At 68.3% G+C, this 55,896-nt stretch carries 52 protein-coding genes and 1 pseudogene (1 of these 53 only partly in view); 20 read left to right on the top strand and 33 right to left on the bottom strand.

Going from position 1 to position 55,896, the window contains the following annotated elements; translation table 11 throughout:
• The 3 genes and pseudogenes from AB4Z48_RS35610 to AB4Z48_RS35620 all read right to left on the bottom strand — a co-directional run.
• Positions 1-145 (bottom strand): annotated as a pseudogene (locus AB4Z48_RS35610) (fumarylacetoacetate hydrolase family protein); the annotation flags it as partial.
• A gap of 70 nt (positions 146-215) precedes the next feature.
• Positions 216-1,415 carry a 3-hydroxybenzoate 6-monooxygenase gene (locus tag AB4Z48_RS35615; protein ID WP_441622796.1) on the bottom strand — a complete coding sequence of 400 codons (1,200 nt, stop codon included), beginning with the start codon at positions 1,413-1,415 and terminating at the stop codon, positions 216-218.
• Positions 1,416-1,500: 85 nt separating this feature from the next.
• On the bottom strand, positions 1,501-2,862 hold the full coding sequence (locus tag AB4Z48_RS35620) for an MFS transporter (protein WP_441622798.1): 1,362 nt from the start codon (positions 2,860-2,862) through the stop codon (positions 1,501-1,503).
• A 137-nt stretch (positions 2,863-2,999) separates the two neighbouring features.
• Here AB4Z48_RS35620 and AB4Z48_RS35625 point away from each other — a divergent pair, with 137 nt between their 5' ends.
• Positions 3,000-3,920 carry a LysR family transcriptional regulator gene (locus AB4Z48_RS35625; RefSeq protein WP_441622800.1) on the top strand — a complete coding sequence of 307 codons (921 nt, stop codon included), beginning with the start codon at positions 3,000-3,002 and terminating at the stop codon, positions 3,918-3,920.
• A 689-nt stretch (positions 3,921-4,609) separates the two neighbouring features.
• Here the strand turns inward: AB4Z48_RS35625 and AB4Z48_RS35630 are convergent.
• Both AB4Z48_RS35630 and AB4Z48_RS35635 read right to left on the bottom strand, forming a co-directional pair.
• Positions 4,610-5,857, bottom strand: coding sequence for an HD-GYP domain-containing protein (locus AB4Z48_RS35630; protein WP_441622802.1), 1,248 nt, complete (start codon positions 5,855-5,857; stop codon positions 4,610-4,612).
• A gap of 194 nt (positions 5,858-6,051) precedes the next feature.
• Positions 6,052-9,330 (bottom strand): response regulator, encoded by a 3,279-nt coding sequence (locus AB4Z48_RS35635; protein ID WP_441622804.1) that lies wholly within the window; start codon positions 9,328-9,330, stop codon positions 6,052-6,054.
• Positions 9,331-9,812: 482 nt separating this feature from the next.
• On the opposite strand from AB4Z48_RS35635, the gene AB4Z48_RS35640 reads away from it, so the two are divergent.
• Positions 9,813-10,250 (top strand): hypothetical protein, encoded by a 438-nt coding sequence (locus tag AB4Z48_RS35640; protein ID WP_441622806.1) that lies wholly within the window; start codon positions 9,813-9,815, stop codon positions 10,248-10,250.
• A 109-nt stretch (positions 10,251-10,359) separates the two neighbouring features.
• Here the strand turns inward: AB4Z48_RS35640 and AB4Z48_RS35645 are convergent, their stop codons facing one another.
• Complete coding sequence (locus tag AB4Z48_RS35645; RefSeq protein ID WP_441622808.1) at positions 10,360-10,968, bottom strand: response regulator transcription factor; 609 nt, start codon at positions 10,966-10,968, stop codon at positions 10,360-10,362.
• A gap of 305 nt (positions 10,969-11,273) precedes the next feature.
• Between AB4Z48_RS35645 and AB4Z48_RS35650 the strand changes: the two genes are divergently transcribed.
• Positions 11,274-11,558: a hypothetical protein gene (locus tag AB4Z48_RS35650; RefSeq protein ID WP_441622810.1), complete on the top strand. Its 285-nt coding sequence runs from the start codon at positions 11,274-11,276 to the stop codon at positions 11,556-11,558.
• 194 nt (positions 11,559-11,752) lie between these two features.
• Here the strand turns inward: AB4Z48_RS35650 and AB4Z48_RS35655 are convergent, their stop codons facing one another.
• The 11 genes from AB4Z48_RS35655 to cyoA all read right to left on the bottom strand — a co-directional run bounded on the left by AB4Z48_RS35655 (position 11,753) and on the right by cyoA (position 25,492).
• Entirely contained in the window at positions 11,753-12,145 is a 393-nt protein-coding gene (locus AB4Z48_RS35655; protein WP_441622812.1) for a RidA family protein, read from the bottom strand.
• Between the two features lie 67 nt (positions 12,146-12,212).
• Positions 12,213-13,826, bottom strand: coding sequence for an AMP-binding protein (locus AB4Z48_RS35660; RefSeq protein WP_441622814.1), 1,614 nt, complete (start codon positions 13,824-13,826; stop codon positions 12,213-12,215).
• 51 nt (positions 13,827-13,877) lie between these two features.
• Complete coding sequence (locus AB4Z48_RS35665; protein WP_441622816.1) at positions 13,878-16,202, bottom strand: bifunctional salicylyl-CoA 5-hydroxylase/oxidoreductase; 2,325 nt, start codon at positions 16,200-16,202, stop codon at positions 13,878-13,880.
• A 248-nt stretch (positions 16,203-16,450) separates the two neighbouring features.
• Entirely contained in the window at positions 16,451-17,272 is an 822-nt protein-coding gene (locus AB4Z48_RS35670) for an IclR family transcriptional regulator (RefSeq protein WP_441622818.1), read from the bottom strand.
• A 49-nt stretch (positions 17,273-17,321) separates the two neighbouring features.
• Entirely contained in the window at positions 17,322-19,466 is a 2,145-nt protein-coding gene (locus tag AB4Z48_RS35675) for an acetate--CoA ligase family protein (protein WP_441622820.1), read from the bottom strand.
• A 4-nt stretch (positions 19,467-19,470) separates the two neighbouring features.
• Complete coding sequence (locus tag AB4Z48_RS35680; RefSeq protein ID WP_441622822.1) at positions 19,471-20,265, bottom strand: enoyl-CoA hydratase/isomerase family protein; 795 nt, start codon at positions 20,263-20,265, stop codon at positions 19,471-19,473.
• 87 nt (positions 20,266-20,352) lie between these two features.
• Positions 20,353-21,354: a tripartite tricarboxylate transporter substrate binding protein gene (locus AB4Z48_RS35685; protein ID WP_441622824.1), complete on the bottom strand. Its 1,002-nt coding sequence runs from the start codon at positions 21,352-21,354 to the stop codon at positions 20,353-20,355.
• 158 nt (positions 21,355-21,512) lie between these two features.
• Positions 21,513-21,887: a cytochrome o ubiquinol oxidase subunit IV gene (gene cyoD / locus AB4Z48_RS35690; RefSeq protein WP_441622826.1), complete on the bottom strand. Its 375-nt coding sequence runs from the start codon at positions 21,885-21,887 to the stop codon at positions 21,513-21,515.
• The gene (gene cyoC, locus AB4Z48_RS35695) at positions 21,884-22,525 is read right to left on the bottom strand and encodes a cytochrome o ubiquinol oxidase subunit III (RefSeq protein WP_441622828.1); all 642 of its coding nucleotides are present in this window, start codon (positions 22,523-22,525) and stop codon (positions 21,884-21,886) included. The genes cyoD and cyoC overlap by 4 nt, the downstream gene beginning before the upstream one ends.
• 3 nt (positions 22,526-22,528) lie before the next feature.
• A complete protein-coding gene (cyoB, locus tag AB4Z48_RS35700) occupies positions 22,529-24,505 on the bottom strand; it encodes a cytochrome o ubiquinol oxidase subunit I (protein ID WP_441622830.1) in 1,977 nt (658 codons plus the stop codon).
• Between the two features lie 3 nt (positions 24,506-24,508).
• Complete coding sequence (gene cyoA / locus AB4Z48_RS35705) at positions 24,509-25,492, bottom strand: ubiquinol oxidase subunit II (protein ID WP_441622900.1); 984 nt, start codon at positions 25,490-25,492, stop codon at positions 24,509-24,511.
• Positions 25,493-25,776: 284 nt separating this feature from the next.
• Between cyoA and AB4Z48_RS35710 the strand changes: the two genes are divergently transcribed.
• A complete protein-coding gene (locus AB4Z48_RS35710) occupies positions 25,777-27,180 on the top strand; it encodes an aminotransferase-like domain-containing protein (RefSeq protein WP_441622832.1) in 1,404 nt (467 codons plus the stop codon).
• A 191-nt stretch (positions 27,181-27,371) separates the two neighbouring features.
• Positions 27,372-27,995 (top strand): hypothetical protein, encoded by a 624-nt coding sequence (locus AB4Z48_RS35715; RefSeq protein ID WP_441622834.1) that lies wholly within the window; start codon positions 27,372-27,374, stop codon positions 27,993-27,995.
• A 35-nt stretch (positions 27,996-28,030) separates the two neighbouring features.
• Here AB4Z48_RS35715 and AB4Z48_RS35720 read toward each other — a convergent pair whose 3' ends face one another.
• The 3 genes from AB4Z48_RS35720 to AB4Z48_RS35730 all read right to left on the bottom strand — a co-directional run bounded on the left by AB4Z48_RS35720 (position 28,031) and on the right by AB4Z48_RS35730 (position 30,446).
• The gene (locus AB4Z48_RS35720) at positions 28,031-28,648 is read right to left on the bottom strand and encodes a DsbC family protein (protein ID WP_441622836.1); all 618 of its coding nucleotides are present in this window, start codon (positions 28,646-28,648) and stop codon (positions 28,031-28,033) included.
• Between the two features lie 419 nt (positions 28,649-29,067).
• Positions 29,068-29,472, bottom strand: a complete 405-nt coding sequence (locus AB4Z48_RS35725; protein WP_441622838.1) for a RidA family protein — start codon at positions 29,470-29,472, stop codon at positions 29,068-29,070.
• Complete coding sequence (locus AB4Z48_RS35730; protein ID WP_441622840.1) at positions 29,469-30,446, bottom strand: threo-3-hydroxy-L-aspartate ammonia-lyase; 978 nt, start codon at positions 30,444-30,446, stop codon at positions 29,469-29,471. The genes AB4Z48_RS35725 and AB4Z48_RS35730 overlap by 4 nt, the downstream gene beginning before the upstream one ends.
• Before the next feature lie 293 nt (positions 30,447-30,739).
• On the opposite strand from AB4Z48_RS35730, the gene AB4Z48_RS35735 reads away from it, so the two are divergent.
• Positions 30,740-31,384 carry a helix-turn-helix transcriptional regulator gene (locus tag AB4Z48_RS35735; protein ID WP_441622842.1) on the top strand — a complete coding sequence of 215 codons (645 nt, stop codon included), beginning with the start codon at positions 30,740-30,742 and terminating at the stop codon, positions 31,382-31,384.
• Between the two features lie 108 nt (positions 31,385-31,492).
• Here the strand turns inward: AB4Z48_RS35735 and AB4Z48_RS35740 are convergent, their stop codons facing one another.
• The 6 genes from AB4Z48_RS35740 to AB4Z48_RS35765 all read right to left on the bottom strand — a co-directional run bounded on the left by AB4Z48_RS35740 (position 31,493) and on the right by AB4Z48_RS35765 (position 37,663).
• Positions 31,493-32,344, bottom strand: coding sequence for a MetQ/NlpA family ABC transporter substrate-binding protein (locus tag AB4Z48_RS35740; protein WP_441622844.1), 852 nt, complete (start codon positions 32,342-32,344; stop codon positions 31,493-31,495).
• A gap of 92 nt (positions 32,345-32,436) precedes the next feature.
• Positions 32,437-33,891 (bottom strand): efflux transporter outer membrane subunit, encoded by a 1,455-nt coding sequence (locus tag AB4Z48_RS35745; RefSeq protein WP_441622846.1) that lies wholly within the window; start codon positions 33,889-33,891, stop codon positions 32,437-32,439.
• Positions 33,888-34,829: an efflux RND transporter periplasmic adaptor subunit gene (locus tag AB4Z48_RS35750; RefSeq protein ID WP_441622848.1), complete on the bottom strand. Its 942-nt coding sequence runs from the start codon at positions 34,827-34,829 to the stop codon at positions 33,888-33,890. Before AB4Z48_RS35750 ends, AB4Z48_RS35745 begins: the two co-directional genes overlap by 4 nt.
• The gene (locus tag AB4Z48_RS35755; RefSeq protein ID WP_441622850.1) at positions 34,826-35,035 is read right to left on the bottom strand and encodes a DUF1656 domain-containing protein; all 210 of its coding nucleotides are present in this window, start codon (positions 35,033-35,035) and stop codon (positions 34,826-34,828) included. The genes AB4Z48_RS35750 and AB4Z48_RS35755 overlap by 4 nt, the downstream gene beginning before the upstream one ends.
• A gap of 43 nt (positions 35,036-35,078) precedes the next feature.
• Complete coding sequence (locus tag AB4Z48_RS35760; protein ID WP_441622852.1) at positions 35,079-37,160, bottom strand: FUSC family protein; 2,082 nt, start codon at positions 37,158-37,160, stop codon at positions 35,079-35,081.
• 5 nt (positions 37,161-37,165) lie between these two features.
• Entirely contained in the window at positions 37,166-37,663 is a 498-nt protein-coding gene (locus tag AB4Z48_RS35765) for a MarR family winged helix-turn-helix transcriptional regulator (RefSeq protein WP_441622854.1), read from the bottom strand.
• Positions 37,664-37,933: 270 nt separating this feature from the next.
• Here AB4Z48_RS35765 and AB4Z48_RS35770 point away from each other — a divergent pair, with 270 nt between their 5' ends.
• The 3 genes from AB4Z48_RS35770 to AB4Z48_RS35780 all read left to right on the top strand — a co-directional run bounded on the left by AB4Z48_RS35770 (position 37,934) and on the right by AB4Z48_RS35780 (position 40,663).
• On the top strand, positions 37,934-38,731 hold the full coding sequence (locus tag AB4Z48_RS35770) for a crotonase/enoyl-CoA hydratase family protein (RefSeq protein WP_441622856.1): 798 nt from the start codon (positions 37,934-37,936) through the stop codon (positions 38,729-38,731).
• Between the two features lie 321 nt (positions 38,732-39,052).
• Positions 39,053-39,967, top strand: coding sequence for a LysR family transcriptional regulator (locus AB4Z48_RS35775; protein WP_441622858.1), 915 nt, complete (start codon positions 39,053-39,055; stop codon positions 39,965-39,967).
• 219 nt (positions 39,968-40,186) lie between these two features.
• The gene (locus AB4Z48_RS35780) at positions 40,187-40,663 is read left to right on the top strand and encodes a DUF302 domain-containing protein (RefSeq protein ID WP_441622860.1); all 477 of its coding nucleotides are present in this window, start codon (positions 40,187-40,189) and stop codon (positions 40,661-40,663) included.
• A gap of 114 nt (positions 40,664-40,777) precedes the next feature.
• On the opposite strand, the gene madM is transcribed toward AB4Z48_RS35780, so the two are convergent.
• The gene (gene madM / locus AB4Z48_RS35785; protein WP_441622862.1) at positions 40,778-41,554 is read right to left on the bottom strand and encodes a malonate transporter subunit MadM; all 777 of its coding nucleotides are present in this window, start codon (positions 41,552-41,554) and stop codon (positions 40,778-40,780) included.
• Positions 41,555-41,567: 13 nt separating this feature from the next.
• The gene (gene madL / locus AB4Z48_RS35790; RefSeq protein ID WP_441622864.1) at positions 41,568-41,978 is read right to left on the bottom strand and encodes a malonate transporter subunit MadL; all 411 of its coding nucleotides are present in this window, start codon (positions 41,976-41,978) and stop codon (positions 41,568-41,570) included.
• 475 nt (positions 41,979-42,453) lie between these two features.
• On the opposite strand from madL, the gene mdcA reads away from it, so the two are divergent.
• From mdcA to mdcH, 7 genes are read left to right on the top strand one after another with little or no spacing between them, the layout of a single operon-like run.
• Positions 42,454-44,112: a malonate decarboxylase subunit alpha gene (gene mdcA / locus AB4Z48_RS35795; protein WP_441622866.1), complete on the top strand. Its 1,659-nt coding sequence runs from the start codon at positions 42,454-42,456 to the stop codon at positions 44,110-44,112.
• Positions 44,112-45,035, top strand: coding sequence for a triphosphoribosyl-dephospho-CoA synthase (locus AB4Z48_RS35800; RefSeq protein ID WP_441622868.1), 924 nt, complete (start codon positions 44,112-44,114; stop codon positions 45,033-45,035). The genes mdcA and AB4Z48_RS35800 overlap by 1 nt, the downstream gene beginning before the upstream one ends.
• Positions 45,035-45,361, top strand: coding sequence for a malonate decarboxylase subunit delta (locus AB4Z48_RS35805; protein ID WP_441622870.1), 327 nt, complete (start codon positions 45,035-45,037; stop codon positions 45,359-45,361). The genes AB4Z48_RS35800 and AB4Z48_RS35805 overlap by 1 nt, the downstream gene beginning before the upstream one ends.
• The gene (locus tag AB4Z48_RS35810; RefSeq protein WP_441622872.1) at positions 45,358-46,209 is read left to right on the top strand and encodes a biotin-independent malonate decarboxylase subunit beta; all 852 of its coding nucleotides are present in this window, start codon (positions 45,358-45,360) and stop codon (positions 46,207-46,209) included. The genes AB4Z48_RS35805 and AB4Z48_RS35810 overlap by 4 nt, the downstream gene beginning before the upstream one ends.
• The gene (gene mdcE / locus AB4Z48_RS35815) at positions 46,206-47,036 is read left to right on the top strand and encodes a biotin-independent malonate decarboxylase subunit gamma (protein WP_441622874.1); all 831 of its coding nucleotides are present in this window, start codon (positions 46,206-46,208) and stop codon (positions 47,034-47,036) included. Before AB4Z48_RS35810 ends, mdcE begins: the two co-directional genes overlap by 4 nt.
• 34 nt (positions 47,037-47,070) lie before the next feature.
• Complete coding sequence (locus tag AB4Z48_RS35820; protein ID WP_441622876.1) at positions 47,071-47,715, top strand: malonate decarboxylase holo-ACP synthase; 645 nt, start codon at positions 47,071-47,073, stop codon at positions 47,713-47,715.
• The gene (mdcH, locus tag AB4Z48_RS35825; protein ID WP_441622878.1) at positions 47,712-48,653 is read left to right on the top strand and encodes a malonate decarboxylase subunit epsilon; all 942 of its coding nucleotides are present in this window, start codon (positions 47,712-47,714) and stop codon (positions 48,651-48,653) included. Before AB4Z48_RS35820 ends, mdcH begins: the two co-directional genes overlap by 4 nt.
• Positions 48,654-48,671: 18 nt before the next feature.
• On the opposite strand, the gene AB4Z48_RS35830 is transcribed toward mdcH, so the two are convergent.
• Positions 48,672-49,142 (bottom strand): Lrp/AsnC family transcriptional regulator, encoded by a 471-nt coding sequence (locus AB4Z48_RS35830; protein ID WP_441622902.1) that lies wholly within the window; start codon positions 49,140-49,142, stop codon positions 48,672-48,674.
• Between the two features lie 198 nt (positions 49,143-49,340).
• On the opposite strand from AB4Z48_RS35830, the gene AB4Z48_RS35835 reads away from it, so the two are divergent.
• Both AB4Z48_RS35835 and AB4Z48_RS35840 read left to right on the top strand, forming a co-directional pair.
• On the top strand, positions 49,341-50,252 hold the full coding sequence (locus AB4Z48_RS35835) for a DMT family transporter (protein WP_441622880.1): 912 nt from the start codon (positions 49,341-49,343) through the stop codon (positions 50,250-50,252).
• Positions 50,253-50,398: 146 nt separating this feature from the next.
• A complete protein-coding gene (locus tag AB4Z48_RS35840; protein WP_441622882.1) occupies positions 50,399-50,764 on the top strand; it encodes a hypothetical protein in 366 nt (121 codons plus the stop codon).
• 33 nt (positions 50,765-50,797) lie between these two features.
• Here AB4Z48_RS35840 and AB4Z48_RS35845 read toward each other — a convergent pair whose 3' ends face one another.
• Together AB4Z48_RS35845 and AB4Z48_RS35850 are read right to left on the bottom strand one after the other, a co-directional pair.
• Positions 50,798-52,039, bottom strand: a complete 1,242-nt coding sequence (locus AB4Z48_RS35845) for an aminotransferase-like domain-containing protein (RefSeq protein ID WP_441622884.1) — start codon at positions 52,037-52,039, stop codon at positions 50,798-50,800.
• Positions 52,040-52,058: 19 nt separating this feature from the next.
• Complete coding sequence (locus AB4Z48_RS35850) at positions 52,059-53,051, bottom strand: Bug family tripartite tricarboxylate transporter substrate binding protein (RefSeq protein ID WP_441622886.1); 993 nt, start codon at positions 53,049-53,051, stop codon at positions 52,059-52,061.
• Positions 53,052-53,268: 217 nt separating this feature from the next.
• On the opposite strand from AB4Z48_RS35850, the gene AB4Z48_RS35855 reads away from it, so the two are divergent.
• A complete protein-coding gene (locus tag AB4Z48_RS35855; RefSeq protein WP_441622888.1) occupies positions 53,269-54,219 on the top strand; it encodes a LysR substrate-binding domain-containing protein in 951 nt (316 codons plus the stop codon).
• A 122-nt stretch (positions 54,220-54,341) separates the two neighbouring features.
• Entirely contained in the window at positions 54,342-54,572 is a 231-nt protein-coding gene (locus tag AB4Z48_RS35860; protein WP_441622890.1) for a hypothetical protein, read from the top strand.
• Between the two features lie 180 nt (positions 54,573-54,752).
• Here AB4Z48_RS35860 and AB4Z48_RS35865 read toward each other — a convergent pair whose 3' ends face one another.
• The gene (locus tag AB4Z48_RS35865) at positions 54,753-55,172 is read right to left on the bottom strand and encodes a carboxymuconolactone decarboxylase family protein (RefSeq protein WP_441622892.1); all 420 of its coding nucleotides are present in this window, start codon (positions 55,170-55,172) and stop codon (positions 54,753-54,755) included.
• Between the two features lie 66 nt (positions 55,173-55,238).
• Positions 55,239-55,896 carry the 3' end of a M20/M25/M40 family metallo-hydrolase gene (locus AB4Z48_RS35870; protein ID WP_441622904.1) on the bottom strand. Its footprint extends 854 nt past the window's final position, so only the last 658 of its 1,512 coding nucleotides appear in the window; its start codon lies off the right edge, out of view; it ends in the stop codon at positions 55,239-55,241.

A 55,896-nucleotide genomic window follows, 5' to 3' on the forward strand; every position in this document is an offset into this window, starting at 1 on the left:
GCTCCCGGCTCGGGTCCATGCCCATCTCGCGCACGTGCGCGGCGTAGTTGCGGCCAACACAGTAGATGCGGCGAACGGGAAACTGGTCGTTGCCGCCAACCACGGGAATCGTAACGGCAGGAATGGGCGGAATTACAAAGGTCATGTGGGACTCCAGGATTGGGACCTGCAAGGTCAGGTTTCGGGGGCGATACGGGGGATGCGCAAGGCCCCCGTCATACGGACAGGCACGTCTCGGCCTTCCAGCCGTAGAGCCACTCCAGCGCGTCGTAGAAGCGCTCCGGCGAGCGGCTTTTCCACAGGGAATTGCGCACCAGGCGCTCCACGCCGGATGCGTGGCACAGGCGGCCGAACTCGCGGGTGGACAGCACGACGCGAGCGGTGCGGGTGATGCGGGCGTCCTGATACAGCGCAAAGGCGCGCACCAGATCGCCGTCGCACGCGCGTACGGCGGCACCGAGTGTGACGGCGTCTTCCACAGCCATGCATGCACCCTGCGCGAGGTACTGCAGCAGCGGATGCGCGGCATCGCCGAGCAGCGTGATGCGGCCGTGCGTCCATTGGCCGATAGGCTCGCGGTCTGCCGTGGCCCAGCGCCGCCAGGTCGGCGGCAGGCAGAGCAGGCTGTGCGGACGGGCATCGATGCCCTGGAAGTACGAAAGCACCTCCTCCCTGCTGCCATCGCTGACGCCCCAGGTTTCCTGCTGGCGGCTGTGGAACGTCACCACGAGGTTGTACTGCTCGCCGGCGCGGACCGGGTAATGCACGACGTGGCAGTTCGGCCCAACCCAGAGCACCGGTGCATTCCATTGCATGTCACGCGGAAAATGCTCGGCATCGATAACCGCGCGGTACACCACGTGCCCCGATACGCGCGGTGGATCGCCGACCAGTTGTTCGCGGATGGCGGACTTCACGCCGTCGGCGCCAATCAGGGCGCATCCCTGGTAGCTGTTGCCCTGTTCGTCGAATGCGGTAACGCCGTCCCCTGACTGCCTGACCTCGACGATGCGCGTGGCGGTGACAAACTCAATCCGGTCTGTCTCGCGCACACCCTCGAGCAGCGAATTGTGGACGTCGGCACGGTGCGTGACTGCATACGGATTGCCGAAGCGCTTGCGAAAGGCTTCGCCAACGGGGATATCGGCAACGGCTTTGCCGTCGATCGCATCGATCATCATCATGTGATCGGTGTAGACGGCGTGGCTGCGCGTGCGCTCGCCTACGCCAAGCGCGTCAAAGGCGGCGAAGGCATTGGGGCCGAACTGCACGCCAGCGCCGATTTCGCCGATGGCGCTGGCCTGCTCCAGCACCTTGACATGACAGCCCTCGCGCGAGAGCGCGAGCGCCGCCGCAAGGCCTCCGATGCCGCCACCGACTACGAGCACCGGGGCTGACTGAGTGGTATTACGCATGACACTCCTAGTTTCTCCGGGCGACACTTGCCACGATGATTCGTGACCGATGTCGCCTACAACGACTGCGATGAATGAAAGGGGGCTATTGAACGTCCAGCGCCGCAGGCAACGCGGCGCCCTCCTCCGGCGCGGCGCACACTACTCGCAGCACGACGATCGCGGCGGCGGCGATGGCGGCCGGCACGGCGCTGCACAGGAAGATGGCCTTGATGCTGAAGCCGCTCGCGAGCAAAGCGCCGACGATGAGCGGTCCGCTAACCTGGCCCATGCGGCCAAGCGCCATGGCCCAGCCCACGCCGGTGGCGCGCATCCCGCTCGGGTAGCTCAGCACGGCCAGGCTCAGCAGCCCGGAACTGCCGGCGCCCATGAAGATGCCGCACAGGGTGGCGGCGATCGCAAGCGAAGTCAGCGATTGCGTGGCATAGCCGAGCGACGACACGCTGAGCGCACCGAGCATGAACAGCAGCGGCAGCGTCAGGTATGGACCGAAGCGGTCCACGAGGCGGCCGCCAGCGGCGGTGCCCGCTACGCTGCCGAGATTGATCAAGGCGACCACGAGCGCGGCATCGTGTTCACCGATGCCCTCGCCGCGCAGCAGCGCAGGCGTCCACAGTACGAGCACGATCAACAGCACGAAGCACATGAAGAAGCTGGCCCAGAGCAGCAGCGTGGGAACGAGCCGCCCCCCCGAAAGCAGCCGCCGGAATGGCAAGCCACGCACGCGTTCCTCGGCATCGACATAGGTGACATGGCGATCGGACGCCGACGGGCGGCCAGCCATGCGCGCGACGATGGCGCGCACTGCATCCTGGCCGTCCTTGCGCCGGAGCAGGAACGGCAGCGATTCGGGCAGGCTCGCGATGACCAGCAGCGCAAGGCCCAGCGGCAGCACGCCACCGAGATAGAACAGTGGCGGCCAGCCGTAGTGCGGCACGATGTGCGAACTGACGAGCGCGCCCACGGCACCACCCAGCGGAAAGCCGGCATAGAGCACGCCGGTCATCATGCCGCGCATCGGCCGCGGGGTGTATTCGGCAGACAGCGCGAGCAGGTTCGGAATCGCGCCGCCAAGGCCCAGGCCAGCGAGAAACCGGACCAGTAGCAGCCCCGGCAGCGAGGGCGCGTGCGGCGTGAGCAAGGAGAATGCCGAGAAGATCAGGATTGCCGCCGCCAGCAGCCAGCGGCGGCCAAAACGGTCAGCCAGCGGGCCGAGCAGGAAGGCGCCAACCATGGCGCCCAGCAGGCCCGCGGAAAAGACCTGCCCGAATACCGCAATGGGAATGTCGAGCGAGGAAGACATGGCCTTGGCCGCAAAGCCGATCGCCTGGGTATCGAAGCCATCCATCAGCACGATGAGGAAGCAGACGATAAAGATGCGAAGCCGGTAGGCGCCAAGGGGCCGTGCGTCGATGATCGACGCAATGCTGATAGGGGGCGGGTACATGTGTCTCCTTGGATGCGCGATTTGTTCTGTGGTTGAGTCCTGCTCCGGCCGGCCTTGCCGCGCTGCGGGCCAATCCGGATGACGGAAGTCTCGTTCCTTGCCTATCATTCGGCAATCCAATGATGGGAATGACGGTCATGAACGAGGCGAATGATTTCGATATGAACCTGCTGCGCGTGTTTGATGCGCTGTGGCGGCACGGGCACCTGGGCAGGGCGGCCGAGGAGATTGGCGTGAGCCAGCCGGCCATGTCGCACGCGTTGCAGCGGATGCGCGACCAGCTCGGGGATCCCCTGTTCCTGAAGGTCCGTACGGGCATGCAGCCGTCGCCGCGCGCCGTGGCGCTGGCGCCTGTCGTGCAGGGCGTGTTATCGCAGGTGCGGGAGCACCTGTTGACGGCGCCGCACTTCGAGCCGGCGCAGGCGCGCAGGACCTTTACGCTGGCCCTGTCGGACGTGGGCGAAGCGGCTTTCTTGCCGCGACTGCTAGCGCGGCTTACGAAAGAGGCGCCGCATGTGGACGTGCATACGGTATCGGCACGGCACACGGACATCATGGATCAGCTCGAACGCGGCAGGATCGATTTGGCCATCGGCTACTATCCGGACCTCGGCGGTTCGGACGTGTTCCAACAGCGCCTGTTCCGGCACGGGTTCGTGTGCCTGGCGCGCATGGACCACCCGATTACACAGGGGCGCATAACGGCAGGACAGTTCCGGACGCTGTCTCATGCGGTGATTCAGAGCGAAAGCCGGAGTCAGGAGATCGTCGAGGCATATCTGCGCCAGCACGGCATCGTGCGGCGCGAGCTACTGCGTTCCCCGCACTTCCTCAGCATTCCGCTCGTGATCGCGTCGACCGATCTCGTCGTCACGGTACCGCTGCCGGTAGGCGAGTTGTTCGCGCGCATCGCGGATGTACAGGTCCTGGAGCCGCCGTTTCCGATTCCCGCTTTCGATCTCAAGCAGCACTGGCACCGCTGTCAGCATGACGACCCCGGCAATCGCTGGCTGCGGTCGGTCACGCAGGAACTCTTCGGCGAATCTGCTGGCGCATAGACGCGCAGGACGATCGCTCAGTTCGGTCCACAGCCGACGCCCAGGCGACACATCAGCGACACGTAGCCCGAGAGCTGACGCGCCGCGAGAGAGGCCTGACGCGAATTTGAAGGGATGCATGCAGCGACCTTCTTGGTAGTCATCCCCGACTCGCCACCGCAGCGCGCAAGAGTAGGAATACGCAGGCGCGCCTGATGGCTTTCCCTAGCTGCCGCCGCGGCATGCCGCCGATACACTCAGTCTGCTCATTCGACACGAGCACTTGACTGCAGGGAGGAGGAGGAGAAGCCCGGTAAGAGGATGACGGGGAGGAAGAGGATTGAGTCCGCCGCGCGGACTCGTTTTTTTCTGCGGCACGTGCCTGCCCTGCCTCACCGCGCCGCTGCGCGAAAAAAAGAGGCCCACACGCGTGGGCCTCCCTCGAACCTGCGGACATCGATCGCATCGCATGGAAGCTGACACCCCCCGCTTTCATTTCCATGCTCGCCGTTTGCGCCTGGCCAGGCGTCGTCCACTCTTGCTTTCGCGGTCAATGCGAAGCCGCCGGATCCGGATTCGGGAGAATCTGTGCAGGCATCTGGGCCCGTCGGCCACCGAACCGGATTCGCGGTGCAATTCTCGCGGCGATGCGCGTTCGGTGGAAGAGTAAGTCTACTCAATCGCGCGCCCGCGGGACGAAGGCGGATGCGTCAGGAAAAGCCTGGCGCCAATGTGCCTGCGCCGTGCGCGGCTTCCGCATCCACATCCACATCGGCATCGGCATCGGCATAGCGCAACGCAATCGCGCGGATCTCCTGCTCGGCCCGGACAAATGCATCGACGATGCGCGGATCGAAATGCTGCCCGCGTTGCTCCGTAACCATCTGCATTGCCACATCGTGCGACAGCGCCTTCTTGTAGACGCGTTCGCTGATCAGCGCGTCATAGACATCGGCGATCGCCATGATGCGCGCCGAGAGCGGTATGTCGTCGCCGGACAGGCCATCCGGATAGCCCTTGCCGTTCCATCTCTCATGATGCGACCGGGCTATCTCGCGGGCGATGCGCAGGAAGGAGTCGTCTGCGCCGAAATGCTTCTCGGCCTCGACGATGGCGGCGCAGCCGATGGTGGTGTGCTGCTTCATGATGTCGAACTCTTCCGGTGTCAATCGTCCCGGCTTGCGCAGGATGCGGTCGTCTATGCCGATCTTCCCCACATCATGCAAGGGCGCCGATTTGAAGAGGAGGTCGATGATCTCTGGCGTCAGGCGATCCCGGAATTCCGCCGTGCCTTGCAAGGTCCTGGCGATCGTCTTGACGTAGTGCTGCGTGCGATGGATATGCCCGCCGGTCTCGTTGTCGCGCGCCTCGACCAGCGAGGAGAGCGCGAAGATGGTCGCGTCCTGCGCCAGCGTCAGCGCCTGCGCGCGCCGGTACAGTTCGGCTTGCAGGCTGGAGGCGTGCTCGCGCAGCCGGCGGTTGGCAAGGCGCAGCGAAAGATGGGTCGCCACCCTCGCCCTGAGCACGCGCGGGTTCACCGGCTTGACGATGTAGTCGACGGCACCGGCTTCGAAGCCTCTGGATTCGCCTTCGCTCTCGGGCGATGCGGTCAGCAGGATGACCGGCACGTCCGCGGTCGCCGGGTCCGAGGCGAGGTGGCTGCAAGCCTGGTAGCCGTTCATGCCTGGCATGACCACGTCCAGCAGGACGATGTCGGGCGTGCCGGCGCGGGCGGCCTCCAGCGCGGCCTCGCCGCTGGCGACCGCGCGTATCTCGTACAGGTCCTCCAGCAACGAGGAAATGATGAGGATGTTCTCCGGCGTGTCGTCGACCAGCAGCACGCTCGGCAGGGCGGACTGGGCGGCGGGCGCCGGAAAGCGCTGTGACGTGGCCGATGTGGCCGATGTGGCGGGCAACGAAACGGGCAATGAAGCGGCGTTCATAGGGTCGTCGGTCAACTGCGCTGGTCCGTGGTGGCCACTCTGCGCCAGGCCGCTTCCATCGGCACCGGCGCGAGAGCGAGTTCGAGACATCCGGGGGAAAGGAGGCAAGCACCTCCTGCCGGTCCGGGACATCGGGCCGGCGTTGCCGCGTCCCAATTGTCCGAATCCGCCCCATGTGCGCAAAGAGTAGTTCTACTCAGGCCGCGGCTTCAGGATACCGCCGGCAAGCACCCGCGGATCGAAGCCATCAGCGCGCCATAGTCAGAATCGAACGAGGCAAGCTGCGCGGCGTCGATGCAGTTGCCCTGGATGCCCTTCTCGATTGCTGCGCAACGGCTTGCGAGCCCGCCTGCGCCGATGGTCGCCAGGACGGATTTCAGGCTATGGGCCAGCAGGATGGCTTCCTCGGCCTGGCCCTGGATGGCGCAGGCCTTCAGGCGCCATGCGGCGTCATGGCGTGCGGCGAGCGTGCGCTCCAGCAGGCGCAGGTAAAGCTGCCGCCTGCCCATCACATGGCGCAAACCCGTCTCGACCGAAAGGCCGTCGATCCCGCGCAGCGACTGGATGACGTCTTCGTCCGTCCGGCTGTGACCCGCCCTGACTGCATCTCCCAAGGCCGGCGGCGCGCCCGGGCCGGCGGATAGCCAGCGCCCCAGCATCGTGTCCAGCAGCCTGGGATCCACCGGCTTGGCGATATGGTCGTTCATGCCGCTGCGCAGGCAACGCTCGCGGTCTTCCTGTGTTGCGTTCGCGGTGAATGCCAGGATCGGAATGGCGGCGTACCTGGCATCCGCGCGCAGCAGCCTGGTCACCTCGAAGCCGTCCAGCTTGGGCAGGTGGATGTCCATCAGCACGAGGTCGAACTGCGCCGCGGCCACGGCGGACAATCCGGCCTCGCCGTCCCTGGCCACCACCACGGCGATGCCGGCCGCCTCGAGCAATTCCTTGACGACCTCCTGGTTGATTTCGTTGTCCTCCACCACCAGGACCCGCTTGCCCTGCCATCGCGGGGAAGCTGCCAGCTCGCCGTCCTGCGCGCGGCCGGGGCCATCGGCCTGCCCTGCCGGCATCTCGGCCACGTGCCGGGCGGCACCGCCCTGGCTGCGCGCGGGCTCCGGCGGCTGGGCGCGCGCGTGGCTGCCATGAAGCCTGCTCCATCCCCTGGCGAACGCGGCGGCGCAATTGTCGGCCCCGGCGCCGCGATCCTGGCGCGCGACCAGCATGTCGAGCGAGAACGTACTGCCCATGCCCGGCTCGCTCTCCACGAAGACGGTGCCACCCATCATGGTGGCCAGGCTCTTCGAGATCGCCAGGCCCAGCCCGGCGCCGTCGAAGCGCCGCGCGGTCGTCCCGTCCAGCTGGTGGAAGGGCGTGAAGAGCGACGCAAGCGCGTGCGGCTCGATGCCGAGGCCGGAGTCCTGGACTTCGAACAACAGCCGCACCTCGGCACGGCTAAGGTACCTGGCGCGGACCCTGATGGTCACCCGCCCGTGATCGGTGAACTTGACCGCATTGCCGACAAAGTTGATCAGTATCTGGCCGATGCGCAGCGCGTCGCCCGTCAGATACTCCGGCACGGTGTCCTGTATGTCCACCGTGATCACGATGTTCTTCGACGTCGCCCGCTCCAGGAACAGGCCGGCGACATGCTCGATCGTCTGCGACAGCTCGAACGCGCACGACTGCGGCGTGAGCTTGCCGGCCTCGATCTTGGAGAAATCCAGCACGTCGTTCACCACGCCGAGCAGATGCCTGCCGGAGGTTGCGATCCTGCCGAGATAGTGCTCCAGCCGCCGGCTGTCCCGGGCCCGCTGGGCAAGGTGGGTCATGCCAATGATGCCGTTGAGCGGGGTGCGGATTTCATGGCTCATATTGGCCAGGAACTGCGCCTTCGCCCGCGCGGCGCCTTCGGCCACTTCCCTGGCCGTGTCGAGCTCCTGCGTGCGCTCCCTGATCTTCTGCTCGAGGTTGATCGTCAGCGCCTCCAGCGCGCGCCGGTTCCCCTCCGATTCCGTGATGTCGGTCACCACCGCCCCAATGCCCGCGACCCGGCTGTTGTCCCCCGCCAGCACGGGAAACTTGACCAGGTGATAGATCCGTTCCTCGCCGCGCGCGCGCTTCAGGACATGCACCTGATCCTGTGCCTGCCCGGACGCCAGTACGAGATGATGCGTCGAGCGGATGATTTCCGCGGAGACGGGGTTCGCCACGGCCTCCCAGGCATTCTTGCCGACCAGCGCTTCCGCGTCCGCGCCAATGGCATCGCCATAGGCGCGGTTTGCCATGATGACGGTCCCGTCGGTCGTGGCGCAGGAAAAGCCGACCGGCACATGCTTGCGGAATGCCAGCCATCGCTCGTCGTTTTCGGCGGCGCTGCGCCGGCTGCGCCAGTGCACCGCGGTCAGGGCGACGATCAGGCCGACCGAGATGGTCGTCAGGCCAATGATCGCGCGCCTCGCCAGATCATAGAACTGATAGGCCTCCGCGGCATCCTGCTCGACGATGATGCCCATGTCCAAGCCCGGCAGCCAATGGCCCATGCCGACCACGCTGCGCCCGCGCATGTCGGTGTAGTGGTCAAGCACCGGCGTCGTGGCCCGCCTGTTCTCGAGCAGGTGCGATGCCACGCTCGTCAGCCCGGTGGTGCCATCGCTGCCTAGCGGCCGCTGCTTCGGCTGCACGCGCTGCGGCACGCGCGCCCACAGCCCATAGGGCGCACCCCGCCCGGCTGCCTCGGGGATCCGCACTTCGCCGGCAAGGCGGCTCGGGGACAGCAGGCGGCCCTCGGCATCGATCACGTAGGCGTTACCGGTCTTGCCCCCCCACCCCGAACGCAGGATCTCGAACAGCCTCAGACCCGGGTTCATGCGAAGGCACAGGACGGCAATCAGTTCGCCTTCATCGCGTACCGCGGAGCAGACCAGCTGGAACAGGGTTCCCCGAGGGCGCTCGGTGCCGTTGACATCGATCGGCAAGGGCGCCGGGATCGGCGCCGTGACGCCGAAGCCCGAGGCCATTGCGCGTTCGACCGCAATGCGCGCGGCGGAGGTGGCGACAGGCTCCGATATGTACGAAGTGCTGCTCGCCGCGACAATGATCCGGTCGGGCGAGATCAGGCTATATCCCTCGAAACCGCGGCTTCGGTAGATGGCGGTGATCCAGGCGTCGAACTCGGCTCGCGTGGAGATGTCGCCACGTGCCCGCATGACGTGCTTCGCCAGGTGGATGAGGTACTGCGCCTCGACGATGGTCCGGACCCGGTCCGCGCTGTCTTCCAGCAGGGAATCCGTCATCCTGACAACGGCCTCCATCGAGGAGCGCCGGTACATCGAAGCCTGCTCCCTGACCTCGTCCTGCAGCAGGCCGAGCACGTGGATGCAGAGCAGGATCAGCAGGCCGATGGCAATCGCGGTCGTCACCACGATGGAGCTGGCTTGCCTGCTGAAGACTCTCCGGACCGACTGCAGCGCGCGCGCAAGAACCATCATGGCTTTCTGTGAGGCAAGTGGGCAACTGCGTGGCGGGAACATGGCGCAGCCGGGATGGCGGGCACCGCAGGCGGATCGCGCTGCGGGCAGGCGGCGCAACGGGTTGCGAAGCGCCAGGAAGACGGCGGGCGGATACAAGGTCACCTCGGGCCGTTGCATCGCAATTTGCCGCCGGGCGGCATTTTCGGGGAGATGGACCCCTGTCACAAGAGTAAAAGTACCTAGGCCGCCGAAGCCCCTGCGCGAGGTGGCCTCCGGATCGCCAAAGCGACCTGCAGTGCGCCCGGGCACCGGGCCGGCCGTGCGCGGTGAGTACTAATACTCTTTTCCACCGGCCCCGCAACCGCCATATTTGCCCCCGCACGAGAGCAAGAGGGTGCGCCTCGGCGCAGCCATGCGCGCCGAGGCCGAATGCGAAGCCGGGATAACCGGACGCACGTATGCAGGGATGCAGGGATGCAGAAAACGGGATGCGGAAAACAGTGAGTCAGGGTATCGGCACGGCCAACAACAGGTATTCAGATTGCGGAGCCGACGAGGGAAACCGCGATCGCCACCGCAGGCGTATCGACGAGTGGCTCCTCGCCGTCGCCAAGGGAAACACCTCGTGCGGCTATGACGACTGGCTTCAGCGCACCATCGACGACCAGCACAGAGCCAAGCACCCCCACGGCGACCAGCGGGCAATGTCGCCCATGTCGAAGCTGCTGCGCCAGGGCGACATCGTCTTCCAGCTTGAGCACGGCGCCCGCTATGAGGTCCGGCACGACAAGGAAGGCACCCGGGTATTCGTCTGCATGTTCGATGACGAAACGCCGTATATCGCCTTCGAGGATACGCGCAGTGGCATACGTTTCCCGTGGATCACGGTGCAGGGCGTGTTTCGCCAGAGCGAGCTCAGGACCATCAGGAAGCTCTGACGGCCGTTGCCCCGCGGGGCAACGGCGATGAAGAGCCGCGACGCCACAGGCCCGCGCGGCATACGCCGGCCACCTCGGGCACTGCGTCCGGCGCGCCAGGGGACGCGCCCTAGGCCGCGGCGTGCAGCAGCCTGACCAGTTCGGCAACCGAGCCGATCTCGAGCTTCTCCGTCAGGCGCGCCCTGTGGTTCTCCACGGTGCGCACGCTCAGGCCCATGTCCTCGGATATGGTCCGGCTCGATTTGCCTGCCGCCACCAGTTCGGCTACCTCGCGCTCGCGCCGCGACAGCAGTGCAAGCCTGGCGTGCCGCCTGGCCATCGCGATGCGCGAAGCATGCAGGGATTTGCTGTGTTTCAGCGCTTCCGAGACCACCGCCACCAGGCGTTCGCCGTCGACGGGCTTCTCCAGGAAATCGAAGGCCCCGACCTTCATGGCCTGCACCACCGACGGGATCTCGGCGTGGCCCGAGACAAAAATGATCGGCAAGCTGATGCCGGTCTCCGACAGCCGTCTTTGCACATCGAGGCCACCGATCTCCGGCATGCGCAGATCGCAGATAAGACACTCGCTTGGCCCGGGCCTGTAAGCACCCAGAAAGTCCTGCGCCGACGCAAAGGTGCGAATGCTGAGACCCGGCTTGCGCAGCAACTCCCGGTATAGCCACAGCATCGTCTCGTCGTCGTCCAGGACAAATACCACCTGCTCCTCCCAAACCATCGACGTACTCCGAATCACACAAGAAGACCCATCCTAAGGGGGGAACGATTGGCGGGTAATCCGGGGCGACACGGATTTAGAGGCTATCCTCTAAAAAGCGCCGGGCCTTCGAAGTGACTCGGCCGCACCCCGGACAAGTGCAGCCCGATGCACGACAGCGCCGGCGGTGTCGGTGTCGAAGCAAATCCGCCGCCCCCGGCCGCGCACGCCCGACCTGCCAGGCATTGAGTATTTCCACTCTTGCGCCACGCGCGTGGCTTTCCGATGATCGCAGACGTCCCTTGCCGCCCCAGAGGAGCGCTTGCATGAAAGGCATCGTCAGCGCGCACTATATCCGCCGCCAGCTCGAGCGGCTGGGCATTCCGTGCCTGTCGGACACCGACGAGCCGGGCATGCCGGGCGTGGTTGTCGTCAGCGACCGCCTCCATATCGCCGTCTTCGGCGCGGCCGCGTCCTTCCGCCTTGTCTCGCGCCTGCCTGACGGCGCCTTCCTCTTCCACGCCGAAACCGACTCGCTCGATATCCTGCACCAGCAAGTGCTGCACGAACTTTCGTCCGCGAGCCCGCCTTACGGCCCCGCCCGGCATTGAGTGTCCCGGCGCCGGCCACGGCAAGACAGGCCCGCTCGCGTCGGGCATGGCGCCAGGCCTCAACCATCAGCTTGCGCCTGAGCCGGGCCTCGCCACCCGCCATCAGCCGCGTGACGCGGCTTCCCTGCGCCTCGAGCGCCACCCTGATCAGGTGAACCGCACGCACACGGCAGCCAGGCGATACCAGGGCCGCCTCAGTCCGGCACCACCGCGGTGACCTCGATCTCCACCTTGGCGCGGTCCTCGATCAGCGCCGAGACTTCCACCGCGGTCATGGCGGCGTTGAAGCTGCCGATGATCTCGCGGAAAGCCTTGCCGATCTCCGCATAGGCCGCGATGTATGCGCGCTTGTCGGTCACGTACCAGGTCATGCGCACGATGTGCTCGGGCCTGGCGTCGCCGGCCTCCAGCACCTCGACGATGTTCTGCAGCGCCTGGCGTACCTGGCCGGCGAGGTCGTCGGTATGGAAGACGCCATCGGCGTCCCAGCCGATCATGCCGGCCACGAATACCGAACGCCCGCGGGCGGACACGCCGTTGGCATAGCCGCGCGGGCGCGGCCAGCCGGGAGGAAGAAGGACTTGCATATCAATGGCTCCGTTCGTTTGATCATTGCATCCGCCCCGCCGGCCATTGCCGGCAGCGCGGACGGGTTCACCGTGGCTCGTGCAGCTTGAAGCGCTGCAGCTTGCCGGTCTGGGTGCGCGGCAGCCTGTCGGTGAATTCGACGGCGCGCGGGTACTTGTATGGCGCGACGGTCTGCTTGACGAAGTCCTGCAGCGTCCTGACCATCGCCTCGTCGCCGTCCTGCCCGGGGCGCAGCACGACGAAGGCCTTGACGATCTGGCCGCGTTCGTCGTCGGGCACCCCGATCACCGCGCACTCGGCCACCGACGGATGCAGGATCAGCGCGTCCTCCACCTCGGGCGCGGCGATGTTGTAGCCGGAGGAGATGATCATGTCGTCGGTGCGCGCCTGGTAGAAGAAGTAGCCATCGGCATCCATCAGGTAGGCATCGCCCGTGACGTTCCAGCCGTCCTGCACGTAGGAGGCCTGGCGCGCGTCGGCCAGGTAGCGGCAGCCGGTCGGGCCTTGCACGGCAAGGCGGCCCACGGTGCCCGGCGGCACTTCCCTGCCCTGTGCGTCCACCACCCGGGCGCGGTAGCCGGGCACCGGCCTGCCGGTGGCGCCAGGACGCGCATCGGCCTCGTCGTGCGAAATGAAGATGTGCAGCATCTCGGTCGCACCGATGCCGTCGATCAGCTCGATGCCGGTGGCGTCCTTCCACAATGCGCGCGTGGCCGCGGGCAGAACCTCGCCGGCCGATACGCACTTGCGCAGGCGCGTGCGGCGCACCTCGACGCTGCGCGCGGCCAGCGTGCGGTAGGACGTGGGCGCGGTGAACAGCACCGTGGCGCCGAAGTCCTTGATGCCATCGAGCAGTTGCGGCGGGCTGGCCTTCTCGAGCAGCACGGTGGAAGCGCCGACCGACATCGGAAACAAGACCAGTCCGCCCAGCCCGAAGGTGAATGCCAGCGGCGGGCTGCCGATGAATACATCGTCTTCGGTGGCCCGCAGCACGTGACGCGGCCAGCAGGCCCAGATGGCCATGACGTCGCGGTGGTAGTGCATGGTGGCCTTGGGCACGCCGGTGGTGCCCGAGGTAAAGCCGAAGATGCAGGTGTCCTCGGCCGCCGTGTCCACGTTGTCGAAGCGCGGCGAGGCGCGCTCCATGGCGGCCTCGAGGCTGTCGGGCCCGCCATGGTTGAAATGGCGCATCTGACGTAGCGAAGGCGCCTCGAGCGCGGTCAGGCGCAACTCCCCTGCCAGCGCGGCGTCGCACAGCGCGTGCGTGACCTTGCCGATCTCGACGATGGCCTTCAGTTCCTTGGCGCGCAACAGCGGCATGGTAGCCACGGCGATGGCGCCCGCCTTCATCACGGCGAACCAGCAAGCCACCAGCATGGGGTTGTTGGGCGCGCGCAGCAGCACGCGGTTGCCCGGCACCAGGCCCATGTCGCCGACCAGCACATTGGCGATGCGGTTGGCCTTCTCCTGCAGGTCGGCATAGGTCCAGGCAAGCCCGGGCGCGCGGATGCAGACGCGCTCTCCCCGGCCCTGTTCGATATGCCGGTCGAGCAATTCCGTGGCGCAGTTCAGGCGCTGCCCGAACTGCAATTCGGGCAGCGCGAACAGGTATGCCGGCTGCAGTGCGGCCGGCGGCAGGTTGTCGCGGGCAAAGGTATCGACGTGAGCGCTTTCGGCCATGCCGCTGTCTCCTGGGGTGCTATGTGAATGGCCTTGCGCCAGCCTCTGTGGTCAGTTCGCGGCGACGGCTTTCTCGCGCGCGAAGATGGCCTCCATCTGGCCCTTGGCCGAACGGTATTGCTGCGGCCAGGCGACCGGCGTGTAGCCGATCTTCGCTGCCTCGGTCAGCGTCCAGGCCGGGTTGGCCAGGTGCGGACGGGCCACCGCGCACAGGTCGGCGCGGCCGGCGGCGAGGATGCTGTTGGCATGGTCGGCTTCGCTGATGGCGCCCACCGCAATGGTCGGGATGCCGGCTTCCTGGCGGATGCGGTCGGCGAACGGCGTCTGGAACATGCGCCCGTAGACCGGCTTCTCCTTCTTGCTGACCTGGCCCGACGAGCAGTCGATCATGTCGGCGCCAGCCGCCTTGAAGGCCCTGGCGATCTCGACCGCGTCGTCGGGCGTGATGCCGCCTTCGACCCAGTCATGCGCGGAAATACGCACCGACATCGGCTTGTTCGCGGGCCATGCGGCGCGGACCGCCGCGAATACTTCCAGCGGGTAGCGCAGGCGGTTGGCCAGGCCGCCGCCGTATTCGTCGGTGCGATGATTGGTCAGCGGCGAGATAAAGCTCGACAGCAGGTAGCCGTGCGCGCAATGCAGCTCGAGCCAGTCCACGCCGATCTCCGCCGCGGCCCTGGCGGCGTTGACGAACCCGGCCCTGACCTCGTTCATGTCGTGCCGGGTCATTTCGCGCGCGGTCTGGCTCACGCCTGCCAGGTACTGCTGCGGCGAGGCGGAGATGACCGGCCAGTTGCCGGATGCCAGCGGCTGGTCGATGCCCTCCCAGGCCAGGCGGGTCGATGCCTTGGCACCGGCGTGCCCGATCTGCATGGCGAACTTCGCATCCGTGTTGGCGTGGATCCAGTCCACGATGCGCTGCCACGCGGCCTGGTGTTCCGGCTCGTACATGCCGGGGCATCCCGGCGTGATGCGGCCTTCGGCGCTGACGCAGGTCATCTCGGCGAACACCAGTCCGGCGCCGCCCATGGCCCGCGCGCCGAGATGCACCAGGTGATAGTCGCCGGGCACGCCGTCGACCGCCGAGTACTGCGCCATCGGCGAGACCACGATGCGGTTCTTGAGCGTGACGCCGCGCACGGTGTATGGCGTGAACATCGGCGGCGGCGGCACCGCGTCGTGCGCGGCCGGCACGCCGGCGCGCTGCGCGAGCCAGCGCTCGTAGCCTTCGAGCCACTGCTTGTCGCGCAGGCGCAGGTTCTCGTGGCTGATGCGCTGGCTGCGCGTGAGCATGGAATACATGAACTGCGGCGCCTCGAACTGGTCGCAATAGCGTTCGCCGCAGACCTCGAACCACTCCATGGCGTTCCACGCCGCGTTCTGCAGGCGCAGCGTCTCGATGCGTCGCGCCTCCTGGTAGCGCGTGAGCACTTGCTCGATGTGCTCGGGGCTGTCGCCCAGCAGCTGGAACTGGCGGGTCAGCTCGATCGCATCCTCGATGGCGAGCTTGGTGCCCGAGCCGATGGCGAAGTGCGCGGTGTGCACGGCGTCGCCCATCAGCACCACGTGGCTGCCCTGTGCGTTGCGCAGCCACCACTGTTCGCACACCACGCGCTGGAAATTCAGCCAGGCCGAGCCGCGCAGGTGACGCGCGTTGGTCATCAGCTTCGCGCCTTGCAGGTTGTTGGCGAACAGCGTCTCGCAGAAGGCGATCGACTGGTCCTGGTCGGCCTTGTCCAGGCCGTGCGCCAGCCAGACATGCTCGGGGCATTCGACGATGAAGGTGGTGGTCTTGTCGTCGAACTTGTAGACATGGGCCTGGAACCAGCCGTGCTCGGTCTTCTCGAACAGGAAGGTGAAGGCATCGTAGAGCTTGTGCGTGCCCAGCCAGATATAGCGGTTGGGGCGCACCGCCACGTCGGGCCTGAAGACCGCGGCGTGCTTCTCGCGGATCCGGGAATTGATGCCGTCGCTGGCGATGACGAGGTCGGCGTCGGCATAGTCGGCATCGGAAGCCGCTTCCGTCTCGAACACCAGCTCGACGCCCAACTGCTCGCAACGCGCCTGCAGGATATTGAGCAGCTTCTTGCGGCCGATGCCCACGAAGCCGTGGCCGCCGGAGCGGATCACCTCGCCCTTGAACTCCAGCTCGATGTCGTCCCAGTGATTGAAGGCCTGCTGGATCGCGCCGGCCGTGACCGGATCCCAGCGGCGCATGTTCTCCATGGTGGCATCCGAGAACACCACGCCCCAGCCGAACGTGTCATAGGGCTTGTTGCGTTCCACCACGACGATGTCGTGCCGCGGATTCTGCTGCTTCATGAGCAGCGCGAAGTACAGGCCGGCGGGGCCGCCACCGATGCAAACGATCTTCATGACCAGGTCTCCTCGAGCTTCCGCTCCTTCGTCCATCCGTTCTTGCGGGGCGCGTATTTAATTTAGGCTTAGATAGTTTAAATGTCAACTAATTAAGCGGATGGAGTCCGCGAGGAAGAACGAGGGGGGGTCAGACATTGCGGCTACGCGCGCCTTTGCGCGCGCGAAAAATGCCTGATCAGCCGCAGCCCTGCGCTAACCGGCGGCAGGCCCTGGCGATGTTTGCCGCCAGGGCGGCGGCATCGCTCTCACTCCGGCTGCGCATGCTCGAATGCTTGCCGCAACTGGCCCGCCAGCCGCATGAGATGCGGCTTGAGTTCACGGCTGGCCGCCGCCACGCCGGCGCGCGTGGAGGTGCTGACGTTGAGTACATGGAGGGGATAGTGGCCGAGCTGCATGGGCGTGGACAGGGCCACCACCTCGGGCTGCCAGCTGGCGGCGCACCAGCCGTGCCGCTGCACATGCTCGATGGCCTGCAGGATCTGCGCCTCCAGCTCCGGCCAGTGCGCGGGGAAGCGATGGCGGAACTGCTGCATCAATGCGCCGCGCTCTTCCGCTGGCGTGGCCGCCAGCCACGCGCGGCCCAGCGAGGTCAGCGGCATCGGCACGCGCTGCCCTGTCACCACGTTGCGCAGCGACGCCTTGCGGCTGTAGCGGATCGACTCCAGGTAGACCATCTCGTCCTGGTCCGCCATCGCCAGCCCGACGTTGATGTGCTCTGCCTGCGCCAGTTCGCGCATCAGCGGAGCGGCCAGTTGCAGCACCGTCGATCCGGTGCGCATGGCATGCGCCAGGCTCAGCACCGGCACGCCCAGGCGGTAGGCACGCAGGTCGGGATCGTATTGCAGGAAACCGGTGTCGACCAGGCTTTGCGTCAGGCGGCTGACGGTCGAGCGGGCCAGGCCGGTGCGCTCGGCCAGTTCGCCGTTGCCGAGCACCTCGGAGCCGGGCCGGAACGCACGCAGCAGCGCGATGCCGCGCTCCAGCGAGCGGTTGGCGAGCTGGTTGGCCGGCCGGCCGCGCGCGCGGCTGTTTGCATCCTCCGAATCCACGGCGCTCTCCGATGGCATGGGCGCGCCTGCGGCGGCGCTTGAGGCGCGGCCGTTGCGCGAGCCCTGCCTAGGCGATGACCGCTACCCCGTCCGCCGCCCGCACGCCCTGCCCCGCCGGCAGCACGAACACCGGGTTGATCTCCGCCTCGACCAGCCGCTCGCCCATCGCGGCCGCCATGCGCGAGAAAGCCACGATCGCATCGGCCAGCGCCCCCACATCCGCCTTGGGGCGTCCGCGATAGCCGTCCAGCAATGGCCACGTCTTCAGCTCGCGCGCCATGGCGGCCGCTTCTTCGTGCGACAGCGCCCCGCCCGGCGGCAGCAGGCGCATGGTGGTGTCCTGGAACAGTTCGGCCGTGACGCCGCCCATGCCGAGCAGGACCGCCGTGCCGAGCGGGTCCCGGTGCAGGCCCAGGATCATCTCGACGCCGCCGCCCACCATCTCCTGCACCAGGAAGCGGTCCGGCGCCTTGCCGGTGTGGCGAGCCACCTCGGCGCGCATCGTCGCCAGGCGCGCCGGCACATCCGCCGGCGCCACGTTGACCGCCACGCCGCCGACATCGCTCTTGTGCGTGATCTCCGTCGACAGGATCTTCAGCACCACGCGCTCGCCCAGCGCGCGCGCCGCGGCCTGCGCCTGCTCGCCGTCCTGCACGATGGTCTCGCGCACCGATGGCAGGCCGAAGCGGGCAAACAGCGCCTTGGCACCAGCCTCGTCGAGCGCGCCGGACGGCACGTCGGCGGTATCGACTGCGGCGCCCGGAGGGGGCGGCGTCTTCGCCCCGTCCGACACGCCCTGCAGCTGCCCCGCGCCGAGCATCGCCGCGAACGCCACCGCACAGCTTTCCGGCGCGCTGAAGGCCGGCACGCCGCGCTGGTTCAGCACCGCGGCGACCTGCGGCGCATGCGGGCTCACATAGGCCAGCACCGGCTTGTCGCTGCCCGGCAGGCAGTCGCGGATCGCATCGGCCATCAGGCCGGGCATGGCGAGGCCGGAGGAGCCGACGATGACCGCCACGGCGTCATAGCCCGGGCTGTCGAGCAACGTGCGGATGGCCGCGCGCAGCAGGTCCGGCTGCAGGCCTGCCAGCGTGACATCGATGGGATTGCGGTCCAGCGCGGCGTGATCGCCCTTCTGCAGCGCGCGCAGCGCTGCCGCGGTGGCCTCGTCCGGCGGCGGCGTCTCGAAGCCAGACACGCCCAGGCTGTCCGAGACCAGCGTGCCGGCGCCGCCGGTCGAGGTCAGCACGGCCACGCGCTTGCCGCGCAGCACCCGGCCCGTGGCCAGCGCGGCGGGAATATCGAGCAGGTCGGCAAAGGACTGCGCGCGGATCACGCCGACCTGGCGGAACAGCGCGTCATACATCCTGTCCGCGCCCGCCATGGCCCCCGTATGCGAGACGGCCGCGCGCGCACCCGCCTCGGAGCGGCCGATCTTGAACGCCACCACCGGCTTGCCGGCTGCCGCGGCCTTGAGCGCCGCGGCGCGGAAGCGCGCGGGGTCGCGCACGCTCTCCACGTACAGCGCAATCACGCGGGTGGCATCGTCGTCGGCCAGGTAGTCGATGAAGTCAGCCAGGTCGAGATCGGCCTCGTTGCTGGTGGAGACCAGCTTGGACAGGCCGATGCCGCGCGCCGCGGCGCGCGACAGCAAGGCGCCGAGAATGCCGCCGCTCTGCGACACCACGCCGATGCTGCCAGCGGGAAAGTGCTCCATCTCCAGCGCACCGCTGGCCGACAGCGGAATGCTGTCGGTCAGGTTGACCAGCCCGATCGTGTTGGGCCCGAGCAGGCGCATGCTGCCCGCCGCCTCGAGCAGCTCGGCCTGGCGGCGCGCGCCCTCGGCGCCGGTCTCCGTATAGCCGCTGGCGAGCACGATCGCGGCCCCGGTGCCGCGCTCGGCCAGCTCGCGCACGGCCTGGTGCGCGCGCTCCGCGCCGAGCAGCACGATGCCGACATCGGGCACCTCGGGCAGGGAACGGATGTCCGGGTAGCAGCGGATGCCGTCGATGGCATCCACCTTCGGGTTGACCGGATAGATCGCGCCGCTGAAGCCGTGCCGCGTCAGGTACGACACCGGCCGCCCCGAGGTCTTGGCCGGATCGGCGGAGGCACCGATGACGGCCACGCTGCGCGGCTTGAGCAGCCGCGCGATGGCGGCCGAGGTGGAGACGGCCGGTGCGCCGGGAACATGGGTCAGGTCGGCTGCCATGATGTCAGGCCTTGGCCGCGGTCTTGTTCAGGAACGCCAGCACGGACTCGCGATGCTCGGTGCTGGTGTAGCAGATGCCCTGCGCCTGGCTGCCCTGCGCGAAAACCTGGTCGGCCGGCAGTTCGAAGCTCTGGTTCAGGATGGACTTGCCGAGCGCCAGCGCCGTGGGCGAGCCGTGGCTCAGCTCGGCCGCCCAGCCGCATGCGTCCGACAGCAGGGCTTCCGGTGCGCTCAGGCGATCGGCGATGCCCAGTTGCAGCGCTTCGGCCGCGTCCACCTTGCGCCCGCTGAAGATCAGCTCCTTTGCCTTGGAAAGGCCCGTGCGGCGCGGCAGGAAGTACATGCCGCCGCCATCGGGGATCAGCCCGCGGTGGATGTAGGACCAGGCAAAGCTGGCGCCCTCGGCGGCGATCACGAAATCGCAGGCCATGGCCATGTCGGCACCGAGCCCGGCCGCCGAGCCGTTGACGGCGGCAATGGTGGGCTTGGGCATGTCGTGCAGCAGCGCCACCGAGTGGTGCACGCGTTGCTGGCGTGCCCAGCCGTTGAAACCAACCTCGCCCTGCGGCGCGTCCATGCGCTTTTGCATGCCCGCCACGTCGCCGCCGGCGCAGAAGCCCTTGCCGCTGCCGGTCAGTACCAGCGCGCGGATCGCGCGGTCGGCGCCGACGCGTTCCAGCGCGTCGATCAGTTCGGTGCGCATGTCATCGGTGATGGCGTTGCGCTTGTCCGGGCGGTTGAGGGTCAGCACGGCGATGCCGTCGCGCGTATCCAGCTGGATGAAGGAATAGTCGTTCATGGTCTGTCTCTTTGTGTATTCGCCGGTCCCCGCCGCCTGCGAGCGAGCGGGCGAGCGCGGCGGCTGCCGGCAATGCTTCGGGATGGCTTAGTTCAGTGTGATGTTTGCGTCTTTGACGACCTTGCTCCAGCGCACCTGCTCGCCATGCACATAGCGCCCGAACTCCTCCGGCGTGCCGGGGCTGACGATCAGCCCCTCTGACTCGGCGCGCTTGCGGAAGGCTTCGGTGGTCACGGCTTTCTTCGCCGCCGCGTTCAGGCGAGCGATCACCGGAGCCGGGGTGCCGGCCGGGACGAACAGCCCGTACCAGCTCTCGGCCACGTAGCCGGGCACGCCGCTCTCGGCGATGGTCGGCACCTTGGCCAGGTCGGGGCTGGCCGAGCGTTGCGCGCTGGTGACCGCGAGCGCGCGCAGCTTGCCGGATTCCAGCAGGTTGCCGACAGCGGAGGCGGTGGCGAACATCAGGTCGACCTGGCCACCGAGCAGGTCGGTGATGGCCGGGCCCGCGCCGCGGTAGGGAATGTGGTTGAGATCGACCTTGGCCAGGCTCTTGAACAACTCTCCTGCCAGGTGCGCAGAAGTGCCCGGCCCCTGCGAGGCGAAGGAGATCTTGCCGGGCCTGGCGCGCGCGGCGCTGATCAGGTCCTGTACCGTCTTGTAGGGACTGTCCGGGCGCACCACCAGCACATTGGGCGAGCGGCCGACCAGCACCACCGGCGAGAACGCCTTGTCGGTGGCATACGGCAACTTGGGTTGCAGGCTCGGGTTGACTGCGTGCGCGAACGTGGCCATGACCAGCGTATAGCCGTCGGGCGCGCTCTTGGCCACGTTGTCGGTACCGATGATGGTGCCGCCGCCGGGCTTGTTGTCGACCACCACCGGCTGGCCCAGGTCCTGCGACATGGCCACGCCCATGGTGCGCGCGATCAGGTCCGTGCCGCCGCCCGGCGAGAACGGCACCACGATACGGATTGGCTTTTCGGGGAAGGCCGCCATGGCGGCGGCCGGCAGGCACGCGGTAGTGCCGAGGGCCAGGCTGGCCCACAGCAGCGCCAGTCTCCTGGCGGCGCGAAGCGGAAGGGAATGCACTGTCGTCTCCTTGGAATCCGGTGCGCCGCGGACAACTGCCGCGACGCACCGCTTGTTGGAGACGAGAATAGGCCCGCGCCAGCCGATTTGCAGCCCTTCAATTCCACAGACCGGAATTGAATCGGCGGCGGCCGGACGTGCCGGTCAGTCGTTCACGGTCAGTCGCTCATCTTGGCGCGATCCGTCGACATCTGCATGGGCATCATGTTGACGTTGGCGTTATGCATGACCCACAGTGAACCCGCCACGATGATGGCGATCAGCAGCGCGCTGCAGATGAAGATCGCGGTGTTCTGGCGCTGGTCGCGCGCGGTGCCGATGTGCAGGAAGAACACCAGCTGCACCAGCAACTGCGCCACGCACAGCCCGACGATGGCCGCCAGCCCCATGTGCCTGGGCACCACTTCCAGCATCACGGCGCCAAAGGAGGCGAACGTCAGCAGCACCGAAAGCACGAAACCGACCACATAGCCCTTGAAGCTGCCGTGCGCGGCATCGGCGGCGCCGGCCGCGTGAAGGTGATTTGTCTTCATACGAACTCACGCAGGTAAACGAAGGTAAAGACGCAGATCCAGATCAGGTCCAGGAAGTGCCAGAACATGCTCAAGCAGTTGAGCCGGCGGCTGGTGATGCCGTCCAGCCCGAAGCGCTTGAGCTGGTGCATCATCACGGCGATCCACACCAGGCCGCATGTCACGTGCAGCCCGTGCGTGCCCACCAGCGTGAAGTACGAGGACAGGAACGCGCTGACGCCGGGCCCCGCGCCCTTGTGCAGCAGCTCGGCGAATTCGTACACCTCCATCGCGATGAAGGCGGCGCCGAGCAGGAAGGTCACGCCCAGCCAGCGCACCACCAGGTGGCTGCGGCCGGACTGCATGTACAGCATCGCCACGCCGAAGGTGAAGCTGCTGAGCAGCAGCAGCATGGTCTCGCCCAGCACGAAAGGCAGCTCGAACAGCTCGCGCCCGCTCGGCCCCCCGGCGGTATTGCCGACCAGCACGCCGAACGTGGCGAACAGCACGGCGAAGATCAGGCAGTCGCTCATCAGGTAGATCCAGAACCCGAGGGTGGTCTTGGATCCGTCGTCGTGATGATGCTCGTGGGCGTGCTCGTGCCCGGCATGCCCGGCGTGTCCATGCGCATGCGCGTGGGCAGTCATCGTGTTGCTCATGATTTACGCCGCCTCCTGCAGCTTCGCATAGCGCGTGTTTTCGATGCGCTCGACTTCCGCCGCGGGGACGAAGTAGTCCACGTCGCGGTTATAGGTGCGCGCGATAAAGGTGCCGATCACGCCGGCCAGCGAGACGATCGCGACCAGCCACATATGCCAGACCAGCGCGAAGCACAGCACCAGGCTGAAGCCCGAGATGATCACGCCCGCGCCGGTGTTCTTCGGCATGTGGATGGCCTCGTAGCGCGCGGGCTGCACGTAGGCGCGGCCGCTCTCCTTGTCGTCCCAGTGCTGCTCGAGAGACGTGATGTGCGGCACGTGGGCGAAGTTGTAGAACGGCGCCGGCGAAGCGGTGGCCCATTCCAGGCTGCGGCCGTCCCACGGATCGCCGGTGGGGTCCATGTTCTGCTTGCGGTCGCGCACGCTGACGAAGAGCTGGATCAGCAGCGCCACGATGCCGGCCCCGATGATCACCGCGCCGCACAGCGCCACCACCAGGTACGGGTGCCAGTCCACGTTGGCGTAGTGGTTCATCCGGCGCGTCATGCCCTTGAAGCCGAGCACATAGAGCGGCATGAAGGCGAGGTAGAAGCCCACCAGCCAGCACCAGAAGGAAATCTTGCCCCAGCGCTCGTTGAGCGTGAAACCGAACACCTTGGGGAACCAGAAGCTCATTGCCGCCAGGCAGCCGAAGATCACGCCGCCGATGATGACGTTGTGGAAGTGGGCCACCAGGAACAGGCTGTTGTGCAGCACGAAGTCCGCGCCCGGCACCGCCAGCAACACGCCGGTCATGCCGCCCACCGCGAAGGTGACCATGAAGCCGATGGTCCACAGCGTGGACGAGTGGTAGCGGATACGCCCGCGGTACATCGTGAACAGCCAGTTGAACAGCTTCACCCCGGTCGGGATGGAGATGATCGAAGTCATGATGCCGAAGAAGGCATTGACGTTGGCGCCCGAGCCCATGGTGAAGAAGTGGTGCAGCCAGACGAAGAACGACAGCACGCCGATCGACGAGGTCGCGTACACCATCGACTTGTAGCCGAACAGCGGCTTGCCCGAGAACGTCGAGATGATTTCCGAGAACGCGCCGAAGCACGGCAGGATCAGGATGTAGACCTCGGGATGGCCCCAGACCCAGATCAGGTTGATGTACATCATGGCATTCCCACCCAGCTCGTTGGTGAAGAAATGCATGCCCAGGTAGCGGTCAGCGGTCAGCAGCGCCAGCGTCGCGGTGAGCACCGGGAACACGGCCACGATCAGGATATTGGTGATCAGCGCGGTCCAGGTGAAGACCGGCATCTTCATCAGGTTCAGGCCAGGCGCGCGCATGCGCAGGATGGTGACGATGAAGTTGATGCCGGTCAGCGTGGTGCCCAGCCCCGATATCTGCAATGACCATATGTAGTAGTCGACCCCCACCGTCGGACTATAGCCAAGCTCGGACAGCGGCGGATAGGCAACCCAGCCGGTGGCCGCGAAGTCGCCGACGAACATCGACAGCATCACCAGCACCGCGCCCACCGCCGACAGCCAGAAGCTCAGCGAATTGACGAAGGGATAGGCCACGTCGCGCGCGCCGATCTGCAGCGGCACGATCACGTTCATCAGTCCGAGGATGAACGGCGTCGCCACGAAGAAGATCATGATCACGCCGTGCGCGGTGAAGATCTGGTCGTAGTGGTGCGGCGGCAGGTAGCCGGCCGCGTCGCCATAGGCGAAGGCCTGCTGCACGCGCATCATGATGGCGTCGGCAAAGCCGCGTAGCAGCATCACCAGCGCCATGATGATGTACATCACGCCGATCTTCTTGTGGTCCACCGAGGTGAACCACTCGGTCCACAGGTACTTCCATTTGCCGAAGTACGTGATGGCGCCGAGCAACGCGGCGCCGCCCAGCATGACGACGGCCAGCGTACCCATGATGATGGGCTCATGGTACGGAATGGCGTCGAGGTTCAGTTTTCCAAACATGGCTTATAGCTCCGTGGCCTTGGCGCTGGTGGCCGGGAAGGTGGCCTGCGAGAGTTCCCGGGAGACCGGCTTCGGTGCAGGCGTCGATACGGGCGTCGATTCAGGCTTCGATGCCGCCTCCAGTGTGGCCGGGCTGTTCGCGCGGCAAATCGCGTCGCCGCTCTGCATGTACTTGTTCACCACGCCGGCGAACAGCGCCGGCGTCACGGTGGAGTACAAGGTGGCCGGATCCTTGCTGCTGGGAAGCTCGAGCGCGCGGTAGGTCTTCTCGTCGAGCGGCCGCGCTGCCTTCCTGGCTTCGGCGATCCAGCGGTCGAAGTCGGCGCGCGAGGTGGCGAAGGTCTTGAAGTGCATGTCGGAGAAACCCGCCCCGCTGTAGGCGGCGGACTGTCCGAGATAGACGCCCGGCGTATCGGCGATCAGGTGCAGGCGCGTCTGCATGCCCGCCATGGCGTAGACCTGGCTGCCGAGCTGCGGGATGAAGAAGGAGTTCATCATCGATTCCGCGGTCAGCCTGAAGCTGATCGGCGTATCGACCGGGATCGTCAGCTGGTTGAGCGAGGCGACGCCGTACTGCGGATAGATGAACAGCCATTTCCAGTTCAGCGCGACCACCTCCACCTCCACGGGCGCGGTGGCTGACTCGATGGGCCGGTAGGGATCAAGCTTGTGGGTGCTGCCCCAGATCAGGAACCCCAGGAACGCGACGATGACGCACGGGATCGTCCACACCACGACTTCGATCGCGGTGGAGTGCGCCCACTTCGGCGCATAGGTGGCGCTGGTATTGGAGGCGCGGTAGCGCCAGGCGAAATACAGCGTGAGCAGGATGACGGGGATCACCACCATCAGCATGAGCGCCAGCGAGATGACGATCAGCGATTTTTCCTGGTGCCCGATGGCGCCCTTCGGCGAGAAGAGTTCCATCGAGCAGCCGCTCAGCAGCAGCGCGGCCGCGGCACCGCAAGCCAGCGCGGAGCCCGGCATCCTGCCGGCCCACGCCTGTGCCCGGGCATATAGGGAGCGCCGGATTGCCATGGCTGGCCCGGCCGTCGATTTGCGCATATCTGGATCACCTTAGTTATGCACCACATAACCTATGCACTTGTCGGGACGGGATGCCACGGCATGCTGAATACATTGCTGCGGAAGATTGCTGCGGGCGACAGCCGCCGGGAGGCGGGAGGAGCATACAAAACGGCTCAATGTATGGCTTTATGCGATGCGGAGCCGGATAATAAGGTAAGACAAAAGCCATACATCAAGGGTTTATGCCTAGAAAATCCAACCTACAAGACGCCGGCAACCGTCCCGCCTGGTTGCCGGATTTCCGCCCGGGCAAGGGCGCCCGCTACCTGCAGGTGGTGGCCGCCATGGAACTGGCCGTGGGCGACGGCAGGCTCAATCCCGGCGACCGGCTGCCGCCGCAGCGCCAGCTGGCGGAACTGCTGGACGTGGACCTCACCACGGTGACGAGGGCGCTCGCGGAGGCCAAGCGCCGCCACCTGGTCGAGGCACGCGGCGCGCTTGGCACCTTCATCGCGGCGCCCACGGTGGAGCTTGCGCAGATGGTGGACCTCAGCATGAACGTGCCGCCGCCGCCCGAAGGGCTGGACTTCGACGACCTGCTCCGGCGCGGCATGTCGCAGGTGCTGCTGCGCACCGACGCCAACCTCCTGATGACCTACCAGCTCGGCGGCGGCAGTAGCCCCGACAAGGCCGCCGGCGCCCTCTGGCTCGCGCCGATGCTGGGCAGCGTGGCGCCCGCGCGGCTGATCGCCTGCCCCGGCGCGCAGGCCGCGCTGGCCGCGCTGATCCTCGCGCTGACGCCGCCGGGCGGCGTCATCGTCACGGAGCCGCTGTGCTATCCCGGGCTGCGCCTGGCCGCCGAACAGCTGGGCCGCCAGGTCGTCACCGCCGCCGCGGACGACCAGGGGATGCGCCCCGATGCGCTGGAAGCGGCGTGCCGCGAGCACGGCGCGCGCGTGGCTTACCTCAACCCGACTTCGCAAAACCCCAACACACGCACCATGCCGGCGCAGCGGCGCCGCGACATCGCGCGCGTGGCGGAACAGCGCGGCATCGCCGTGATCGAGGACGACCCCTACTGGCTGCTGACGCCGGACGCGCCCGCGCCGCTCGCGAGCTACTCGCCCGCCCACGTCTACTACATCGCCACGCTGTCCAAATGCCTGAGTCCCGGCCTGCGCACCGCCTACCTTGTCACGCCGCCCGCCGCCGACCAGGACGCGGTGCTGGCCGCGCTGCGTTCGTTCGCGCTGATGTCCACGCCGCTTTCCACCGCGCTGGCCACGCAATGGGTGCATGACGGCTCCGCCATTGCGCTGCTGGACCAGATACGCGCCGAATGCGCCGCCCGGCATGCTCTCGCGCGCCAGATGCTGGGCAGCCTGGGCCACCCGCCTTCGGCCGGCATCCATATGTGGCAGGCGCTGCCGAGCTACTGGACCTCGCGCGAACTGACGCAGGCGGCGCATGCGGAGGACCTGCGCGTTACCGCCTCCGATGCGTTCCATGCGGGACCGAACCCGCCCAATGCGATCCGCATCTCGCTGGGCGGCGTGAAGGAACGCGCGCGCCTCGGGCTCGCCCTGAAGAAGCTGGCGGACCTGCTGGCGCGCATGCCGCGCCCGCACCGGGAGATCGTGGTGTAGTGGCTTGCGGTGGCGTGCGGTGGCGTCGTGCCCGTGCCGGCACGGCGGCGCTGATCCGGTCGTATTCGCCGGATCTGATTCTGTTCGCGCGCGCGGCGTGGCCGTAAAGTCCGCCCATCCAGACCTTCTTCCCGCACGACCTCTCTCCCCTTGCCATGCCTTGCCGGGGGACGGGGCGTCTCGTCCTCACGATGTACCAACTGTTCGTTTCAAAAGGATGCCCGGCCTGCGCCACGCTGGTCCTGTTCATGCAGGACGCAGGCCTCGAACACGAAGTCCTTGAACTGGAGTCCCCGCGCCACGCGGCGGAAGTGCTCCCCTTGCTCGGCGACGCGGAGCTGCGCTGCCCTGCCCTGTCCATCGGCGGCGAATGCGCCACCGGACTGGCCGATTGCCTGCAACTGCTGGCCACGCATCATCCCGCGCTCGGCACCTTCGACCGCGCGCGGCTCTCTGCTGCGCAGAGAGACCTGGTGGACGGGGTGCTCAGCAGCCGCATGCTGATGGYGCGCACCGGGAAATCGTTCTCGGCCGCGCTGCTCGCGCTGGCGGACGCCATGCGCGAATGGACGGCCTGCGTCTCGCAGTCGCGCCATCACCTCGGCCTCGCCGTGCCCTACTTCGACCTGGGAATGGCCGGCAGGCTCGCCTCGGGCTCGATCCGGGTGTGGGAGATGGCTGGCTTGCAGGAGGCCGCGCGGCAGGCAGCGAGCCGCTTCCCGCGCAGCTTCGAGAACGAGTACCTGGACCGCCTGCGGCGCAAGCGCAGCTGGGTCTACTGGAGCGGGGCGGCCGGCCTGGCCGGCGCCCGCTAGGTGAGGCAGGCCGGGCCCTGCGGGGCCTCGCCGCCTTAGACGCCCAGGCGAGCCTTCAGGGCTTCGGTATCCATCGCCCCTTCGAAGCTCTGGACCTGGCTGGCGTCCGCGCCGAACACGCCGAACGGCACGCTGGTGATGCCCAGTCGCAGGAAGTATTCGGTATTGGCCTTCACCTGGGCCAGCGCCTGCGCCGAGAGTGCCTGGCCGGCGGTATCGAGGCCGCGTTGCGGCGTGCCCAGCGTGGCCTCGTGACTGTCCATGGTCTTCACGGCATCCTTGCTGTCCAGCAAGGCCGCGCCCTGCTGCGCGGAGCGTTCCGGCGTCAGCAGCGCCACCGGGATCCAGGTGAAGTGCACGGTCGACATCAGCGGTGCGGCCGCCTTCCAGAGTTCGCCGCAATGCGGGCACTGCGGATCGAAGAAGATGTAGACCTTCTTTGCGCTCAGGACGTTGCCGGCGCTGAAGCCCTTCGTCGCCGCGGCGACGGCGTCCACCGAGAGCGTGGCGGCCTGCTGCGCGGCCGCCGGCGCAGAGGCAGCGCCCGGCGCATCGGGCGCGGACTTCCCGCAGGCGCCGAGGGCCAGGGCGAGCAGGGTCGGCAGGAGAATTCTTGCGGGCAGCTTCTTGGCGTGCAGGATGGTGGCGTGCATGTCGACGGATAGGGAAAGGGGTTCGAATCGGGCCTGTGCCGGCCCGGACGGATCGGTTCCCAGTGTACGTGCCGAGGCACGCCGCCGAAGCCTGACCAGTACGAATCGGCCATCTCACCGCATAGGACAGGTCCTAAGTTGCGTCGATTTGACGCACCCGGTGCCGCCGCGGAAGCCCCCCTCCGATACCATGCGTGCCGCTGCCGGCACGCCGGAAGCGGCACGCCGCGCCGACGCAGGTCAGCGCCAGGCCGGCAATGAAGCGGGAATCTCCGTTGGCGTAAGCGGTGTGACCCGCCGGGCCTTGAAGCAGTTCCCCGCCCGCCGCTCGTCAGGAGCCGCCAGCCGGCAGTCGCCTGGCATCGCCGTCCCCGGGGCGTCGGCTTCCGAACCGCGCCGAGCCGATGCGCATGCCGCCGCTATCGGGCCGGAAGATCCGCCGCCACCAGCCCGACCGCCTCCACCTCGATGGCAAAGCCATAGTGCAGCTCCGGCACCGGGACCACCGCCCGCGCCGGGCGCACCTCGCCCACCCAGGCTTCGTAGAGGCGGTTGAACACCGGCCACTGGCCGATATCCGTCAGGTACACGCGCACCTGCACCAGCTGCGACACGTCGCTGCCGCCGGCGCGCAATACCTGGGCGACGTTGTCCAGCGCCTGCTGCGCCTGCATCTCGAACGGCGCGTCGGCAAGCTTGCGGCCGTCCGCCGCAATCGGCAGCTGGCCGGAGACGAACACCATGCCGTTGGCGCATGCGCCATGCGAGTAGTGCCCGCCCGGCGGATTCATGCCGGCCGGATTGACGAAGCGTGCGCCGCTCACGGTGCGCCGCCCTGCACGAGGGTGGCGAAGCGCTGCAGGTCGACGTTGCCGCCCGACACCACCACGCCGACCCGCTTGCCGCGCACGTCGAGCTTGCCCTGCAGCACGGCGGCGGCGGCCAGGCAGCCGGTGGGCTCGACCACGATCTTCATGCGGCTGGCGAAGAACTTCATGGTCTCCACCAGCTCGGCATCGCTGACGGTCACGATATCGCTCACGCGCTGCCGGATCACGGCAAAGGTATGCTTGCCCAGGTGCTGGGTCTGCGCGCCGTCGGCGATGGTGCGCGGTGTGTCGATATGCACGATCTCTCCTTCGCGCAGGCTGCGCTGGCCATCGTTGCCGGCCTCGGGCTCCACGCCGATCACGGTGCAGCCCGGCGACATCGCATGCGCCGCCACCGCGCAGCCCGACAACAAGCCGCCACCGCCCAGGCACACCACCAGCATGTCGAGCGGGCCGGTTTCCTCGAACAGTTCCTTGGCCAGCGTGCCCTGCCCCGCCATCACGTCGACGTGGTCGTACGGCGGGATGAGCGTCATGCCGCGCTCGGTGGCGATGCGCAGGCTCAGTGCCTCGCGGTCTTCCTTGTAGCGGTCGTACATCACGATCTCGGCGCCATAGCCGCGCGTGGCTTCGATCTTCAGCGCGGGAGCATCCTCGGGCATCACGATCACCGCGGCCACGCCCAGCAGCTTCGCCGCGAGCGCGATCGCCTGCGCATGATTGCCCGACGAGAACGCGATCACGCCACCCGCCTTCTGCTCCGGCGTGAAGCGGGAAATGGCGTTGTAGGCGCCGCGGAACTTGAAGGCGCCGATGCGCTGAAAATTCTCGCACTTGAAGAACAGCTCCGCGCCGGTGGCGGCGTTGGCCGTGCTGGAGGTCAGTACCGGCGTGCGGTGCGCCGCCGGGGCCACGCGCGCATGCGCCGCGGCGATATCGTCGAAGGTGATCGGCAGGGAATCGGTCATGGTCGGAGGTAGCGATGGAGTGGGCGGAGAGCCGGGTTCGGAACACGGTGCGGTTTCGCGAAGGCTGCAAGGGCCGCAAGAGCCGCGCGGGTCGGGCCAACAAAGCAACGAGCGAAAGGGCACGGATATCCAGCACCGGATGGTCTGGATATTTTGTCTACATGAATACTATTTGTCAATCATCCCGGAGCGGCGAGCCCGCCATGTGGCGGCGACTTTACCGTGCATGGGCCGCTCCGGCGCCAGGGCGCCACCACGTTGACGCCTCATACAGAGCTGGATATTCTGTCCAGATGAAGAAAAAACGCACGCCACGCCGCACGCCGGAACAGCAGATCCTGCTGGAGCAGACCAAGAAAATCGCCGAAGGCCTGAGCGCCACCTTCGCGCCGTTCTGCGAAGTCGTGGTGCATGACCTGGGCGACCCCGAGCACGCCATCCTCGCCATCCACAACAGCCTGTCGCGGCGCGTGGTGGGCGATCCCGTCACCGATCTCGGCCTGGCGCGCATCGCCGATCCGGAATTCCCGCAGGTCATCGCCAACTACCCCAACCAGTTTCCCGACGGCCGGCAAGCCAAGAGCACCTCCATCGGCATCAAGGATTCCGAGGGCCGCTATGTGGCGGCGCTGTGCCTCAACGTGGACATGACCTTGTTCCGCAGCCTGCAGAGCATGCTTGGCCAGTTCGGCGCGGTCGACACCGACAGCGCTGCCGTGGAATCGCTCGATGCCGGCGGCGCCCACGCGATCCGCGCCCGCATCGACGAATTCGCCGCGCGGCTGTCGACCACGCCGCGCGCGCTGAAGACCGAGGAGCGGCGCAGCCTGCTGCGCGAACTGAAGGAAGCGGGAATGCTGGATATCCGCCGCGCGATGGAGACCGTCGCCGCGCATATCGGTGTGTCGCGCGCGGCCGTGTACACCTACGCGCGCTAGATGCGACGGGCGGCCGTGATCGGCACCAGCGGTGCCGGCCGCGCCAGGGCTAGCGGATAGCCCGTCCGGGGCCGCCCCGTTGCAGGGCAGCCCATCCATCCTGCAGCTTCAGAACGACGGCACCATGGCGCCCTTGAACTCGTTCTTCATGAACTGCCGTACTTCTTCCGACTGGTAGGCCGCCACCAGCTTCTTGACCCAGGGCTTGTCCTTGTCCTGCGTGCGCACGACGATGATGTTGGCGTACGGGCTGTGGATGTCTTCCAGCGCGATGGCATTGCGCAGCGGCTGCAGGCCTGCGGCCAGCGCGTAGTTGGTGTTGATCACCGCCGCCGCCACGTCGGGCAGCGCGCGCGCGAGCTGCGCCGCGTCGAGTTCGACGATCTTCACCTTCTTCGGGTTGTCGCTCACATCGAGCGGCGTGGCATTGACGCCGTTCGCGCCCGCGCCGGCCTTGAGCTTGATCACGCCCTGGGCCGCCAGCAGCAAGAGTGCGCGATTCTCATTGGAGGGATCGTTGGGCACGGCGATCTTCGCGCCCTGCGGCAGGTCCTTGGGTGACTTCAGCTTCTGCGAGTAGATGCCGAGCGGCGAGATATAGGTGTAGCCCACGCTGACCATCTTGTAGCCGCGCTGCTTGACCTGGCTGTCCAGATAGGGCTGGTGCTGGAAGCTGTTGGCGTCCAGGTCGCCAGCGTCGAGCGCGGCGTTGGGCTGCACATAGTCGTTGAATTCCACGACCTTGATATTGAGGCCTTCGCGCTTTGCCGCCTTCTGCACCACTTGCCAGACCTGGGCGTCCGGACCGCTCACGGTGCCCACGCGCAGGGTCTGTTCCTGTGCCACTGCGGCGCCCGATGCGGCGATGCCGAGCGCAGCGGCCGCGATGGCCAGGGTCTTGCGCAGCGAAGAGGAGGAAAGCGGGAAAGAATGCGAGATGGAGTGCGGGAAAGAAGTCATTGCAGTGTTCTACGTCGTAACCATTGGAGACTGGCCGGCCTGCATGCGATACGCGATGTGCGATGTGCGATACGCGATGCACGGCAAGCGGCTCAGTGCTCGCTCATTGTATGCGTTTCGACCTTCGGCGCGTCCTGCCAGCCACCGCCGAGCGCCAGGAACAGGTTGATCTGGTCCAGCGCGACCTGGCTTTCCGCCGCCGCCAGCGCGGCATCGGTGCTGGCCAGCGTGCGGTCGGCATCGAGGGTGTTCAGGTACGGCGAACGGCCGGCCTGGTAAAGCTGGCGGTTCTGCCGCGCCACCTCGCTGGCTTTGTCGCGCGCATCGCGCAATGCGGCGGCGCGCTCCAGTTCGCGCGTATAGCTGCTCAGCGCGGTCTGGGTCTCGCGCAACGCCTTGAGCACCACGCCGTCGAAATGCGCCAGCGCCGCCTCGGCGCCGGCCTCGGTGCCGTGGATGCGCGCGCGCGTGCCGCTGGTCGGGATGTTCCAGGTGATCAGCGGGCCGTAGCCCCAGTGCGCGGTGGGTGCCTGGCCGAGATGGTCCAGGATGCCGGTAAAGCCGGCCGACGCGCCGATACGGATGGACGGATAGAGATCCGCCGTGGCCACGCCGATCTTAGCGGTGGCCGAGGCCAGCTCGCGCTCGGCCTGGCGCACGTCGGGCCGGCGCTTGAGCAGCGCGGCGCCATCACCCACCGGCAGCGGCTGGCTCAGGTGCGGCTCTTCATGGCAGGCGTACTCCGCCTTCGACGCTTCGGTGGGCGGCTTGCCCAGCATCACCGCAAGGCGGTAGGCCGCGCCGTCCTGCTCGGCCTTGAAGCGCGGCAAGGCGGCGCGCAGCAAGTCGGCCTGGCCCTGGGCGCGCAGCAGATCGACCGGCTGGCCGCGACCGGCATCGACCAGCTTGCGCGCCAGTTCCACGCCGCGGTTTTGCAGGTCCAGCTGATGCTCGGCCACGGCGAGTTCGTGCGTGGCGGCGCAGCCCTGCACGTAGGCACGCACGGTCTCGGCCACCACGCCAACGCGGGCCTGGTCGAGCGCCGCGCCGCTGGCCTGCGCGCCGGCCAGCGCGGCTTCGTCGGCGCGCGCCAGCTTGCCAAAGAAGTCGATCAGGTAGGACACCCTGAAGCCGACATCGCCGAAGTTCATCACCGGGATCTTTTCTTCCTTGAGCAGCGGCTCGCCGGCGATCTGCCCGCGCTCGGCGCTGGCCGACAACCTGGCTTCCGGCAGGTTCTCGGCTTCCACTTCGTGATAGACCGCGATGGCGCGCTTGAGGTTGGCAGCCGCCACGCGCAGGTCGGTGTTGGCGACCAGCGCCTGCTGCACCAGCGCATCGAGTCTGGGATCGTCGTACAGGCGCCACCAGCCGTCCGGCACTTCGCCGACGGAGACGGCCGCGTTTTCCGAACCGATCAGCTTGCCGTTGGCCGCCGGCGCCTTGAGCGCGGCATTGTCCGGCACGCGGTAATCGGGGCCGACGGTGGTGCACGCGAACAGCAGCGGCACCAGGGCGGGCAGCAGGGCCAGGCGCAAGGTGTTCACTGCGCTGCTCCCTGGCTGGCCGCCGCCTTCACCGGCGTGGCCTTGCCATCATCCTGCACCCTGGCCTGCCGGCCCGGTTCGCGCACCGACACGGTGGCGGTACGGCCTGCCACCAGCCGCAAATCGGGCGGCGGCTCGTCCAGCACGATGCGCACCGGAATGCGCTGTGCCAGGCGGACCCAGTTGAAGGTCGGGTTCACGTTGGGCAGCAGGTTGGCGCCGTTGGTGCGGTCGCGGTCTTCGATACCCGCGGCAATGCTCTGCACGTGGCCGTGCAGCACGCGCGATTCACCCATGATGCGGATGTCGACCGGATTGCCGATATGGATGCCGTGCAGCTTGGTTTCCTCGAAATAGCCTTCCACGTGGAAGGAGTTCGAATCGACCAGCGACAGCACCGGGCGGCCGGTATTCACATAGTCCCCCAGGCGCGGCAGGCGGTCGTTGAGGTAGCCGTCCACCGGGCTGAGCACCACGGTGCGCTCGAGGTTGAGCCTGGCCAGGCTGACCGCGGCCTGCGCCTGCGCCAGCGCGGCCTCGCCGGCCTGCACCTTGGCCAGCCCTTCTTCCACCACTTCCTTGGACACCACCTCGGACAGGGTCTGGCTGCGCCGTGCCTCGCGGCGCGCCTGCGCCAGCGTGGCGCTGTGCGCGGCGGCCGTGGCCTGCGCCTGCTGCAATGCCAGCGCGAAGCGGTCGCGGTCGATCTCGAACAGGGGCTGGCCGCGCTTGACGAGCTGGTTGTCCTTGACCATGACCTTGGTCACCAGGCCCGATACGTCGGGCGCGATCTGCACCACGTCGGCGCGCACGTGGCCGTCGCGCGTCCATGGCGCGATCGTGTAGTAATCCCACAGGTGCTTGACGACGACCACCGCGACCGCGGTGACGACGAGGGTAAGGACGATAGGTCCGAGCGAACGAAGATTCAGTTTCATGACTGCAGCCGATACGCCAGGTAGACGACGCCACCCAGGACGATCACATAGAACGCCAGATTGAACAGCGACCGGTGCCAGACCAGCCGGTAAAAGCCCACGCGCGACAGCACGGCGCGCACGCAGGCGGTGATCAGGAAAGCCACCAGCATCCACGCCAGCAGGCTCGGGACAAACACGCCGTAGAGGTCGATCTCACCGCTCATTGCCGTTCGCCTCCTGCTTGGTAACCATTGTTCGCTTCCATGACTATTGTTGACCCTTGTCCGCTTCGCCCGCCGGGATGCCTGCCGGCGCGACGGCCGGCGGCGCGGCAAGCGGCGCCGCCGCGAACAGGGCCACATGCATCTCGACCAGGGCGGCGAAGGCCTCGCGCGAAGCCTGGTCGGCACGCGTGGCGACGGCCCGGATCGCCTTGGCCATGCGCTCGCGCAGCACCTGCGGCGGCGTGTTGGCACGGGCATCGAGACGCGCCTGGTAGTAGCTGGCCACGCCTTGCAGCACGCGCCCCACGGCATGCTGGTGCTCGGGCGCGAGGCCCGGCATCTCGCGCTGCAGTGCCAGCGTGCTCAGTTCCACCCGCACTTCGGAGAAGCCATCGCTGGACATCTCGTCTTCGCTGGCGGCCAGCCGCGGCACCAGTTGCGCCAGGCGGTCCAGCATGCGGGCGCGCAACTGGGCGTGCTCGCCCGGTTCGCGCCCGGTGGCGTTGCGCGCGATATCGTCCCAGCTGGCGCGAACCAGCCGGCGCGCCGCCACCTTGGTGCCGAACGGCCGCATCACCAGGGTCCACACCAGTGCGAACAGGATGCCTGCGATGCCGGCCACGTTGCCGTTGAAAAAGGCCTGGAAGTCCGCGCTGTACGCGCCCTGGATGCCGATATCGTTGGCCGTGATCACCGCCAGCGGCATGCCGATCAGGGCCAGCCGCGGCTGCGCCATCAGCACGCCGATCACCAGGTAGGGCGCGGAGAACATCATCACCAGCATCTCGAAGTCGTGCGCGTTGGGCAGCACGACGAACAGGTAGACGGTGGCGATCGCCAGGCACACCACGTTCCAGGTGAAGAAGGAGCGGATCTGCGGCGCGGGTTCATCCAGCGCGGCGAAGAAGCAGCACGAGATCGCGCCCAGTGCCACGGCGCCCGCGCCGTCCGCCCAGCCCGTCAGGATCCAGATCATGCCCATGCAGAAAATGGCGAGGGCCACGGTCACCGTGGAAAACAGCAGCATGCCGTGGTCGTAGTGGCGCGCGGCACCGACCTCCCAGCGCCGGAATGCCGGCGTCCACCCCGCATCGGGAGCCGTGCCGCCGACGCGGCCCTGCAGCGCGACGCAGTCCTGCCACAGCTCCATGAGCTCGCGCAGGCGCCCTTCGGCGGTGGCGGCCAGCGCATCGTGCCAGTCGGGCTCCGCCTGGCCGGGCGCGAGGCTGGCCTGCGCGTCTTCCATCGGCGCGGCCTGCGGCAACTCCAGCGCGGGCAGCGGCGCCCGCGCGCCGCCTTCGATCCACTTCGATACCCGCGCCATGTTCCGCGACAGCCGCTCCGGCACGCCGGCCGGATACTGGTGCAAGGCTTCCACCACCGCCGCCAGCGACGACAGCACCGGCAGCAGCATGGTCATGCGGCCGCGCAGTTCCTGCGCGTGCTTCACGCGCTCGGCGGTCTCGGTGTCGTAGGAAAGCTGGCTGATCAACTGGTCCAGCGCCAGGATGTCCGCTGCCAGCCGGTGCCGGCTGTGATGGCGCGAAACCTTGTCGGCAGCGTCCGCGCACAGCATGTCGGTCGCCCACAGCGCGGCATCGTTCAGCCACTGGGCCGTCTTCTCGCCCAGCACGGTGGACACCTTGGCCGGGAAGATGGTCGAGCCGACCACGCTCGCGCACAGGATGCCCAGGCAGATTTCCTCGGCGCGCGCCACCGCGAGATCGAAGACGCCGCCCGGGTCGTTCACCGCGGGCAAGGCCACCAGCGGCAAGGTATAGGCCGCCAGCATGAACACATAGCTGCGCGGCGTGCGATGCAGCAGTGCGATATAGAGCAGCACGCCGGTCCACAGCGCCACCGCCGCCATCAGCAGCGCCGGCGCGTTCACCAGGGGCGGCACCATCGCGATGGAGGCCGCCGCGCCGAGCAGCGTGCCCAGCACGCGGTAAAGCGCCTTGGAGCGCGTGGCGCCGGTGAGCGGATGCGCCACGATATAGACCGAGCCCATGGCCCAGTACGGGCGCGGCAGGCCCAGGTATAGCGCGAGAAACAATGCCAGCATGGCAGCGGCAAATGCTTTGAAGGAAAAGATCCAGTCTCTTCCGGTTGGCCAGCTGATCATTGCCTTCAGGACCCCGTGTTGCCGGAGGCGCCCGAAGTAGCCGACGAGGTCGACGAGGTCGACGAGGTCGCTGCGGCAGCGCGCGCCAGTGCGTCCAGGACACGCTGCGCGCCTTCGAAATCCCGCTCGCTGATGCCCGTGAACACCTCGGCGCGTACCTGCTTGAGGTCCACCTCGATCTTCGCGGCGAGTTCCTCGCCGGCGTCGGTCAGCCACAGCGCGTTGGCGCGGCGGTCGCTGGCGTCCACCTCGCGGCGCACCAGGCCCGCGGCGGAAAGCTGGTCGACCAGCCGTACCAGCGACGCGCCTTCCAGCCCCACGTAGTCGGCCAGCGTGACCTGGCGCACGCCACCGCCCAGGCGGCGGATAAACAACAAGGGCCCGGCGGCCGCGGCGGATATGCCATATGTGGTCACCGCGCCCTGGGAGATCTGGCGCCATTGGCGGCCGGCCAGCATGAGCTGGCCGGTGAAAGCGAAACGGAGGGCGTCGATAGCAGGCATGGGCGAATAATAGCAGGCAAATAGTTAGGTTGCAAACTATCATGCTGCGAATTATTCCGGACGCACCCACTGGTGTGCTGGTCTCAAGGCATGCGCCGCATTGCCGTCATTGCACCCGATCCGATATTCACGGCATATCGCTATCGTCAAATTTAATATTGGACACGTGTTGACGCGCGCCCTTAGCCTTTTGTAATAGAGCCGGCCATCGAACGCGTGAGCGGCGCCGCCGCATCGAGGCAACACAGAAAAAAGAACAAGGAGACCCGCATGACCAGCTTCCTGCGCTACGAGCAACAGGGCCATATCGTGACGCTGACCATGAACGATCCAGAGCGTCGCAACCCGCTCACCGGCAACACCGCCGTGGACGACTTCCTGGCGGCCATCGAGCGCATCCACCGTGACGGCAGCGTGCGTGCCGTGATCATTACCGGGGCCGGCACCGCGTTTTCGTCGGGCGGCAATATCCGCGACATGGAACGCCAGGCCTCGGGCCAGGTGCCCGGCATGGAGATCCGCCAGGACTACCGCTGCGGCATCCAGCGCCTGCCGCTGGCGCTGTTCAACCTGGAGGTGCCGGTGATCGCCGCCGTCAACGGCGCGGCCATGGGCGCGGGCCTGGACCTGGCCTGCATGTGCGATCTGCGCATCGCCTCCGAGCAGGCCCGGTTCGCCGAGAGCTTCGTCAAGCTCGGCATCATCCCCGGCGACGGCGGCGCCTGGCTGCTGCCGCGCATCATCGGCCTGTCGCGCGCGGCCGAACTCACCTTCACCGGCCAGGCCATCGACGCCCGCCAGGCCCTGGAATGGAACCTGGTCTCGCGCGTGGTGCCCGCGGAGCAGCTGCTGCCGGCCGCCAACGAACTGGCCGGGCGCATTGCCGCCAACCCGCCGCACGCGGTGCGGCTGGCCAAGCGCCTGATGCGCGAGGCAATGCACACGCGGCTGGATACCTTGCTGGAACTGTCGGCGGGATTCCAGGCGCTGTCCCACCAGACCGCGGATCACAAGGAGGCGGTGGCCGCGTTCCTGGAGAAGCGCACGCCGGTGTTCACAGGCAACTGAGCGGCCTGGCGGGGCGCCAGGCGTCCTGACGCCCCGCCCTCCGGCATCGGACACACCATTTGCACATCCTCGAGAACGCCATGCTCAACGGCGAAACCATCCGTCTCGACGGCGCAGTACGCATGACGCCGCGCTGAAGCGGGAACGGCCCGGCGGCACCACCGGCACGCCGGCCCTGCTGCACGCGCCCGACGACGGCGACGCCCTGCCCCGGCCGGACGGCAGGCGCGCGAGCGATCCGCCGCCGGCTGGCGTGGCCCGGCGCGAATCTGGTTATCATGGTCCGTTCGTCGCCACCGCACGCAGCAAGGCCGCCTCCCTATGCGAAACCGCATCAACGAAGAAATCACCTTCCGCAAGCTCGAAGTCCTGCTCGCCTACATGGAGGCCGGCAACCTGGCCAAGGCCGCCGAGGCGCTGGACGTGAGCACCGTCAGCGTGCACCGTGCGCTGCACTCGCTCGAGGAGGGCATGTGCTGCGCGCTGTTCCGCCACGAGGGCCGCAACCTGCTGCCCACCGAGGCCGCGCACGTGCTGGCCGAGGTGGCCACCGAGGTGATCAAGACCATGTCAGACGGCATCCGCTCCACGCGCGAGGCCGCCGGGTATTCGGCAGATCACCTCAAGATCGGCTCGCTCTATTCGCTGACGATCCGTACCGTGCCGGAGGTGGTGATCGGCATCAAGGTGCGGCGGCCCGCGCTGCAGGCCGAGCTGGTGCTGGGCTCCAACGCCGACCTGCTGTTCAAGCTCAAGCAGGGTGGCATCGACGCCGCGCTGATGGCCATGCCCGAGCCCGATCCGGATATCGAATCCATCCCCTTGTTCGAGGACGAGATCTACTTCGCGGCGCCGGCCGATTCGGCCTACGCGCGGCAGGCGTCGATCGACCTGCGCGCCTGCCGCGACGAATCCTTCGTCTCGCTCAGCGAAGGCTTCGTCACGTTCCAGGGCTTCCTGGAGGCCTTCCGCATCGCCGACTTCACGCCCAACGTAGTGATGAAGGTGGGCGATATCTTCTCGCTGATGAACCTGGTCAGCGGCGGCGTGGGCTACGCCCTGTTGCCGGGGCGCGTGCGCGACGTGCTGCCGCACAAGGTAGTGCTGATCCCGCTGTCCTCGCAGTACCGCTTGCGCCAGACCATCGGCCTGAGCTTCCTGCGCCGCCGCGAGCGCGATCCGAACCTGCTGGCGCTGGCGGCGGTGTGCCGCCTGGCGATGCGCCGGGAGGCATGACGCCGCCGGGCGGGCCCGCCTGGACGGCCCCGCCCGGCGGCCAGGGCAAGGCTGCCCTGGCCCGACTTCCTGGTCTGCGCCGGCACGGGCCGCCAACTTGAGACGAACGGGCATGTTATCGAGCCTGCCAGGCATCAACACCGCTGGCGGGCAGCCCTAGACTCCAGCCATCGATAGGCCCGGAGTGACCGAATGCCAGACCGACGAAATGCAGGCGCCGTGGCGCGCGCCCTGCGCACGACCCTTCTGACCGCTTTCTGGATGACATCTGCCATGACCGCTCACGCCGAACCGTCCGCAGGCCATCCGGCCGCGGTACTCACCCTGCAAAGCCGCTACGATTTCCAGACCACGATAGCGCGCTTCAAGGACACGCTGGCGGCACGCGGCGTGACCCTGTTTGCCGACATCGACCAGAGCGCGGCGGCGGCGGGCGCCGGGATGACCTTGCGGCCCACCCGCCTGCTGTTGTTCGGCAACCCCAAGGCGGGCACGCCGGTCATGGCGGCAAACCCGCACGCGGCGCTCGAGCTTCCGCTCAGGGCAGTGATCTGGGAAGACGAACAGCACGCCACGCACATCGACTATCAGGATGTGTCCGCAACCATCGATCGCCAGTACGGCATCGACCCTTCCCTGCTGGGCCCGCTGAAGCCGATACCCGCGCTGCTGCGCGGCATCGCCGGACAAGAATGAGCGCACACCATCAGCTGATCGTGCGGCCATAGCCTGCCGGCCCGCACAAGCGACACCGCCCGCCTCATCCCGGCGCCCCCGCCGGAGATGACGCGGGCGGCGGGCCGCCGCCACCTACCCCACCAGCGCCTTGGTCGCCAGGAACAGCAGCGACGGCCCCAGCAGGCAGCCCAGCCCGGTATGGAAAGTGGCCACCAGCGCACCATAGGGCACCAGGCGGCGGTCGGTCGCGGCAAGGCCGGCCGAGACACCGCTGACGGTACCCGCCAGCCCGCCGAACACCATGGCAGCGCGCGGATTGTTCAAGCCCAGGAAGCCTGCCGCCATGGGCGTGCCCACCATCACGATGATCGCCTTGATCAGCCCGGTGGCGATGCTCAGCGCGATCACGTCGGAACTGGCGCCGAGCGCCGCGCCGGTGACCGGACCCACGATGTAGGTCACCGCGCCGGCGCCGATGGTGGTCATGCTGACCGCGTCGCTGTAGCCGAAGGCGCGCGCCACGGCGGCACCCACGATAAACGGCAGGATGGTGCCCAGCAGCAGCGAGACCGCGCCCACCAGCCCTGCCTTGCGGGCTTCCGTCACCTGCACTTCGAAGGCGGTGGCGACGATGGCGAAATCGCGCAGCATGGCGCCGCCCATCAGGCCGATGCCGGAAAACAGCGTGATATCGGCCAGGCCCTTCTCCTTGCCGGTCACGATGCCGCCGTAGTAGGCGAGCACCAGGCCGATCACGATGGCGATGGCCGAGCCATGGATGCGCCCGAAGGTCAGCCAGCGCGACAGCCGCGAAGACAGCCACATGATGATGCCGACCGCGGCGAAGGCCGTGACCAGGCCGTTTTGCAGCAGGACGTTCTGGAGCAGATGGGAAAAAGAGTGCGGCATGATGGTCTACTCCTTAGTGCGCTGCGGGGCTGGGGGTTGCGTCGGGCGACTGCACGGGCGGTAGCGGCGCGTGGTCCCCGGTGCGGCTCAGCACGGCGATGCAGCAGGCCGACACCAGCACCGCGCCGAATGCCGCGATCAGCGCCACGGGTCCCCCGCGCAGGGCGGCGACCACGTTCTGCTGGGCCGCCATCGCCACGACCACCGGGATATACATCGCCCCCCAGAAGCCCACGCCGGCCTCGGTCTCCTTGGGCAGCAGGCCGCGCCCGTGCAGGTAGAGCCGTATCGAGATCAGCAGCAGCATGGCGATGCCCACGCCGCCGACATTGGCCTTCACGCCGATCGCGATGCCCAGCAATTCGCCCAGGTAGAGGCCGACGAGATGGCAGACCGCCAGCAAGGCGGTTCCGTAGATGATCATGGTGTTGTCTCCTGATGGCCTGTCGGCATATCCGCACGCAGGCCGTTTGTCAGTTTGCCGGTCGCCCCGCGGCGGGGACGGCTGGTGTGCCGGTGGCCGGGTGCATGCCCTGCACCCGTGGATGGCCCGGTATGGAATCAATCTAGGCAAGCTGACGCGGCGCATCAATCAAGGCCGCGTGTGAATCGTTAGCTTCAGATTAACGGCGGGCCACCCGCGCTTGCGTTGTCACGCCGCAGAGCGCGCGCGGGCCACGGGCCGGCCACGAATCGGCCGTGAACCGGCCGCAGGCAGGCCGGCGCAGCGCGAGCGCGCAGTGGCGTGCCGTCCTCCCGGCGCAGGGCGCGCCAGCCGTGCATGTCTGCCAGTCAACACTTACACCTGGAGTAACGATGCCGCGCGCAGCGTCATTGCTTACGGTGCGCGCGCTGCGTATCTTGGTCTCATCCACCGCATCAAGCACACCGGAGACGCAATGCCGAACCCCTCCACCGAACGCCAGTGGGACACCCGCCGCAGCGAAAAGCACCGGCGCCTCGCACGCGGTGCCGCCTTTGCCGGCGGCAAGGTCGTACCGACCGCCGATATCGTCCCCTTTCTCGAAGCCATCACCGCCCCGGGCGACCGCGTGGTGCTCGAAGGCAACAACCAGAAGCAGGCCGATTTCCTCTCTCGCTCGCTGGCCGAAGTGAACCCGGCCAAGGTAAACGGGCTGCACATGATCATCCCGAGCGTAAGCCGGGTGGAGCATCTCGACCTGTTCGAGCGCGGCATCGCGCACAAGCTGGACTTTGCCTTCGCCGGCGCGCAGAGCCTGCGCATCTCGCAGTTCCTCGAGGACGGCCAGCTCGAGGTGGGCGCCATCCACACCTATATCGAGCTGTACGCGCGGCTCTACGTGGACCTCACGCCCAACCTCGTGCTGATCGCCGGCTTCAAGGCCGACCGGGACGGCAACCTCTACACCGGCGCCAGCACCGAGGACACGCCGGCGCTGGTGGAAGCCGCCACCTTCCGCGACGGCATCGTGGTGGCCCAGGTCAACGAGATCGTGGACGACCCCGCCGGCCTGCCGCGCGTGGACATACCCGGTTCATGGATCGACTACGTGGTGCAGGCCGACAAGCCTTTCTTCTGCGAGCCGCTGTTCACGCGCGATCCGCGCCTGATCAAGCCGGTGCACGTGCTGATGGCGATGATGGCGATCCGCGGCGTGTATGAGCGCCACAAGGTCCAGTCGCTCAACCACGGCATCGGCTTCAATACCGCCGCCATCGAACTGATCCTGCCCACCTATGGCGAGTCGCTCGGCCTCAAGGGCAAGATCTGCAAGTACTGGACGCTGAATCCGCACCCGTCGCTGATTCCCGCCATCGAATCCGGCTGGGTCGAAAGCGTGCACAGTTTCGGCAGCGAACTCGGCATGGAGAACTACGTGGCCGCCAGGCCCGACGTGTTCTTCACCGGCGCCGACGGTTCGCTGCGCTCCAACCGTGCCTTCTGCCAGCTGGCCGGCCAGTATGCGGTGGACCTGTTCATCGGCTCGACGCTGCAGATCGACGGCGACGGCCACTCGTCCACCGTCACGCGCGGGCGCCTCTCCGGCTTTGGCGGCGCTCCCAACATGGGCCACAACCCGGGCGGCCGGCGCCATCCCACGCCCGCGTGGCTGGACCTGATCGAGACTGACGACCCGCTCGCGCGCGGCCGCAAGCTGGTGGTGCAGATGGTGGAGACCTTCCAGGCCGGCGGCAAGCCGACCTTCGTCGAATCGCTCGATGCGGTGCAGGTGGCGAAGGACAGCGGCATGCCGCTCGCCCCGGTGATGATCTACGGCGACGACGTCACGCACGTGCTGACCGAGGAAGGCATCGCCTATCTCTACAAGGCACGCTCGATCGAGGAACGCCGCGCCATGCTGGCCGCGGTGGCCGGCGTCACGCCCATCGGCCTGCGCCACGAAACCAGCACCACGCGACGCATGCGCAGCGATGGCCTGATCGCGCTGCCCGAAGACCTGGGCGTGCAGCGCAGCCAGGCGACACGCTCGCTGCTGGCGGCCAAGAGCATGGCCGACCTGGTCGACTGGTCCGGCGGGCTGTACGAGCCGCCGGCACGCTTCAGGAGCTGGTGATGGCGAGCCCCGCGCTGCTGCTGCCCGTCGATGCCGGCTTCTCTCCCGCCGCCGTGCGGCTGGCCGACCTCGCCGTGGCCGCGCTGATCGACGAGGCCGCGCTGTCGCCCAAGCCCGGCCTGGTGGACAGCCGCGGCAACGGCGCCCATGACGACCTGAGCCTCGCGCTGATGTGCCGCTCCGCGCGGGCGCTGCATCCCGCCTTCGCGGCCATGGCCGCGGCCGGCCTGCAGGCCGCGCAGCCCGGCGTGGCGCTGCGCGAGCAGCTGGGCGCGCTTGGCCGCGAGGCCGAGGCGGCGATGATGCGCGCCACCGGCGGCGTCAATACGCACCGCGGCGCCATCTGGAGCCTGGGCCTGCTGCTGGGCGCGGCGGGCTGGCACCAGCAGGCGCGCACGCCGCACGGCGCGCACGAGGTGGCGCGCACCGCCGGCGCCGTCGCGCGCCTGCCGGACCGCCACCGTCCCGCGCGCACCGGCCACAAGGGCGAGCGCGCCTGCCTGCACTACGGCGTGAGCGGCGCGCGCGGCCAGGCGCAGGCGGGCTTTCCGCATGTGCTGCGCGYCGGCCTGCCCGAGCTGCGCCGCAGCCGCGCGCGCGGCGACGCGGAGCCGAGCGCGCGCGTCAATGCGCTGCTGGCGATCATGAGCCGGCTCGACGACACCTGCGTGCTGGCCCGCGCCGGGCGCGAAGGCCTCGCGCTGATGCAGGCCGGCGCGGCGCAGGTACTGCGCGCGGGCGGCATCGCCACGCTGGCCGGACGCCGCCTGCTGCGCGGGCTCGAGGCCGGCATGCTGGCCTGCAACGCCTCGCCCGGCGGCGCGGCGGACCTGCTCGCCGCCACCTTCTTCCTGGACCGGCTGCCGCTGGCTGCGGCACCGCTTGGATTCACACCCGCTTGCCCCGCGCAAGGAGACAAGTAATGGAACAGCTCAAGTTCGAATATCCCGCCGGCGCACCGGCCAGCCGGAACGTGCTGGTCGGGGTAGTCGGCTCCGGCGACCTCGAGGTCATGGTCGAGCCCGGCACCACGGGCACCACCGTGATCGACGTCACCACCTCGGTGGACGGCTATGGCAAGGTGTGGGGCGCACAGCTCGCGCGCGTGTTCAGCGCCGAGCCGCGCGCGGCCATGCGTGTGCGCATCCACGACTTCGGCGCCACGCCTGGCGTGGTGGGCATGCGCCTGGCCGAAGCGTTCGAAGCGCTCGACACATCCGCCGGCGCCGGCGGCAAGGAGCAGCCATGAATCACGCATCGCTGCTCACACGCGAGAGCTTTGTCGAACTGGGCGCACGGGCACGCGTGCACGCGCTGCTCGATGCCGGCACCGTGCGCGAACTGGCCGGCCCCTTCGACAAGCTGGTGTCGCCATGGCTAGAACGCCAGGGCGTGGTGCCGCAGGCCGATGACGGCGTGGTGGTGGCCAAGGGCCGCATCGACGGCCAGCCCGCCGTGGTGCTCGCCATCGAAGGCGCGTTCCAGGGCGGCAGCCTGGGCGAGGTCGGCGGGGCCAAGATCGCCGGCGCGCTGGAACTGGCCGCGCAGGACAACCGCCGCGGCATCCCCACGCGCGCGGTGATCCTGTTCGAGACCGGCGGCGTGCGGCTGCAGGAAGCCAACCTCGGCCTCGCGGCCATCGCCGAGATCCACGCGGCCATCGTCGACCTGCGCCGCTACCAGGCGGTGGTCGGCGTGATCGCCGGGCAGGTGGGCTGCTTCGGCGGCATGTCGATCGCGGCCGGGCTGTGCAGCTACCTGGTGGTCACGCGCGAGGCCCGCCTCGGCCTCAACGGCCCCGCGGTGATCGAGCAGGAAGCCGGCGTGGCCGAATACGATTCGCGCGACCGGCCCTTTATCTGGAGCTTCACCGGCGGCGAGCAGCGCATCGCCACCGGCCTGGCGGACCGCTACGTGGACGACGACAGCGATGCCATCCGCGCCGCCCTGCGCGAATTGCTGGCCGCGGGCCCGCCCGCCACGCACCGCAGCGAACGCTACGCGCACTACCTGCAACGGCTGCGCGACTACGATCCTTCGCGCCAGCCGGAGCCGGGCACCGTGCGCGCCATCTATGCCGAGGGAGACCGCGCATGAACACCGACAAGAACGCAGCACCAGCCACGAGCCGCGGCGAGACCTGGCTGGCCGCGCTCACCGGCAACGCCGCGCGCGCGCCCGGCTATCCCGCCAGCGTGCAGGTGGCCGACGCCGGACTGGCCGGCCAGGCGGCGCGCTTCATCGCCGTGGTGCCCGATGCCGGCAGTGCCTACCCGCGTGCGCGCGACGGCGAGGTGGGCCTGATCGAAGGCTGGTCGCTGGCGCGCGCCGTGGACGAAGTGCTGCAGGCCGACCGCGACGCCACCGTCAAGCGGCCCATCATTGCCATCGTCGATACGCCCAGCCAGGCCTATGGCCGGCGCGAGGAAGCCTTCGGCATCCACCAGTCGCTGGCCGGGGCCGCCGATGCCTATGCCAGCGCCAGGCTGCAAGGACATCCGGTGATCGCGCTGCTGGTCGGGCGCGCCATGTCGGGCGCCTTCCTCGCGCACGGCTACCAGGCCAACCGCCTGATCGCGCTGGACGATGCCGGCGTGGAAGTCCATGCCATGGGCAAGCAGGCTGCCGCCCGTATCACCATGCGCAGCGTGGAGGACCTGGAGACATTCGCCGCCAGCGTGCCGCCAATGGCCTACGACATCGCCAGCTACGCCACGCTGGGCCTGCTGTGGCGGCGCATCCGCGTGAACCACGCGGCGCAGCCCGACGCGGCCGACCTCGACACCACGCATGGCGCGCTGCAGGCTGCGCTCGCCGATATCCTGGCCGACCCGCAGCGCGACCTGCGCAGCCGCCTCGGCGGTGCCAACCGCCAGGCCTCCAGCCGCGTGCGCGAATTGCTCGCGCAGCAGTGGGGGGACTGACGTGCCGGACCGGTGCGCCGCACAGGTGCCAGCCATGAACCGGCCCGACCCGCTGCCGCACGACCTGGTCTGGCTTGCCGACCCGGCGGCCTTCGCCGCGGTCAATGCGCTGCCGCCCTGGGCCGGCACCGCTTGGCTGGCGCGGGCGCCGCTGGTGGTGCGGCGGGCCTGCGCCGATGCGCAGGCCCGCATCCCGGTGGGCCTGCGCGGCGTCACGCGCGCGCAGCGCCACGCGGCATGGCTGCCCGCGGCGCAGGTGGCGCGCACCGTGACGCCGCGCATGATCGCGCAGCAGGGACGCTGGAAAACCCATCCCCGGCGTGCGGCCGTGCCCGCGCTGGCGGCGCTCGCGCTGGCCGCGCCGCTGCTGGACGAGGCGCAGGTGGACTGGGGCGTGACTGGCGGCGTCGGCTTCAGCCTGGCGTCGGGCATCGACGTGCTGCACGAGGGCAGCGATCTCGACCTGCTCGTCGGCGCCGCGGCGCCGCTCGCGCCGCGCACCGAACGCGCATTGATCGCCTTGCTCGACGACACCCGCCTCGACATCCAGGTCAGCACTCCGCATGGCGCATTCGCGTTGCGCGAGCGCGCGCGCACCGGTGGCCGCGTCTTGCTCAAGACGGCTGGCGGCCCGGTCATGAGCGCGGACCCCTGGCTGGCGCCGGCGCACGCGCGATGAGCACGCTGCTCACCTTTCCCGGCCAGGGCGCGCAGCGTGCCGGCATGCTGCATGCGCTGCCGGACCACCCCGCCGTGCACGCCACCGTGGCCGAGACCAGCGCGGCGCTGGGCGAGGATGTGCTGGCCCTGGACAGCGCGGCGGCGCTGGCCTCCACCGTGGCCGTGCAGCTGTGCCTGCTGACCGCCGGCGTGGCGATGGCGCGCTGCCTGCTGGCCGAGGGCGCGCGGCCGGATGCGGTGGCGGGCCTGTCCATCGGCGCATATGCGGCGGCGGTCTGCGCGGACGTGCTGGAGCATGCCGATGCCGTCAGGCTGGTGGCGCTGCGCGCGCGCCTGATGGAGCGGGCCTATCCGCGCGGCTATGGCATGACGGCCATCCTCGGGCTCGAGCGCGAGCCACTGGAGCACATCGTGGGGCAGGTGTGCGCGCCGGCGTCGCCGGTCTACCTGGCGAACTTCAACGCCCCGGCGCAGATCGTGATCGCCGGTGCCGTGCCCGCCATGGCGCGCGTGGCGGAACTGGCGCTGGCCGCCGGCGCGCAAGCGGCCAAACCCGTGGCCATCAGCGTGCCTTCGCATTGCACGCTGCTCGACGGGCAGGCCACTGAACTCGTGCGCGCCTTTGCCGGCGTGCGCGCGACCCGGCCGCGCCTGCGCTACTTCAGCGCCAGCGCGGCACGCGAGCTGCGCGATCCCGCGCGCATCGCCACCGACCTGGCACGCAATCTCGCGGTGCCGGTGCGCTGGCACGAGACCATGCTGCTGGCGCGCGAATGCGGCGTGCGGCTGGCGGTGGAAATGCCGCCCGGCAACGTGCTGACGCGGCTGGCCGCGCCGCTGCTGCCCGACGGCATCGCCGTGGCGTGCGCCGACACGCGCATCGACAGCGTGGTGGCGCTCAGCGGCAGGGAAGCGCTGCGGCAGTCCGGCGCCTGAGCACGCCGGCCCGGCACCTCAGCCCAGCGGCAGCGCCGTGCTGTACAGCACCTGCTTGAGCGCAAAGCTCGAGCGGATGTTCGACACGCCGGGAATACGCGTGATGTGGTCGATGATCAGGCGCTCCAGCGCCTCCACGTCGGGCACGATCACGCGCAGCAGGTAATCGGCATCGCCCGACATCAGGTAGCACTCCATCACTTGCGGCAGCGCGGCGATGCGCCGCTCGAACACGTCCAGGCTCTCGCGGCGCTGCTTGTCCAGCGAGATCTGGATGAACACCACCACCTTCAGCCCGAGCCGGCGCGCATCGAGCAGGGTCACCCGACGCGAGATCACGCCGCGCTTTTCCAGCTGCTTGACGCGCGCCAGGCATGGCGAGGGCGACAGGCTGACGCGGCTGGCCAGCTCCACATTGGTCAGGCTGGCGTCACGTTGCAGCTCGTTGAGGATGCGGATGTCGATGGCATCCAGGTTGAGGTCTTCCAGCACGTTGCGCTCCCGATTTTCCGAATCACAGCATTCTATGCCGCCACAGCCCGGATGGGCCGTGTAGTTCGGTTTTTGCTGCGCCGCACAAGACCGTAGACTCTCCAGCCCGCCCCGCGGCATTTCGCGGCACTGCGCGCGCGTGGCGCGCGACGGGACCTTCTACTGGTCTGGCAGCACCGCAACTCGAATCGAAACATGCAAGTACAACAAGGATGGCGCCGCTTCGTTCCCCTGGCCTGCGCCGTGGTGATCTGGGGCGGCAACTGGCCGGTGATGAAGCTGGGGCTGGCCCATGTCAGCCCGCTGTGGTTCGCCACGGCGCGCTTCGTCTGCGCCGCCGCGATCAGCTTCCTGGTGCTCGGCGCGCTGCGCCGGCTGCGGCTGCCCAGCCGCCAGGAATGGCCGCTGGTGATCGGCGTGGGCCTGCTGCAGATGGCGGCCTTCACCGCGCTGGCGCTGTGGGCGCTGCAGTACGTGCCGCCGGGGCGCGCCTCGGTGATCGCCTATGCCACCTCGGTGTGGGTGATCCCGCTGTCGTCGCTGGTGCTCAAGGAGCGCCTGTCGCGCCCGCAATGGATCGCCACCGGGCTGAGCTATGCCGGCATCGCGCTGATGGTGGCGCCGGCGCTGGGCGGCTGGCAGTTGCATACCGTCGTTGGACTGGTGATGCTGCTCGGCGCCTCGCTGGCATGGTCGCTCAGCATCATCCAGCTGCGCGCCAACCGCGCGGTGCGCCTGGGCGCGGACATGATCCCCTGGGAGACCGCCGTGGCCTCGGTGCCGCTGCTGGTGCTGGCGCTGCTGCGCGACGGCGCGCCGCACTTCCTGTCCATGCCGGAGATCTGGCCGCTGCTGTTCTACACCGGCCCGCTGGCCACGGCGCTGACCTTTATCGTGGTGCTGAACATGACGCAGGCCTTGCCGCCCGCGGCCACCTCGATCGCCATGCTGTGCGTGCCGGTGATCGGCCTGATCGTTTCCGCCGCGGCCTTCCACGAACGCATCTCCGCGGACCTGTCGGCCGGGCTGGCGCTGATCGCGCTGGGCGTGGCCACCTCCGCGCTGGCGCCATGGCTGGGGCGGCGCATGCGGTGGATCAATGCCTAGTGCGCCGGATGATCACCGGATCCGGCCGCGGCCTGTCAAGAACGGCGGGCGCGGACGTTACACCCGGACACACATGTATTGAGCCGCTAATACCTGGCGAGGCCGCGGGCGGTTAAAGTGCGGCCATCTACTAACCGGAGCCCCCCGTGCGGAAAATCGCCACCCTATGCACCCTTGCCACTGTCGCGGTGTCCGCCGCACTGGCTTCCAGCGCGGCCTTCGCACGCGTGGACGTGGATATCGGCATCGGCCTGCCCGCGCCGGTGTATATGGCACCCGCACCGGTCTACCAGCCCGCACCCGTCTACCAGGCGGCGCCGGTATACGCACCCGCGCCTGTCTATGTCGCGCCGCAGCCGGTGGTGGTGGGCCCGGGCTACTACGGTCCCGGCTGGCGCGAGCGGGCCTGGCGCGAACGCGAATGGCGCGAACAGCGCTGGCGCGATCACCGCGAGCACGAGTGGCGCGAGCATGAGCATGAACATGACCGCGAGCGCGAATGGCGCCGCTGAACGCGCGCTGAGCTTACGCCCGGCGTAGCCGGCTCAGCCGGCTACGCCGGCTGACGCCTGGCTGGCCAGCACGGCCCGGCGCAGGCGCGCCACGCCTTCCACGATCTGCGCGTCGGAAGCCGTGGCGAACGACAGCCGCAGCGCACCGCTGCGCTGCCCGTCCACGCCGAAGCTGGCGCCCGGCACATACATCACGCCCGCCTCGATGGCGCGGGGCAGCAGGCTCGCCGAGTCCGGCACGCCATCGATTTCACACCACAGGAACATGCCCCCTTGCGGCGTCTCGCCGCGCAGCGCGGTGCCGAAGGCATCGGCCAGCGCGCCGGACATCAGGTCGCGCTTGCGTCGATAGAGATCGATGATGCGCGCGGTCTGCCGCCCTAGCAGCCCGTCGGCCAGGCAATCCGCCATGGCCAGCTGCAGCCACGGCGAAGTGCACAGGTCCGACACCTGCTTGGCGATCACGGCGCGCCGCACGATCTGCGCGGGTCCGGCCATCCAGCCCAGGCGCAAGCCCGGCGCCATGGTCTTGGAGAAACTGCCGAGATAGACCACCCACGGCGCCAGCAGCGGATCCTGCGCGGCCAGCGACAGCAGCGAGGGCAGCGGCTCGCCGTCGAAGCGCAGGCTGCCGTAGGGATCGTCCTCCACCACCACGATGCGGTGCTGCGCGGCCAGCGCGAGCACGGCGCGGCGGCGCGCCAGCGATAGCGTGCGCCCGCTCGGGTTGGCGAAGGTCGGCACCAGATACAACAGGCGCGGCCGCTCGTGCGCAGGGCAGTCCGCCAGCATCGTGGCGAGCGTCTGCACGCACAACCCTTGCGCGTCGGAGGGCACGCCGCGTACCGCCGCGCCCGCGAGGCGCAGTGCCTGCACCGCGGCGGGATAGGTCGGCGTCTCCACCCACACCGGCGTGCCCGGCGCGACGAAGGCCTGCACCAGCAGGCCGAAACCCTGCTGCGAACCCGATGTCACCACGATCTGCGCGGCCGGCAACGGCGCGCCGTGCGCGGCCATCAGCGCGGCAAGCGCGCTGCGCAGCTCCGCCATGCCTTCGGTCGGCCCGTATTGCAGGCACAGGGCCGGGTCGGCGCTCATGCGGGCCGCGGCGGCGGCCTGCAGCGCAGCGGCATCGAAGCTGGCCGGCGCCGGGTAGCCGCCCGCGAACGAGATCATCCCCGGCAGGCTCATATAGGGAAACAGTTCACGGATGGGCGAGCCTTGCGGCTCGCGCATGGCCGGCGCGAAGGCGTATGGATTGGCTGGCGTGCTCATGGCGATTGGCAATGGATGGTCAGTCGACGGTGGCGCCGGACAGCTTGACGATCTCGCCCCACTTGCGACGGTCGACGCGGACCAGCTCGGCGAACACTTCGGGCGAGTTCGGCGCCAGTTCGGCGCCGGCCTCGCGCAGCCTGGCCTGGATGGCGGGGTCGCTGGCGGCGCGCGCCAGGTCGCGGCTGATCTTCTGCGCCACCGCGGCGGGCAGGCCCTTGGGCGCGAACAGCCCGAACCATGGGCTGGCGTCGAAGCCGTCGACCGGGCCGGCCGCGGCCACCGTGGGCACGCCGGGCAGTGCCGGCGAACGCGCCGCCGAGGTCACGGCCAGCGCCTTGAGCTTGCCCGAGCGCACGAACTGCAGCGACGCCGGCAGGTTGTCGAACATCACATCCACGCTGCCGCCCATCAGGTCTGCCAGCGCCGGGCTGCTGCCCTTGTAGGCGACGTGGCTCATCTGCGTGCCGGTCATGCGCTGGAACAGTTCGCCGGCCAGGTGGGTCGAGGTGCCGTTGCCGGCCGAGGCCATGTTGACCTTGCCGGGGTTGGCCTTGAGATAGGCAATGAAGTCCGCCAGTGTCTGCACGCGCGCGCGCTCGGCGAAGGCCGGCGAAACCACCACCACGTTGGGCACCTTGGCGACCAGCGTCACCGGCGCGAAATCGCCGGCGGCATCGTAGGGCAGCTTCTTGTAGAGCGTGGGATTGATGGCGAACTCGCCCACCGAGCCCATCAGCAGCGTATAGCCATCGGCCGGCGACTTGGCCGCGACGCCGGTGCCGACGATGCCGCCGGCGCCGGGCCGGTTGTCCACCAGCACCGGCTGCTTCCACATGGCGGTGAGCTGGTCGCCGACCATGCGCGCCACCATGTCGGTGGTGCCGCCGGCCGGATACGGCACGATGATGCGTACCGGCTTGTTGGGAAAGTCTTCCGCGCTGGCGGTGGCCGCCGCCAGCAGGCCAATGGAAATGCCGCAATGGCCGATGATGCGAAGCAGTGCTTTCATGCCCGTCTCCTCTTTGTCTTTTTGCTTGTGTTTGTCCTGCGCGCCCGGGGCGGGAATCCGGCAGGCCCGATGGCAGCGCCCCGGAAGCTGCGCATTTTTGAGCATCAACTTCTTTCCATCAAGCGAGATTTACGCATAGGATGATGCCTTTCATGCATCAAGTGCGGTCAGCATTGCCCGGCAAAGAGGCAAGCTTCGCCGCTTCCAGCCCGCCCCCATGAGCACATCCCGCCTGCCCAGTCTCAGCAGCCTGCGCGCCTTCGAAGCCGCGGCACGCCACCAGAACCTGCGCCGCGCCGCCGCCGAGCTTTGCCTCAGCGAAAGCGCCGTGTCGCGCCAGATCGCCATGCTCGAGAGCCAGCTCGGAGTAGCGCTGTTCCACCGCGCCAACCAGCGCGTGAGCCTGACCCCGGCCGGCTCGCTGTACGGCGCGCAGGTACGCGAGAGCCTGCAGCGGCTGCAGCGCGATACGCTGGACATCATGGCGCACGAAGGCGCGGGGGGCATCGTGGAGCTGGCCTGCGTGCCGACGCTGGCGGTCGAATGGCTGATCCCACGCCTGCCTGCGTTCTACGCCCGGCATCCGCAGGTCGTGGTCAATGTGAGCGCGCAGACCGATGTGTTCCTGTTCGACGGCACGCCGTACGACGCCTCCATCCACTACGGCCAGGCCAACTATCCAGGCGGCCGCGCCGACCTGCTGTTCGACGAGGAATCGGTGCCCGTGTGCCATCCGGCGCTCTTCGGCGGCGCGGAAGCGGTCACGCCCGAGCGGATCGCGCAGGCGCCGCTGCTGCACCTGTCGACGCGCCGGCTCGACTGGCAGAACTGGATGGAAGCGGCTGGCGTGGGCGAGGTCAATGCCATGCGCGGCACGCGCTACGATCACCACAGCATGGTCATCAGCGCGGCGCGCGCCCGGCTGGGCGTGGGCCTGGTGCCGCGCTTCCTGGTGGAGGAATACCTGGCGCTGGGCTTGCTGGTGATGCCGGTGGCGCAGGCCATGCGCTCGCAGCGCGCCTACTACCTGATCGCGCCGGACTCGCGGCCGATGAGCGATGCCATGTCCCGCCTGCGCGGCTGGCTGCTCGCGGCGGCGCAGGATTTCGCCACGCGCCAGCCGGTGCCCGGGGTGCGCGCCGCCGCGCCGGCCGGCACCCCAGGATGAATCTTCAAATTATTTGAATATCGCATACGATTAGGCGCCGCTTAAGGAGCACCCGGTGGAACTATCCTTTGTCACATGGAAGCGCGACTGCTTCGCACAATTTCAACAAAGGCAGCTCCATCATGACAATCACAACCACCCGCCTGCTGCTGGCCGCGGCCATCGCCGGCACCGCCCTGCTCTCGTTGAATTCCGCCTTTGCCGCCGACGCGCGCAGCCTCCATGCCGGCGACGACTACGGCTACGTACACCGCACGGCTGACAGCTACGGCGACGGCGCGCGCAAGGCCGACGCGTTCAGCGACGGCGCCCGCACCGTGGTCCACGAGTATCCGTTCGGCTTCGCCGCCTGAGCGCCGCAGCCAGCGCCGCGCCGCAACCGAACCACGGAACGCATCATGAGCATCAAGGAAAGCGCCCTCATCCTCGCCGGCTGGCTCGTCGCCTGCATCGGCAGCGGCTATCTCGTCGGCTTCGCGGCGCAGGTGCTGCAGACCTGAGCCAGATCCGCAGCACCGCCGGGCACGGGCCGCTCAGTCCTTGACCCCTGCCGCCTCCAGCACCTCCGCGAGCTTGCGGCCCGCATCGAGCGCCGCCGGGAAGCCGCAGTACACCGAGCTGTGCACCACCAGCTCGCGCAACTCCCGGGCCGTCACGCCGTTGGCGAGCGCGCCGCGCAGGTGCCCCGTCAGCTCGTGCGGACGATTGAGCGCGATCAGCATCGACACCGTCGCCAGGCTGCGCTGCTTGCGGTCCAGCCCCTCGCGCGTCCACACCGTGCCCCAGGCGTATTCCGTCACCAGCTGCTGCAGGCCGGTATCGCCTTGCTGCTGCGCGGCGTCGAAAGCGCGCTCGACGTACTGCGCGCCCATCACCTCCGACCGTACCTGGCGGCCTGCCTCGAAGGCCGGCGTCTGCGCGTAGCCCGGCAGCGCATTCTCGTCTTTCGTCATCTCGTCTTTCCCCTGTTGTCTGCCCGCGCCGTCTCCGGCCGCCATTTCCGGCCGCCGTCTCCGGCTTTACCGGAACGGCGTCTGCAGGATGCCCATCACCGTGCGGATGCCGTCCCGGTAGTTGCCCAGCCGCATGTTCTCGTCATAGCTGTGCTGGTTGTTGTCGGCATTCACCAGCGGCACGATCACGAACGGCGACTGCAGCGCCTGTACCGCGGCACCCGTGGGCACGGTGCCGCCCATCATGCGGATCTGCACCGGCGCCTTGCCCCAGGACTGCTGCATGGACTGCAGCAGCCACTGGCTCACCGGGGCGCCGAGGTCCGTGCGCGCCGCCGAGCTGGAGGCCGAGACTTCGCCGGCGGTGAGCGCCGCGAGCTTGGGATAGCGCGCGCGCTCCTCATCGGTGGGCTCGCCCTTGACGAGATGGTAGCCCTGCTTCTCCACATGCTGCCTGAGCAGCGCGAACAGCGATTCGGGGCTGGTCTCGGGCACCGTGCGGATGTCGATATCCGCCAGCGCCACTTCGGGGATGATGGTGCGCGCCTTGTCGCCCACGTCGCCGCCGGCGATGCCGCGCACGTTCAGCGTGGGGTACTGCATGGCTTCCTGGTAGTTGGCGCCGACCCGCTCGGCGCGCGCGATGCCCAGGCGGCGGCGCAGCGCGGCTTCGTCGTCCGGCACCGCGGCCATGATGCGGCGCGCGCGCTCGTCGATCTTCACC

The sequence above is a fragment of the Cupriavidus sp. 2TAF22 genome, from assembly GCF_052115045.1.
Classification (GTDB): domain Bacteria; phylum Pseudomonadota; class Gammaproteobacteria; order Burkholderiales; family Burkholderiaceae; genus Cupriavidus.

Excerpts from the sequence above, each read along its gene's own strand:
- AB4Z48_RS35615 (WP_441622796.1), bottom strand. The coding sequence starts at position 1,415 with ATGCGTAATACCACTCAGTCAGCCCCGGTGCTCGTAGTCGGTGGCGGC.
- AB4Z48_RS35620 (WP_441622798.1), bottom strand. The coding sequence starts at position 2,862 with ATGTACCCGCCCCCTATCAGCATTGCGTCGATCATCGACGCACGGCCC.
- AB4Z48_RS35625 (WP_441622800.1), top strand. The coding sequence starts at position 3,000 with ATGAACGAGGCGAATGATTTCGATATGAACCTGCTGCGCGTGTTTGAT.
- AB4Z48_RS35635 (WP_441622804.1), bottom strand. The coding sequence starts at position 9,330 with ATGATGGTTCTTGCGCGCGCGCTGCAGTCGGTCCGGAGAGTCTTCAGC.
- AB4Z48_RS35645 (WP_441622808.1), bottom strand. The coding sequence starts at position 10,968 with ATGGTTTGGGAGGAGCAGGTGGTATTTGTCCTGGACGACGACGAGACG.
- AB4Z48_RS35650 (WP_441622810.1), top strand. The coding sequence starts at position 11,274 with ATGAAAGGCATCGTCAGCGCGCACTATATCCGCCGCCAGCTCGAGCGG.
- AB4Z48_RS35655 (WP_441622812.1), bottom strand. The coding sequence starts at position 12,145 with ATGCAAGTCCTTCTTCCTCCCGGCTGGCCGCGCCCGCGCGGCTATGCC.
- AB4Z48_RS35660 (WP_441622814.1), bottom strand. The coding sequence starts at position 13,826 with ATGGCCGAAAGCGCTCACGTCGATACCTTTGCCCGCGACAACCTGCCG.
- AB4Z48_RS35665 (WP_441622816.1), bottom strand. The coding sequence starts at position 16,202 with ATGAAGATCGTTTGCATCGGTGGCGGCCCCGCCGGCCTGTACTTCGCG.
- AB4Z48_RS35670 (WP_441622818.1), bottom strand. The coding sequence starts at position 17,272 with ATGCCATCGGAGAGCGCCGTGGATTCGGAGGATGCAAACAGCCGCGCG.
- AB4Z48_RS35675 (WP_441622820.1), bottom strand. The coding sequence starts at position 19,466 with ATGGCAGCCGACCTGACCCATGTTCCCGGCGCACCGGCCGTCTCCACC.
- AB4Z48_RS35680 (WP_441622822.1), bottom strand. The coding sequence starts at position 20,265 with ATGAACGACTATTCCTTCATCCAGCTGGATACGCGCGACGGCATCGCC.
- cyoD (WP_441622826.1), bottom strand. The coding sequence starts at position 21,887 with ATGAAGACAAATCACCTTCACGCGGCCGGCGCCGCCGATGCCGCGCAC.
- cyoC (WP_441622828.1), bottom strand. The coding sequence starts at position 22,525 with ATGAGCAACACGATGACTGCCCACGCGCATGCGCATGGACACGCCGGG.
- cyoB (WP_441622830.1), bottom strand. The coding sequence starts at position 24,505 with ATGTTTGGAAAACTGAACCTCGACGCCATTCCGTACCATGAGCCCATC.
- cyoA (WP_441622900.1), bottom strand. The coding sequence starts at position 25,492 with ATGCCGGGCTCCGCGCTGGCTTGCGGTGCCGCGGCCGCGCTGCTGCTG.
- AB4Z48_RS35710 (WP_441622832.1), top strand. The coding sequence starts at position 25,777 with ATGCCTAGAAAATCCAACCTACAAGACGCCGGCAACCGTCCCGCCTGG.
- AB4Z48_RS35720 (WP_441622836.1), bottom strand. The coding sequence starts at position 28,648 with ATGCACGCCACCATCCTGCACGCCAAGAAGCTGCCCGCAAGAATTCTC.
- AB4Z48_RS35730 (WP_441622840.1), bottom strand. The coding sequence starts at position 30,446 with ATGACCGATTCCCTGCCGATCACCTTCGACGATATCGCCGCGGCGCAT.
- AB4Z48_RS35735 (WP_441622842.1), top strand. The coding sequence starts at position 30,740 with ATGAAGAAAAAACGCACGCCACGCCGCACGCCGGAACAGCAGATCCTG.
- AB4Z48_RS35740 (WP_441622844.1), bottom strand. The coding sequence starts at position 32,344 with ATGACTTCTTTCCCGCACTCCATCTCGCATTCTTTCCCGCTTTCCTCC.
- AB4Z48_RS35750 (WP_441622848.1), bottom strand. The coding sequence starts at position 34,829 with ATGAAACTGAATCTTCGTTCGCTCGGACCTATCGTCCTTACCCTCGTC.
- AB4Z48_RS35755 (WP_441622850.1), bottom strand. The coding sequence starts at position 35,035 with ATGAGCGGTGAGATCGACCTCTACGGCGTGTTTGTCCCGAGCCTGCTG.
- AB4Z48_RS35760 (WP_441622852.1), bottom strand. The coding sequence starts at position 37,160 with ATGATCAGCTGGCCAACCGGAAGAGACTGGATCTTTTCCTTCAAAGCA.
- AB4Z48_RS35765 (WP_441622854.1), bottom strand. The coding sequence starts at position 37,663 with ATGCCTGCTATCGACGCCCTCCGTTTCGCTTTCACCGGCCAGCTCATG.
- AB4Z48_RS35770 (WP_441622856.1), top strand. The coding sequence starts at position 37,934 with ATGACCAGCTTCCTGCGCTACGAGCAACAGGGCCATATCGTGACGCTG.
- AB4Z48_RS35775 (WP_441622858.1), top strand. The coding sequence starts at position 39,053 with ATGCGAAACCGCATCAACGAAGAAATCACCTTCCGCAAGCTCGAAGTC.
- madM (WP_441622862.1), bottom strand. The coding sequence starts at position 41,554 with ATGCCGCACTCTTTTTCCCATCTGCTCCAGAACGTCCTGCTGCAAAAC.
- madL (WP_441622864.1), bottom strand. The coding sequence starts at position 41,978 with ATGATCATCTACGGAACCGCCTTGCTGGCGGTCTGCCATCTCGTCGGC.
- mdcA (WP_441622866.1), top strand. The coding sequence starts at position 42,454 with ATGCCGAACCCCTCCACCGAACGCCAGTGGGACACCCGCCGCAGCGAA.
- AB4Z48_RS35805 (WP_441622870.1), top strand. The coding sequence starts at position 45,035 with ATGGAACAGCTCAAGTTCGAATATCCCGCCGGCGCACCGGCCAGCCGG.
- AB4Z48_RS35810 (WP_441622872.1), top strand. The coding sequence starts at position 45,358 with ATGAATCACGCATCGCTGCTCACACGCGAGAGCTTTGTCGAACTGGGC.
- mdcE (WP_441622874.1), top strand. The coding sequence starts at position 46,206 with ATGAACACCGACAAGAACGCAGCACCAGCCACGAGCCGCGGCGAGACC.
- AB4Z48_RS35820 (WP_441622876.1), top strand. The coding sequence starts at position 47,071 with ATGAACCGGCCCGACCCGCTGCCGCACGACCTGGTCTGGCTTGCCGAC.
- mdcH (WP_441622878.1), top strand. The coding sequence starts at position 47,712 with ATGAGCACGCTGCTCACCTTTCCCGGCCAGGGCGCGCAGCGTGCCGGC.
- AB4Z48_RS35835 (WP_441622880.1), top strand. The coding sequence starts at position 49,341 with ATGCAAGTACAACAAGGATGGCGCCGCTTCGTTCCCCTGGCCTGCGCC.
- AB4Z48_RS35845 (WP_441622884.1), bottom strand. The coding sequence starts at position 52,039 with ATGAGCACGCCAGCCAATCCATACGCCTTCGCGCCGGCCATGCGCGAG.
- AB4Z48_RS35850 (WP_441622886.1), bottom strand. The coding sequence starts at position 53,051 with ATGAAAGCACTGCTTCGCATCATCGGCCATTGCGGCATTTCCATTGGC.
- AB4Z48_RS35855 (WP_441622888.1), top strand. The coding sequence starts at position 53,269 with ATGAGCACATCCCGCCTGCCCAGTCTCAGCAGCCTGCGCGCCTTCGAA.
- AB4Z48_RS35860 (WP_441622890.1), top strand. The coding sequence starts at position 54,342 with ATGACAATCACAACCACCCGCCTGCTGCTGGCCGCGGCCATCGCCGGC.
- AB4Z48_RS35865 (WP_441622892.1), bottom strand. The coding sequence starts at position 55,172 with ATGACGAAAGACGAGAATGCGCTGCCGGGCTACGCGCAGACGCCGGCC.